Source organism: Streptomyces griseofuscus (assembly GCF_014673495.1).
GTDB classification, from domain to species: domain Bacteria; phylum Actinomycetota; class Actinomycetes; order Streptomycetales; family Streptomycetaceae; genus Streptomyces; species Streptomyces murinus.
The window spans coordinates 6652096-6709460 of the sequence record NZ_CP051006.1; the positions used below are offsets into that span (position 1 = coordinate 6652096).

Sequence of the window (57365 nt, forward strand, 5' to 3'; positions counted from 1 at the left end):
GTGATCCCCGGCTACTGGCGCCGCCCGGACGCCACCGCCGAGACCTTCCCCGGGGGCGAGCTGCGCACCGGCGACATCGGGTTCATGGACCCCCAGGGCTGGCTCTACGTCGTGGACCGCAAGAAGGACATGATCAACGCGTCCGGGTTCAAGGTGTGGCCGCGCGAGGTCGAGGACGTCCTGTACGCCCATCCGGCGGTGCGCGAGGCGGCCGTCGTCGGTATCCCGGACGGCTATCGCGGGGAGACCGTCAAGGCGTACATCAGCCTGCGGCCGGGCGCCGAGGCGGACCCGGATGAACTCGCGGCGTACTGCAAGGAGAGACTGGCCGCCTACAAATATCCGCGCCAGGTGGAGATCCTGCCCGAGTTGCCCAAGACGTCGAGTGGGAAGATCCTCCGGCGGGAGCTTCGCTCCCGCGGCGACGGCAAACGTCACAACTAGCGGCATCTCAGAACGAGCGACATCACGGAAGGCAGGTGGCGGCAGTGCCCAGGACGACGGACGGCGACGGAGCACCTGTTCCGCAGCGGCTGCTGGCCGCCGCCACCCGGCTCTTCGCCGAGCAGGGCTACGACCGGACCTCGGTACAGGAGATCGTGGAGGCGGCCGGCGTCACCAAGGGGGCGCTGTACCACTACTTCGGCTCCAAGGACGATCTGCTGCACGAGGTGTACGCGCGCATGCTCCGCGTCCAGCAGGAGCGGCTCGACCACTTCGCCGGCATGGACGCGCCCGTGGAGACCCGGCTGCGGGAAGCGGCGGCGGACGTCGTGGTGTCGACCATCGAGAACCTGGACGACGCCTCGATCTTCTTCCGCTCCATGCACCAGCTGAGCCCGGAGAAGCACAAGCAGGTACGGGCCGAACGGCGCCGCTACCACGAGCGGTTCCGCGCGCTGATCGAGGAGGGCCAGAAGTCCGGTGTCTTCTCCACCGCGACCCCGGCCGACCTGGTGGTGGACTACCACTTCGGCTCCGTCCACCATCTGTCCACCTGGTACCGCCCGGACGGACCGCTGAGCCCCCAGCAGGTGGCCGACCACCTCGCGGACCTGCTGCTGCGCGCGCTGCGTCCCTGAGCACCGGTGAGGGGCGGCCCCTTTCGCGGGCCGCCCCTCACTCGTGTCCGCCTACAGGTACTTCTTCAGCTCCCGCCGCGCCAGCGACCGCTGGTGCACCTCGTCCGGGCCGTCGGCCAGCATCAGGGTGCGGGCGGCGGCGTAGACCTCGGCCAGCGGGAAGTCCTGGCTCACCCCGCCCGCGCCGTGCAGCTGGATCGCCCGGTCCAGGATGTCGACCACCGCGCGCGGTGTGGCGATCTTGATGGCCTGGATCTCGGTGTGCGCGCCCCGGTTGCCGACGGTGTCCATCAGCCAGGCCGTCTTCAGCACCAGCAGCCGCAGCTGCTCGACCGTCACCCGGGCGTCGGCGATCCAGTTCTGCACCACGCCCTGCTGGGCCAGCGGCTTGCCGAACGCCGTACGCGAGACCGCGCGCCGGCACATCAGCTCGATCGCCCGCTCGGCCATGCCGATCAGCCGCATGCAGTGGTGGATCCGGCCGGGACCGAGCCGGGCCTGCGCGATGGCGAAGCCGCCGCCCTCCTCGCCGATCAGATTGGTCACCGGCACCCGCACCCGGTCGAAGACCACCTCGGCGTGTCCGCCGTGCGAGTGGTCCTCGTAGCCGAACACCCGCATGGCCCGCCGGACGGTCACCCCGGGCGTGTCGCGGGGGACCAGGACCATGGACTGCTGGCGGCGGATGTCCGCGCCGTCCGGGTCCGTCTTGCCCATCACGATGAAGACGCGGCAGTCCGGGTTCATCGCCCCGGAGATGTACCACTTGCGGCCGGTGATGACGTACTCGTCGCCGTCCCGCTCGATCAGGGTGGTGATGTTGGTGGCGTCCGAGGAGGCCACCTCCGGCTCGGTCATCGCGAACGCGGACCGGATCTCACCGGCGAGCAGCGGCTCCAGCCACTGTTTCTTCTGCGCCTCGTCGCCGAACTGCGCCAGCACCTCCATGTTCCCGGTGTCGGGCGCCGCGCAGTTGGTCGCGGTGGGCGCCAGGTGCGGGGAGCGGCCGGTGATCTCGGCGAGCGGCGCGTACTGGAGGTTCGTCAGGCCCGCGCCGTACTCCTCGTCGGGCAGGAACAGGTTCCACAGGCCCTGCCTGCGTGCCTCCGCCTTCAGCTCCTCCACCACCGCCGGGGTTTCCCACGGCGAGGCCAGCGCGGCCCGCTGCTCCTCGGCGACCGGCTCGGCCGGGTAGACGTACTCGTCCATGAAGGCGAGCAGCTTGGCCCGCATCTCCTCGGTACGCGCGTCGAACGCGAAGTCCATGACGGTCAGCCTTCCTGAAGGGTGGTCAGTCCGTGGTCGATGAAGACGGGCACCAGCTCGCCGATCCGGTCGAAGCCGCGCCCGACGGTCTGGCCCAGCGTGAAGCGGTAGTGGATGCCCTCCAGGATCACGGCGAGCTTGAAGAACGCGAACGCCTCGTACCAGGAGACGGCCGAGACATCCCGCCCGGAGCGCGCCGCGTACCGCTCGATCAGCTCCTCGGGCGCGGGGTGCCCCGGTGCCTCGGCGGTGGTGGAGACGGGCGAGTTCGGCAGCTCCAGGGAGCGGCTGTACATCACCAGCAGCCCGAGGTCGGTCAGCGGGTCGCCGAGCGTGGACATCTCCCAGTCGAGGATCGCCGTGATCCGGTCGTCCGCCCCGATCAGCACGTTGTCCAGCCGGTAGTCGCCGTGCACGACGGTGGCGGCGGGCGAGCCGGGGAGCCCCCGGCCCAGTTCGGCGTGGAGTTCGTCGATGCCGGGCAGCTCGCGGTTGCGGGAGGCGTCCAGCTGCTTGCCCCAGCGGCGCAGCTGCCGGTCCAGATAGCCCTCCGGGCGGCCGAAGTCGCCGAGGCCCACCTCGGCGGGGTCCACCGCGTGCAGCTCGACCAGCGTGTCCACCAGGGACAGCACCGCGCCCCGCACCCGCCGCTCGCCGAGCGGGGCGAGCTGTGCGGAGGTGCGGTACGGCGTGCCCGCCACGAACTCCATCATGTAGAACGGCGCGCCGAGAACCTCCTCGTCCTCGCACAGCAGCACCGGCGCCGGGACCGGCACGGAGGTGGGGTGCAGGGCGCTGATCACCCGGTGCTCGCGCTTCATGTCGTGCGCGGTGGCGAGGACATGGCCGAGCGGCGGGCGGCGCACCACCCACTTCGAGGTGCCGTCGGAGAGCGCGTAGGTGAGGTTCGACCGGCCGCCCTCGATCAGCCGCCCGGTGAGCGGCCCCCGCACCAGCCCCGGGCGCTCCCGCTCCAGCAGGGCGCGCAGCCGGTCCAGGTCCAGTCCGGGCGGGTGGTCGGCGCTCATGTGTCACTCCTGTGAACGGTCGGATATCAGGACTCGACTCATGATGCCGACCGGTCGGTATGTCGTCCAGTGTGTGCGGCGAACCGGACGGGAAACGTGACGGGGACCACCGGGTTCCGGGTGCGCGGGAGGCTCAGTTCTCGGCGTTCCCGGTGTTCCCGGCGCGGAACTCCGCGAGCCGCTCGTACGCGGCAAGGCCGTCCGGCACCCACTCCCACTCGCCGAGGCGCGCCTCGACCTCCGCCTCGGAGAGGAAGGCGTGCCACTGCACCTCCTCCACCTGCGGGTTCACGGGCAGCTCGCAGCGCACCTCGTACACCGCCGACCACCAGGTCTTCCCGGCGCCGTCGTCGTAGAGGAACGTGAAGAGGTGTGTCGGCCGGGGCAGCCCGGACACGCCCAGCTCCTCCTCGGCCTCCCGCAGCGCCGCCTCGTCATAGGACTCGCCCGCGCCCACGACCCCGCCGACGAACGGGTCGTACAGGGCGGGGAAGACCAGCTTGGTCGCCGTGCGCCGGTGCACGAAGAGCCGGCCGGCCGCGTCCCGGGCCTGGATGAAGACACAGCGGTGGCGCAGCCCGCGCCGGTACACCTCACCGCGCGGCAACTGCCCGACGACGCGGTCGTGTTCGTCGACGACGTCGAGGATCTCGTCAGCAGGATTCATGCCCTCATCCAAGCACGGCGGCGCGGGCCGCGGGGGAGTGCTTCAGCGGCGCTGGAGTTCATGGGCCGGGGGCTCCGACTCCGTCGTGCCGCAGGGCATCGCCGGGTGCATCCCGAGCAGCACGATGCCCGCGACCACACCCGCGAGCCCGGCCGCCTCCCAGGCCAGCGCCCCGGTGTCGGTGCGCAGCCGGTCGCCGAGGAAGCCCACCCCGCACAGGATCCCGGCGAGCGGCTCGGCCGCGGTGAGCGCCGGCAGCGACATCCGCAGCGGCGCCGTCTCGAACGCGCTCTGCACCAGCACGAGACCGGTGACCCCGCACACGAACACGCCGTACGGCTGCCAGCTGGTGAAGAGTTCCGCGAAGCCGCCGTCGGAGAAGAGGGTGCCGCTGACCCGGGTCAGCGCGTCCTGCACCCCGTAGAGCAGCCCGGCGGCGAGGGCCAGCAGGACGGCGGCCCAGTTCAGCCGCGAGCGTTTGGCGTACGTCGTCAGGGCCAGGGCCACGCCCACCACCACGCCGATGATCAGCCAGTGCCGCAGCGGATCGGCGACGGCGTCACCGGCCCGCGGCTCGCCCGCCGTGATGAACGCGCTCACCCCGCCCGCGAGCAGCAGCAGCCCCGCCCAACCCTGCCGTCCCAGCGGCTGTTTGGTCTGGTAGCGGGAGAGCGCGAGCGCGAACAGCAGATTGGTCGCGAGCAGCGGCTCCACCAGCGAGATCTCACCCTTGCCGAGGGCCACCGCGCCCAGCACCATGCCGGCCACCATCAGCCCGAGACCGCCCAGCCAGCGCGGCACCCGCATCAGGTCGAGCAGCAGCCGCAGTGACAGGAAGTCGCTCGGCGGCGCCTGTTGCGCGGCGTTCTGCTGGAGCACGAAGCCGAGGCCCAGACAGCAGGCCGCGCTCACGGCGAGGAGGAGAACCAGAACCGACACGCTGCGTACCTCGATCATCCGGCCGGACCACGGACGCGTAGTGGCCGACTGTAGCGCCCCCGGGACGGCATTGCCCCGGAAGAACCCGGAAAGGGGCGGTTGACCCGCCATGGTCGGCGCCGGGGGCGCGGGGCGCCATGGCGTACGCCACACGGCTCGCCACGACGGGCCGCGTGACGGCATGGCGTACACCACAGCGCCGCACCCCGCGCCGGTCCCGCACCGGTTCCGGCTCGGCCGCACGGTCGGTCACGTATCCGCGCGTCTACCCCAATTTCCCTGCCACGAACGGTAGTTGAACCCACTAACATCAGCATTCCGCTTGACGCAAACCTTGGCCTGCGGGTTTGCTGTGTGTGATCGGCCGATGGCAGCCCGAGAAACAGGAAGTCCTGCGGTGTCACCACTCCCGCCCCTGCTCGACGAGCGCCGGGCCCGCACGGCCCCCTCCGGCGCCACCGCCCCGGACCTCCCCGGCGGCTACGACGACGCCCTGGACGACGCCGAACTGCGGACCGCCCGCGCCGCGTTGCTCCAGGGCCGCCGCCAGGCCGCCCGCTCCCTGCTGCTGCACACCGGCGACGACTGGGACCGCCGGGGCCACCGGCTGACCGCGCTCGCCCGCGAGCCGTACGCCGCCGCCTGGGCCTGGGACTGGCTCCAGGCCGAACCCGGCTCCCCGGACGCCGCGGCCCTGCTCGCCCTCGCCCGTGTCCAGCGCGCCCTGCGCGGGCGGGAGAACCCCGAGCGGGCCCGCGAGGCGTGCGAGCGGGCCGCCGCGCTCGCCCCCGCCGACCCCACCCCCTGGCTCGGGCTGCTCCGGCTCGCCCGGATCGTCGGGCCCGAGCGCGAGGTCCTCGACGTGTTCGCCGAGGTGCGCCGCCGCCACCCCGAGCACCACCACGCTCACCACCTCCTCGTCGCCCGCCTCGCCGAACGGCCCTCGGGCGGGCGGTACGAGTCCCATGAGGTGTACGACCTCGCCGAGCTGGCCGCCGCCGAGGCCCCCGCCGACTCCCCGCTGGCCGTGCTGCCGGTCGTCGCCCTCGCCGAGCGCTACCGGGTGCTCGCCGGCACCGGCCTCGCCCCGGCCGACCCCACCGCCTCGGCGCACTGGTCCGGGCCGCGCGCCCGCCGGATCCTGCGGGCCGGCTTCGACTGGTGGCTGGAGTGGGAGCAGGACGAACACCCCCGCCGCCACATCGACCTCAACCACCTGGCGTTCGCGCTGTCCTGCGCGGGCCGCCCGGCCGAGGCCGCCGTCCTCTTCCGGCGCATCGGCGCCCACGCCACCCGGGCTCCCTGGAGCTACCCGCACCGCGACCCGCGCGCCGCCTTCCGCGCGGCCCGCGCCTCTGCATTCCTTACGAATCCCTGACCACGGCCCCGATTCCCTGGCCACCCCGCGAGACCGGTGTTCGAATGAGGAGGTGAACCCCGAACCCCCCGAGGAGCGGGACGGCACCCCCGTCGGCCGCCGTGTCTTCCTCGGCACCCTCGGCCTGGGCGCCCTCGGCGTGCTCGCCGCGCCCACCCTGCAACGCGCCCTGGAGGGCGTCGCGGGCAAGGACCCGACGGGCCTGACCGGTCTGCTGCCCAACGGCGGCGGCTTCCGCTACTACTCGGTCGCCGCCTCCGTCCCCGACAAGAACGCCACGGACTACCGTCTGACCGTCGGCGGCCTGGTCGACCGCCCCCGCGCCTACACCCTCGCCGAGCTGCGCGCCCTGCCGCAGACCCGGCTGGTCAAGGACGTCCAGTGCGTCACCGGCTGGCGGGTCCCCGGCACCCCCTTCGAGGGCGTACGCCTCGCCGACCTCCTCGACGCGGCCGGGGTCCGCCGCGGTGCCAAGGCGATCCGCTTCACCTGCTTCGACGGCACCTACAGCGAGAGCCTCACCCTCGACCAGGCCCGCCGCCCGGACGTCCTGGTCGCCCTGCGCATGCAGAACAAGGACATCGGCCACGACCACGGCGGCCCCGTCCGCCTCTATGTCGCGCCCATGTACTTCTACAAGTCCGCCAAGTGGCTCTCCGGCATCGCCGTCACCGACCGCGTCGAGCCGGGCTACTGGGAGAACCTGGGGTACGACGTCGATGCCTGGGTCGGCCGTTCGAACGGACGCACCGATGAGCCTACGAGCTGACACCCCGGCCCCGCCCGCCGCCCGGATCCGCCGCTTCTCCCGGGCCGAACGCTGGGTGCACCGGACCACGGCCGCGCTGATGGGCGTGTGCGTGGCGACCGCGGCCGTCCTCTACATCCCCCAGCTCGCCGTCCTGGTCGGCCGTCGCGCCCTGGTCGTCCGCGTCCACGAGTGCGCCGGGCTCGCGCTGCCCGTCCCCGTCCTGCTGGGCCTGGCCTCCCGCGCCTTCCGCGCCGATCTGCGCTTCCTCAACCGGTTCGGGCCGCACGACAAGGTCTGGCTGCGGGCCGCCCTGCGCCGCGACCGACGCCGACAGGTGCGCCCGGCGGGCAAGTTCAACGCCGGGCAGAAGATCTACGCCGCCTGGATCGCCGGGGCGACCCTGGTCATGCTCGGCACCGGCCTGCTGATGTGGTTCACCCATCTCGCCCCGCTGGTCTGGCGCACCTCCGCCACCTTCGTCCACGACTGGCTCGCCCTCACCATCGCGGTCGTCCTGGCCGGCCATATCGGCATGGCGCTGGGCGACCCGGAGGCGAGAGAGGGGCTGCGCACGGGCACGGTCAGCCAGGAGTGGGCGAAACGGCAGCACCCGCTGTGGCGAACCCGCCAGCGCCCCTGAACGGGTCCCGGCCCACGAAGAGGCCCGCCCCCCGAAGCAAGGGGGCGGGCCTCCGTCGTCGTACCGCCGTCGCTACACCACCAGTGACAGCACCAGCACCAGCGCACCGCCGACCACCGACAGGATCGTCTCCATGATCGACCAGGTCTTGACGGTCTGGCCGACGGTGAGTCCGAAGTACTCCTTGACCAGCCAGAACCCGGCGTCGTTGACGAAGCTGAAGAAGAGCGAGCCGGCGCCGATCGCCAGGACCAGCAGCGCGGTGTGCGCGGTCGACATGTCGGCCGCGAGCGGGGCGACCAGACCGGCCGCCGAGACCGTCGCCACCGTCGCCGAGCCGGTCGCGAGCCGGATCACCACGGCGATCAGCCAGGCCAGCAGCACCGCCGGGATCGACCAGCTCTTGGAGACGTCCAGGATCATCTGGCCGACACCGCAGTCGATCAGCGTCTGCTTGAAGCCGCCGCCCGCGCCCACGATCAGCAGGATGCCGGCGATCGGCATCAGGCCCTTCTCCACCGTGGCCTGGAGCCGCTCCTTGCTGAACCCGGCGGGCCGGCCCAGCGTGAAGAAGCCGACGATCACCGCGGCGAGCAGCGCGATCAGCGGGGCGCCGATGACATCGAAGGCGCGCTGCGTGGTGTTCGCCGGGTCGTCGATGACGATGTCCACCAGCGCCTTGAGCAGCATCAGCGCCACCGGCAGCAGGATGGTCACGAGCGTCGCGGCGAAGCTCGGACGGCGGGTCAGCTCCTGCGAGGGCCGCTGCGGCAGCATCCGCTCGGGCGCCGGGACGTCCACCCAGCGGGCCGCGACCTTCGAGAACAGCGGGCCGCCGACGATCACCGTCGGGACTGCGACCAGGATGCTGAACGCCAGCGTCACACCCAGGTTGGCGTGCAGTGCGGAGATCGCGACCAGCGGGCCGGGGTGCGGCGGGATCAGACCGTGCATCACGGACAGACCGGCCAGCGCCGGGATGCCGATGCGCATCAGGGAGTAGTTGCCGCGCTTGGCGACCATCAGCACGACCGGGATCAGCAGCACGATGCCGACCTCGAAGAAGATCGGCAGCCCGATCACGGAGGCGATGAGCACCATCGCCCATGGCATCGCCCGGCCGCTCGCCCTGGCCAGGATCGTGTCCACGATCTGGTCCGCGCCCCCGGAGTCGGCGAGCAGTTTGCCGAGCGTGGCGCCCAGCGCGATCAGCACACCGACGCTCGCGACCGTGGCGCCGAGCCCGGTGGTGAAACTGGTGAGCACCTTGTCGAGGGGCGCGCCGGCGGCCGCGCCGAGCGCCAGCGACCCGATGGTCAGCGCCAGGAAGGCATGCAGCTTGAACTTGGTGATGAGCAGGACGATCACCGCGATGCCCACCAGGACGGCGATGCCCAGCTGGGCGTGTCCTGCGGTGGAGATCGGCGGAGGGGCGTCCGCTGCCAGCATCTCGACGCTGAGTCTGGTCACGGGGGTTCCTTGCGGTTACGGGGAGTTAGGGGAGCGCTACTGCGACGCGGATGCGGTGGACAGCCCGTCCAGCGCCAGGACGGCGCGTTCGGTGATCTCCTCGGGGCCGCCGGTGACGTCCACGGCGACGCCCGCCTCGTCCGGCCCGAGGGGCTCCAGCGTGGCGAACTGCGAGTCCAGCAGCGCGGTCGGCATGAAGTGGCCCTGCCGGTGCGCCATCCGGTCCTCGATCAGCTTCCGGTCGCCGGTCAGGTGCACGAACACGACCCCGGGCGCCACCGCCCGCAGCCGGTCGCGGTACGCCCGCTTCAGCGCCGAACTGCTGACCACCCCACCGAGCCCCGCCCGCCCGTGCGCCCAGTGGCCGATGGCGTCCAGCCAGGGCCAGCGGTCGCTGTCGTCCAGCGGGATCCCGGCCGTCATCTTGTCGATGTTGGCCTTGGGGTGGAAGTCGTCGCCCTCGGCGTACGGGACGCCCAGCCGCGCGGCGAGCAGGGGACCGATCGTGGTCTTGCCCGTCCCCGCGACGCCCATCACGACGACGACCTGGGGGGTTCGCATGTACTGCCTCGCTGTCTTCCTCGACATCCGACGCCACAGCGGCGTCGCCACACTGAAACCCATTACGTACGACGAATTCAAGAGTCTGTGATGTATAAGTCTGACTTTTTGTTTCCGTGACCTACGCCGTACGCTGAGTGCATGAGCACACCGGGCCGGGGGCTGCACGGCCGCGTACTGGACAGCCTCGGCCCCGCGATCACCGCGGGCGAGTACCCGCCGGGCAGCATCCTGCGCACCGACGAACTCGCTCAGCACTTCGAGGTGTCACGCTCCGTGATGCGCGAGGCGGTGCGGGTCCTCGAATCCATGCACCTCGTCGAGTCCCGCCGCCGGGTGGGCGTCACCGTCCGCCCCAAGAGCGAGTGGAACGTCTACGACCCGCAGGTCATCCGCTGGCGGCTGGCCGGCGCCGACCGCCCCCACCAGCTGCGCTCGCTCACCGTGCTGCGCTCCGCGATCGAACCGGCCGCGGCCGGACTCGCGGCCCGGCACGCCACCGCCGAGCAGTGCGCCGAACTCACCGAGTGCGCGCTCGGCATGGTCGCCCACTCACGCGGCCACCGGCTCGCGGAGTATCTGTTCCACGACGTCGCCTTCCACCGGGTCATCCTCACCGCCTCCGGCAACGAGATGTTCGCCCGCCTCGGCGATGTCGTGGCCGAGGTGCTGACCGGTCGGACCCAGCACGAGGTCATGTTCGAGGACCCCGACCCGGCGGCCGTCACCCTGCATGTGCGGGTCGCCGAGGCGGTGCGCGCCCGGGACGCGGTCCGCGCCGAGGAACTCACCCGGCAGATCACCGTGGGCGCGCTCCAGGAACTGGACATCCTGGCGCCCTGACCGGGGTGAGCCCGGCATGATCCAAACGAGAGGCCCTAGTCCAGGAAGTCCCCGTCCACGTACACCCACGCCCCGTCCACCCGCTCGAACCGGCTGCGCTCATGCAGCGAGCCGCCCCGGTAGGAGGCGCGGAAGGTCACCGTCCCGGTGGCGTGGAAGGCGGACCCGTCGGTGCCGTCGAGGATCTCCAGACCGGTCCACCGCATCCGCGGATCGAGGGCGAGCCGCTCCGGCCGGGTCCGCGGATGCCAGGTGCGCAGCAGATACCCCGGGTCCCCCTTGACGAAGGCGCAGTACCGCGAGCGCATCAGCAGCTCGGCGGTCGGCGCGCCCGCGGCGCCCGAGTGGAAACGGCCGCAGCAGGCGTCGTAGGACTGCGGCAGTCCGCAGGGGCAGGTACGCGTGGTCATGCGCCCCATTGTGCCGGGACGGGACGGGCGCACCGGGCCCGGGGCAGGGGAGGCGTCCGCCGCCGGGCGGGTGCACAGTGGAGAACGGGCGGACCCGCGGCGGACGTACGGCCCGGGGGCCCGCGCCGCGAGGAGGAGGGACGGACGATGACCCGACCCGTGAGCAGCCATCACCCGCCGGCCGTCAAGGAGTGGCGGCTGAACCTGTACCTGTCCGAGCACGACCCGGACACCACGGCCCGGATCGTCCTGGACACCGGGGACAACGTCCTGGAGAGCCACGCCGAGGCCCGCCGCAACCCGTACGACCGCGACATACCCGAGATCGGCGACGAACTCGCCGCCGGACGTGCCCTGATCGCCATGGGCCGGCTGCTGGTGCGCGCGGCCAACGGCGACATGCGGGCGCTGGGCGCGATCGACACGGAGAGCAGCCCCACACCGCTCTGGCTGCCCCGGGAGTGAGGTGCCGCCGTGCGGTTCGCCGACCGCCTGGAGGCGGGGCGCAGACTGGGCGCCCGCCTGGAACAGCTGCGGGGCCCGGACGTGGTGGTGCTCGGACTGCCGCGCGGGGGAGTACCGGTGGCCGCCGAGGTCGCCGCCGCCCTGGACGCCCCGCTTGACGTCTGCCTCGTGCGCAAACTCGGGGTGCCGTACCAGCCCGAACTGGCGATGGGCGCGATCGGCGAGGACGGCGTACGGGTGCTCAACGCGGACGTGCTGCGCGGCACCGGCGTCCGCGAGGACGAACTCGCCCGGATCGAGGAGCGCGAGCGCCGGGTGCTCGCCGAACGCGCCGAACGCTACCGGGGCGAATGCCCCTCCGTGCCGCTCACCGGCCGCACCGCCGTGGTCGTCGACGACGGGGTGGCCACCGGCTCCACCGCCCGGGTCGCCTGCCGGGTCGCCCGCGCCCGCGGCGCCGCCCGTATCGTGCTCGCGGTCCCCGTCGCCCCCCGCGACGTCGCCCGCCGCCTCGGCGGCGACGCCGACGACGTCGTCTGCCTGGAGACACCCTGGGACTTCGCCGCCGTCGGACAGTTCTACGACGACTTCACCCAGACCGAGGACGCGGAGGTCACGGCATGTCTGCGCCGGGCACGGCGACGTCGTCCGAGCGCCGGACCGAGCGGCCGGGCCACCGAGCGGGAGGTGACCGTGCCCGCGGGAGCCGTGCGGCTGGGCGGCGGCCTGACCGTGCCCGAGGGCGCCACCGGCGTCATCGCCTTCGCGCACGGCAGCGGCAGCAGCCGGCACAGCCCCCGCAACCGACAGGTCGCCGAGGGCCTGCACCGCGCCGGGCTCGGCACCCTGCTGTTCGACCTGCTCACCGACGCGGAAGCGGGGGACCGCGACAACGTGTTCGACATCCCGCTGCTGGCCGGCCGACTGCTCGCCGCCACCCACTGGCTGCGCGCTGAGCCCGCGACCGCCGGCCTCGCCCTCGGCTACTTCGGCGCCAGCACCGGCGCGGCCGCCGCCCTGTGGGCCGCCGTCGAGGGGCACCCCGCCGCCGTCGTCTCCCGGGGCGGCCGTCCCGACCTCGCCGGACCCCGGCTCCCCGAGGTCACCGCGCCCACCCTGCTGATCGTCGGCGGCGCCGACCCACTCGTCCTCGACCTCAACCGGGACGCGCGCTCCCGGCTTCGCTGCGAGAACCGGCTGGAGACCGTCCCCGGCGCCACCCACCTCTTCGAGGAACCCGGCACGCTGGAGAGGGTGACCGAACTGGCCCGCGACTGGTTCACGGACCACCTGGCACCCGCGCACGTCTAGCGCCTCCCCACCCCGGCACCGGGCGGCTGAGCGCCCCGAGACCGCTGCTCTTCCAGGCCCGCCGGACGCGCCTCGAACCCGCCGTCCCTGCGCGGGCCCCTCGACGCGCGGACCCGGCGCCCGCGTCGAGCCGGGACTCGACGGCGTCCTCGTCGTCCCTCCCTGAGGCTCAGCGACCGCCTTTGCGCAGAAACCGCCGCAGCCGGGTCAGCGGCCAGGTGTTGATCACCTCGTCCGGGGTCAGCCAGCCGCGCTGGGCGGTGCCGATGCCGTACCGCAGCTGCGCCAGCTGCGGCACCGAGTGCGCGTCGGTGTTCACCGCGAACCGCACCCCGTGCGTCCGCGCCCGCAGGATGTCCTCGTCCCCCAGGTCCAGCCGGTCCGGCTGGGCGTTGACCTCCAGAGCGGTCCCCGTGCGCGCGCAGACCGCGAACACCTCGTCCCAGTCCGCGTCCACCCCCGCCCGCCGGCCGATCAGCCGGGTGGTCGGATGGCCGAGAATGTTCACGTACGGGTTCTCCACCGCCCGTACCAGCCGCCGCGTCATCGCCTTGCGACCGAGGTCGAAATGCGAGTGCAGCGAGGCCACGCACAGATCGAAACCGGCCAGGAACTCGTCCGGCCAGTCGAGCCCGCCGTCCGGTCCGATGTTCAGCTCGGTGCCGTGCAGCAGCCGCATCCGGTGATGCGCCCCGTCCAGCTCCCGCAGCCGCTCCCGCTGGGCGAGGATCTTCTCGTCCGTCATCCGCTGCATATACAGATCCGGCGCGTGATCGGTCACCGCGTAGTACGCGTACCCGCGCTTCGCCGCCGCCTCCACCATGGCGTCCAGGGACGCCAGACCATCGGTGAGATCCGTATGGGTGTGCAGATCACCGCGGACGTCCCGCTCGGTCACCACCTCGGGCAGCTCCCCGCGCAGCGCCGCCTCGATCTCCCCGCGGTCCTCCCGCAGCGTCGGCACGATCCACGGCAGCCCGAGCCGCGCGTACACCTCCTCCTCGGTGCGCGACGCCAGCGACTCCCCGCTCTCCGCGTCGAACACGCCGTACTCCGACAGCTTCAGCCCTTCGCGCACGGCGATCGTCCGGGTGCGGATGTTGTGCGCCTTGGACCCGGTGAAGTACTGGAGCCCCGCGCCCCACGACTCCGGCGGCAGCACCCGCAGATCCACCTGAAGCCCCTTGCCGGTGCGCACGGACGTCTTCTTCGTCCCCCGCGCGATCACCTCGGCGGTGTCCGGCAGCTCGCACAGCGCCGCCATGAACGGCGCCGACTTCCTCGCCGCCACCAGGATGTCCAGGTCCCCGACGGTCTCCCGCATCCGCCGCAGCGACCCCGCGTACGCGCACCGCCGGCACCCTGTCACCTCCTCCAGCGCGCCGACGATCCCCTCGGCGGTGTCCAGCGCCAGCGCCAACGGCACCCGCGCCCCGGCCCCCCGCAGCAGCTCGATCCCGTGCCGGATGTTGTCCTGCGTCTTCTCCCCGAACCCCTTGAGATCGGCCAGCCGGTCCGCCTCGATCGCCGCGGCCAGTTCGCTCACCGAGGAGATGTGCAGATCCTCGTACAGCCGCAGCGCCTTCTTCGGCCCGAGCGTCGGGATGGTGATCAACTCCCGCACCCCGGCGGGAATCCTGGCCCGCCGCTCCTCGACGGCCGCCATCTTCCCGGTCCGCAGATACTCGACCACCTTCTCGGCGATCGACCGCCCCACATTCGGAATCTCCCGCAGCCCCTTCTCGTCGAGCTTCGAGACATCCGCCGGAAACCCCCCGACGGCACGCGCCGCCTTCTCGTAGGCACGCGCCTTGAACGCGTCACCTCCGGTGATCGCGATGAGATCCGCGTACTCCCGCAGAACCGCCTCGACCTCGTCATTGACCCGGGCCACATATCGAGTCTAGGAACCCGGCGGCGTCCGGGCATGCGAAAGGCCCCCGCAGAGCAGGGGCCTTCACTGGTGTCCGAGGGGGGACTTGAACCCCCACGCCCGATAAAGGGCACTAGCACCTCAAGCTAGCGCGTCTGCCATTCCGCCACCCGGACAAGGTGTCTGTCGTGCGCGGTTTTCCCTCGGCGGGGTTTCCCTCGCGGCGACAGAGGAAACATTACCAGGCTTTCGGGGGTGGCTGATCACCCCCCGGCCAGGGGCGGGCGGGCGTGAACGGCGTGTGACGGGCCGGGACCGGTCTTGGGCCGGGGGCGTGCGCGGAGAGAGGATGAGGGGGACCCACCAGCAGGGAAGCGGGAGGAAGCAGCGTGAGCGAGAAGGACACGGCCCAGGGCGTCACCGGTGAGGACGAGGTCGTGGACCTCTGCCGCGATCTGATCCGGTTCGACACCAGCAACTACGGCGACCACTCGGGACCCGGCGAGCGCCAGGCCGCCGAGTGGGTCGCCGAGAAGCTGGCGGAGGTCGGCCTGGAGCCGAAGATCTACGAGTCCCACCCCGGCCGCGCCTCCACCGTGGCCCGCATCGCGGGGGAGGACCCCTCCCGGCCCGCCCTGCTGATCCACGGCCACCTGGACGTCGTACCGGCCAACGCCGACGACTGGACCCACCACCCCTTCTCCGGCGAGATCGCCGACGGGTGCGTATGGGGGCGCGGGGCGGTCGACATGAAGGACATGGACGCCATGACCCTCGCGGTGGTGCGCGACCGGCTGCGCAGCGGGCGGCGGCCCCCCCGCGACATCGTCGTCGCCTTCCTCGCCGACGAGGAGGCGGGCGGCACCTTCGGCGCCCGCCACCTGGTCGACCACCACCCCGAGCTGTTCGAGGGTGTCACCGAGGCGATCAGCGAGGTCGGCGGCTTCTCCTTCACGGTGAACGAGCACCGGCGGCTCTATCTGATCCAGACGGCCGAGAAGGGCATGCACTGGATGAAGCTCACCGTGGCCGGCACCGCCGGGCACGGCTCCATGATCCACCGGGACAACGCCATCACCGAGCTGTCCGAGGCGGTCGCCCGGGTCGGCCGGCACAAGTTCCCGGTGCGGGTCACCAAGACCACCCGGGCCTTCCTCGACGAGCTGGGCGACGCGCTCGGCACCGAGCTGGACCCCGAGGACATGGAGGCGACCATCGCCAAGCTCGGCGGCATCGCCAAGCTGATCGGCGCGACCCTGAGCAACACCGCCAACCCCACGCAGCTGAACGCCGGTTACAAGGTCAACGTCATCCCCGGCGAGGCCACCGCGCACCTCGACGGCCGCTTCCTGCCCGGGTACGAGGAGGAGTTCCTCGGCGACCTCGACCGGCTGCTCGGCCCGCATGTGCGCCGCGAGGACGTGCACGCCGACAAGGCCGTCGAGACCAGCTTCGACGGGGCGCTGGTCGAGGCCATGCAGTCCGCGCTGCTCGCCGAGGACCCCATCGCCAAGGCGGTCCCGTACATGCTCTCCGGCGGTACCGACGCCAAGTCCTTCGACGACCTCGGCATCCGCGGCTTCGGCTTCGCCCCGCTGAAGCTGCCGCCGGAGCTGGACTTCGCCGGCATGTTCCACGGCGTGGACGAGCGGGTGCCGGTGGACGGCCTCCAGTTCGGCGTGCGGGTGCTCGACCGGTTCATCGACGCGTCCTGAGCGGTCGCCGGGGCGTTCGAGCTGGGCCGCCTTGATTTCGGACGCACGTTCGAGATCGACTGAGAAGGGTGAATGCGACCATAAGCTCGTAGCTCCATTACTCCCTCCTCGTTACAGGTGATGCGACCCCGCACCTTGGGGCCGCTTTGCCAACGAGGAGGAACAATGATCAAGAAGGTCGTCGCTGCCGCGGCTGCCACCGGTGGGCTGGTTCTCGCGGGCGCGGGCCTGGCCGTCGCCGACGCCGGTGCCCAGGGTGCCGCCCTGCACTCCCCGGGTGTCGTCTCCGGCAACGTCATCCAGGTGCCCGTGCACGTTCCGGTGAACGTGTGCGGCGACACGATCAATGTGATCGGGCTCCTGAACCCCGCCTTCGGCAACACCTGCGTCAACAGCTGACACCGGTTCCCCGGAGGGGCTTTCCACCCCGAGGGGCGTCTTCTTTCAGCCGTCGGCCTCGGAGTGCGCGCCATGCGCTCCGAGGCCGACCGGCCTTTTCCAGACAGTGAAGGCAAGCGAAGGCAGGGGGGTACGCAGCAATGCGACAAGGAACCCGTAAAGGTCTGATGACCATGGCGGCGGCGGCCGGGGTACTCGCCGCCGCGACCGGTATGGCGCACGCGGACGCGGGCGCGTCCGGCGCCGCCACCGACTCACCCGGCGTGCTGTCCGGCAACACCGTGCAGGCGCCGGTGCATGTGCCGGTGAACGTCTGCGGCAACACCGTCAACGTCGTCGGGCTCCTCAACCCGGCGATGGGCAACGCCTGCGCCAACTCCGGTGGCGGCCACGGAGGCCAGGGCCACGGCGGCGCCGGCGGCTCAGGAGGAGCGAGCGCCGGCGGACACACCTCCGGCTCGCCGGGCGTGGGATCGGGCAACACCGTCCAGGTGCCGATCGACGTCCCGGTGAACGCGTGCGGCAACAGCGTCGACGTCATCGGCGTGGGCAACCCCGCCATGGGCAACGACTGCGCCAACGGCGGCGGTACGCACGGCCTTCCGCCGGGCGGCGGCCACACCACCCCGCCGAGCCACCCCGGTCACCCGGGTCACCCGGGCCACCCCGGTCACCCGAGTCACCCTGGCCACCCGACTCAGCCGGGCACGCCCACCACCCCGGGCAAGCCGACCACCCCGGGCACTCCGCACCACCCGGGCGCCCCGGCGACTCCGCCCGCCCGCCAGGTGCATGTGCCGCAGGCGCCCTCGGCGTCCCTGACCACGGGGCAGCTCGCGCACACCGGCAGTGACCTGCCGCTGGGCCTCGCACTGCCGGCCGGCGCGGGCGCGCTGATCGCGGGCGCCGCGCTCTACCGCAAGGCACGGGCCAGGGCCTGAGCCGGCGGACGGTCACGCCGTGACGAGCGGCGAACAAGCCGTTACGAGTGGTGAACAAGCCGTCACGAGTGGTGAAAATGCCGTGACGGGTGGCGCATGAGGAGCGGGTCCGGCCCTGTCGGCGGGCCCGCTCCGCCTCTTTCGCGCCCCCGTCGTCCTCAGGGGTCCCGCCTCACCAGGTGGCCCGCAGCTGGCGGATGATACGCCGCCGCAGCCGCACCTTGCGGCTGCCGTCGCGCAGCAGGCTCAGGCGGTCCAACTCCCAGTGTCCGTACTCGGCATGGTCTGTCAGTAGACGTGTGGTCTCCTTGCGGGACACCCCGCGAGGCACATACACGTCGACAAATTCGTATTCCGGCATCGCATCTATTGTGCGGGCTGGTGCCCGGTACGGATAGCGTCTGCACTATGTCTGATGCTGCGCAGCCCACCGCTGCCGAGGTACGCGCCGCCGCCGAGGCGATCAAGACCGCGCTCGACCGTCACCTGGCGGCGGTCGAACGCAGGTCAGGAGACGACGACCCGGCCGTTTTCGAGGCGTTCAACCAGCTGGCCGCGGCCGCCGAGGTGTACGACGAGCTGCTCTACGACCGCTATGACGAGGTCACCCCCTTCGAGATCCCCGGCGCCGACGAGACGCTGCCGCCGTACGCGGGCCCCGAGGAACCCCACGCGATCAGTGTGCTGATCCGCCGCGACTACACCGTGGCGGAGCCCGAGCGGCTGCTGGCCCAGGCCGAGCGGGTCGAGGCCGCGGAGGACTTCGAGGACCTCGCCGGTCTGGACGAGGACGCCGCGGGCACCGTGCCCGGGGCGCTGGGCCTGCTCTTCGGCGAGTTCGAACCGGACGAGATCGCCTCCCGGCACAAGGAGTTCGGCCTGGAGGAGGGCGACTCCACGCTCTGGGTCACCGCGGCCGACGAGGCCCCGGAGGCCGGGGAGTGGCTGGAGGCCCCCTTCGAGCACTTCGATCCACAGGCGGTGGTCTGCCGCTTCGACGTCAGCGCCGTGTTCGACGACGAGGACGACGAACACGACGACACCGACCCGGACGCCGAGGACGACGACCTGGAGTTCGTGGACGACGAAGACCTGGACGAGCACGACGGCGAGGCCGACGGCGCGGGCGTCCGGGGCGCCGGCCGGTGACCTCGGCGGCGGTGCCGTGACGGCGCGAAGCCGGTACGGCACCGCCGCACAGCGCCGTCCCGGGTGATCCCCACCCCGACGGCGCCGGGGCGTCTCAGTCCATGGGGGACTGCGGGCGCAGCAGGGTCGCCAGCCGGGTCGTACGGGGCTTCGCCGGGATCTCCGCGACCGCCCGCGGCAGCGCACCCTCCGCGCCCTGGACCACGGAGAGATGCCGCTCGCCCCGGCCGAACGCCGTGTACACCCACGGCCTGCTCAGCGCCTGCGCGGCATCGCCGGGCAGCACCACGACCGCCGCCGGCCAGCGCCCGCCCACCGCCTGGTGCGCGGTCAGCGCCCATCCGTGCCGCACCCACGCCTCGACCCGCTCTCGCGGTACGACCACGGGGGCGCCCGCGCACGACAGGTGCAGCCCCTCGGCGTCGGCCTTCACCAGCGTGCCCGGCAGGGTCCGGCCCGGGGCGGGGGAGTAGGCGATCCGGTCGCCGGGGTCGAAACCGCCGAACCGGCCGGGGCCGGGATTGAGGCGTTCCTTCAGAGCGGCGTTGAGGGCCCGGGTGCCGGCCGCGCCGCCATGGCCCGGCGTGATCACCACGGTCCCCTCGACGGGCACCCCGAAGGCCCGCGGCACCGAGTCCGCGACCAGCTGCACGGTACGGTGCACGGCCTCGCCCGCGTCCCGCACCGGCACGATCACGACCTCTTTGCCGGGCGCCTCGACCTGGTTCAGCTCGCCGATGCCGATCCCGGAGACCAGCTCGCCGATCGGGCCGGGGTCGGGCAGCCGGGAGGCGATCTGGGGGCAGACGCGGGCCGCGAGCAGATCGGCGAAGACCCGCCCGGGACCGGCCGACCACAGCAGCGCCGGATCCCCGCCGAGCACCAGCCGCGCCCCGTCGGGCAGCGACTCCACCAGCATCGCCGCGCTCTCCACGTCCAGTTGGGGCGCGTCCGGCACGATCAGCAGATCCAGCTCCAGCGCTCCGTCCCCGTCCCGGCCGGGTCCCTCGGTACCGGCCAGCAGCCCGGCGACCGTGCCCACGCCCGCTCCCCGCGTCGGCGGCAGCGCGGCGAGCCGGTCGCGGCCGTCGGCGGTGTGGCACACGGCGAGGGCCCGCAGGCCCGCGTCCCGGGCGGCACCGAGCAGGGCCGCCGGTTCGGCGCGGGAGGCGTCGCCGCCGGTGTGCAGGACCAGACCGTGCCCGGCGACCGCGCGGGCCAGCTCGGCAGCACCGCCCGACAGTGCCGCGACGACCTGCGCCCAGGTCTCCTCGCCGTCCTGGGACGGGGAGTTGATCAGCCGGGCCAGGCCGTCGGCGAGGCTCTCCTCGGCCATCGCGTACCGCTCCAGGGCGATCAGCACCCGCACCGGGCGCTCCGCCTCCTCCTCGTCGTCCGCCGGCTGCGCGGCCGGGGCGCCCGGCTCCTCCAGGGCGTCCTCGAACACCAGCGCCTCACCCTCGGCCAGGGTGCTCTGCACGGCCTCCTCTGGGTCCGGCACCCCCCGCTGGGCCAGCGCCGCGGTGAGCGCGGGCGCCTCCAGGGCGGTGTGTCCGGCGAGGGCCGCCTGCTCAAGCAGCCAGACCGTCACCGCCCGCCCCCGCCGCTCGTCCTGCGGACCGCACTCGGCACCGAGCAGCGCCCGGGCGAAACCGTCCGCCTGCTCGGGCCGTACCCCGGGGACCCGCAGCAACTGCCAGGGGTCCGCCCGCAGCAGTTCCCCGGCACTCTCGCCGAGCGCCACGGCCGCCTGCTGCCCCAGCGCCTCCGGCGCACCACCCTCCGCGAGCACCCGCCGTACGGCATCCACCGTCCGCGGCGAGGGCCCGGTCGGCGTGGGCGCGGGCGCGGGCCGCTCCCGACGCACCGGCTCCGGCTCCGGTTCGGGTGCCGGGCGGGCCGGGGCGGCCGCGGTTGCCGCGGGGCCCGGCTCGGGTGTCCGCTCGGGGGCGGGCCGCGAGGGCGCGGCGAACACCGTGGACGCCGGCTTCCCGCCCGCCTCCACCGCCCGCACCGCGGCCAGCAGATCGGCCGCCTTCCCGCTCAGCTTGGCGCCGCTCTCGACGGGTCCGTCCCGCTCCGCCCTGCGCCGCTCGATCCGCTCCCGCTCCACCCGCTGCGCGGCCAACTCGGCCGCCGCCTCGGACAGCTCCGGCTTCCCGGCACCATCGGCAGCCGCCTCAGCCGCCTCAGCCGCCTCAGCCGCCTCAGCCGCCTCAGCCGCCTCAGCCGCCTCAGCCGCCTCAGCCGAGGCCGCCCCTTCGGCCGACTCCGCCGTCTCCTCGCCCACGCCGCCTTCCGCCCCCTCGGACGTCTCGCCCGCCCCGGACACCTCGGCCGCCCCGGCACCGCCTTCCGCCGCGAGCCCACCCCCGGCCGCCTCGTCCGGCGCTCCCGGCGTCCCAGGCGCTCCCTGCGCCTCCGGCATCTCCGGCGTCCCCGGCCCCGTTTCCTCCGTGGTCTCCGGTTCCGTGCTCACAGCGTGCTCCAGTCGTGATCGGGATAGCGGTGCAAGGGCGCCGACACATCGTCCAGCGCCCGGCAGATCTCGTCAGGAAGACTAAGCGCCTCCACTGACAATGCCGCCGTGAGCTGCTGCGCGGTGCGCGCGCCGACGATCGGGGCGGTGACCCCTGGGCGGTCGCGGACCCAGGCGAGCGCCACCTGGAGCGGGGTGACCGCGAGCCCGTCGGCTGCCGTCGTCACCGCGTCCACGATGCGCGTCGCGGTGTCGTCCAGATACGGCTCCACGAACGGCGCCAGATGCTCGGAGGCGCCGCGCGAGTCCCCGGGCGTGCCGTGCCGGTACTTTCCGGTCAGCACGCCCCGGCCGAGCGGGGAGGAGGGCAGCAGGCCCACGCCCAGGTCCAGCGCGGCGGGCAGCACCTCGCGCTCCACGCCCCGCTGGAGCAGCGAGTACTCCATCTGCGTGCTGGCCAGCCGGGTGCGGGTGCCCGGCGCCGCGAGCTGCCAGGTGGCCGCCTTGGCGAGCTGCCAGCCGCAGAAGTTGGACACCCCCGCGTACCGGGCCCGGCCGCTGGCCACCGCTATGTCGAGGGCCTGGAGCGTCTCCTCCAGCGGGGTCCCGGTGTCGTACGCGTGGATGTGCCACAGGTCCACATGGTCCGTGCCCAGGCGGACCAGCGAGGCGTCCAGCGCGGCGAGCAGATGGCCGCGGGAGCCGTCGAAGCGGCGCCCGGGGTCCGGGACGCTGCCCGCCTTCGTGGAGATCACCAGGTCGCGGCGCGGCACGAGCCGTTCCATCAGCCGCCCGAGCAGATACTCCGCCTCCCCGCCGCCGTACACGTCCGCGGTGTCGACGAGGGTGCCGCCGACCTCCCAGAACGCCTTGAGCATGTCCGCGGCGTCATGCTCCTCGGTGTCCCGGCCCCAGGTGAGGGTGCCGAGTCCGATCCGGGACACGCGCAGGCCGGTACGGCCGAGATGCCTCTGCTCCATGACCGCGAGATTACTGGCCGGAACGAGTGGGGCGGGATGCCTGTGGACAACTCGCGCGGGCCCGCACGGGGCACCGCCCGCGCCCCCGCGCTAAGGTCTGCGCCACAGGGACGTTACTCATGGGTAAGGGGATTCGGCCATGCAACTCGGACTCAACCTCGGCTACTGGGGTGCGGGAATGGACGGGGACAATCTGGCCGTGGCCCAGGAGGCCGACCGGCTGGGCTACGCCGTGTGCTGGGCCGCCGAGGCGTACGGCTCCGACGCGGCCACCGTGCTCAGCTGGGTCGCCGCCCAGACCGAGCGCATCGACGTCGGCTCGGCCATCTTCCAGATCCCGGCCCGCCAGCCCGCGATGACCGCGATGACGGCGGCCACCCTGGACACCCTCTCCGGCGGCCGCTTCCGGCTCGGCCTCGGCGTCTCCGGGCCCCAGGTCTCCGAGGGCTGGTACGGCGTCAGGTTCGACAAGCCGCTGGCCCGCACCCGCGAGTACGTGGAGATCGTCCGCAAGGCGATGACCCGTGAGCGGCTGTCGTACGAGGGCGAGCACTGGACGCTGCCGCTGCCGGGCGGTCCGGGCAAGCCGATCAAGCTGACCGTGCACCCGCAGCGCGAGCACATCCCGCTGTACATCGCGGCGATCGGCCCGAAGAACCTGGAGCAGACCGGTGAGATCGCCGACGGTGCCCTGCTGATCTTCCCCGCCGCCGAGCACCTGGAGGAGACCACCCTCACGCATCTGCGCGCGGGCCGGGCGAAGGCGGGCAAGACCCTCGACGGGTTCGACGTGTGCCCGACCCTGCCGCTGGCCGTCGGCGACGACAAGGACGTGGCCGCGCTCGCCGACACCTTCCGCCCCTACACCGCGCTCTATGTCGGCGGCATGGGCAGCGCCAAGCAGAACTTCTACAACAAGCTTGCGCAGCGCATGGGTTACGAGCGGGAGGCCGCCGAGATCCAGGAGAAGTACCTGTCAGGGGACAAGCAGGGCGCGGCCGCCGCGATCCCGCAGGACCTCATCGACAAGACCACGCTGCTGGGCTCCGTCGACCGCATCGCCGACCGGATGAAGGCCTACGCCGAGGCCGGTGTCACCACCCTCAGCCTCGCGCCCGCCGGCTTCACCCTTCAGGAGCGGCTCGCCTCCCTGCGCGCCGGCACCGAGGCCCTGGAGCGCGCCGGACTCGCCTGAGCAAGGGGCTTCTACGGCCGTGGTGGGGGCTCGGGGGTCTTCCCCGCCACGGCCGTCACCGGGAACAACGCGCCCGGCGACGAGCGGTTACGACTCCCCGGACCCCTTCTTCCGGAGGTTTTCCGGAGGGCCCCCGCGGCCGCCGCGGCTCACAGCCACTCGCGCCGCTTGAACAGCCGGTACAGGAGCACCTCCAGCAGCGCCATCACCAGGATCACCACCGGGTACGACCACAGCCAGTGCAGCTCAGGCATGTGGTCGAAGTTCATGCCGTAGATACCGGCGATCATCGTGGGCACCGCGGCCATCGCCGCCCAGGCGGAGATCTTCCGCATGTCGTCGTTCTGACGCACGCTCGTCTGCGCCAGATGCGCCGACAGCACGTCCGACACCAGCCGGTCCAGGCCCTCCACCGACTCGTTGACACGGGCGAGATGGTCGCCCACGTCCCGGAAGAACGGCCGCGCGTCCTCGTGCACGAACGGCACCCCGCTGCCCGAGCCGAGCGGCCCCGTCCCCGCCAGCCGGTTCAGCGGCACCGTCAGCGGCCCGGTCGCCCGGCGGAACTCCACGATCTGCCGCTTGAAGCCGTAGATCCGCGAGGCGGTGTTGCGCGCACCGCCCCCTTCGGGCCGGAACACCTCCGCCTCCACCTCCTCCAGATCCGTCTGGAGCTCGGTCGCCACCTCCAGGTACCGGTCCACGATGGCGTCGGCGATCGCGTACAGCACCGAGGTGGGCCCCTTGTGGAGCATCTCCGGCTCCTCCTCCAGCCGGTGCCGCACCGCCGCGAGCGGCGAGGCCTCGCCGTGCCGCACCGTCACCACGAAGCAGTCCCCGACGAAGACCATGATCTCGCCCGCCGAGACCGTGTCGCTCTCCGGTTCGTACGCGACCGGTTTCAGCACCACGAACAGCGAATCCTCGTACACCTCCAGTTTGGGCCGCTGATGAGCCTTGAGAGCGTCCTCCACCGCCAGCGGGTGCAGCCCGAACTCCTGGGTCACCAGGCCGAACTCCCGCTCGGAGGGCTCGTACAGCCCTATCCACACGAAGCCACCCGCCGCCCGCGCCTCGGCGAGCGCGTCGGACAGGTCCTCCGGACCCTCGGTCCGCTGTCCGTGCCGATAGATGGCACAGTCGACGATCACGGAGCGCATTCTCCCTTCACGAGATCAACAACGCATCACCTGATGCGCCTACCCTGGTCCGCATGCCCACGCTGATCCTCGTAAGGCACGGACGTTCCACCGCCAACACCTCCGGCGTGCTCGCCGGCTGGACCCCGGGGGTCTCCCTGGACGAGCGCGGCACCGCCCAGGCCGCCGCCCTGCCCGCCCGGCTCGCAGCCCTGCCGCTGGCCGAGATCGTCACCAGCCCGCTCCAGCGCTGCCAGGAGACCCTGGCCCCGCTCCTCGCCGCCCGGCCCGGGCTGAGCCCCCACACCGACGACCGGATCGGGGAGTGCCACTACGGCGACTGGTCCGGCCGCAAGCTCGCCGAACTCAAGGACGAGCCGCTGATGGACGTCGTCCAGGCCCACCCCTCCGCCGCCGCCTTCCCCGGCGGGGAGTCCATGCGCGCCATGCAGACCCGCGCCGCCGAGGCGGTCCGCGAGTGGAACGCGCGCGTGGAGCGCGACCACGGCGCCGACGCCACCTACCTGATGTGCTCCCACGGTGACATCATCAAATCCCTGGTCGCCGACGCACTCGGTCTCCACCTCGACCTCTTCCAGCGGATCTCCGTGGAACCGTGTTCCGTCACCGCGATCCGCTACACCCGGCTGCGCCCCTTCCTCGTCCGCCTCGGCGACACCGGCGATCTCGCCTCGCTCGCCCCGCGCGAGGAGCACCCCGACGGCGACGCACCGGTCGGTGGCGGTGCGGGCGCACCGTGATCGTCGCCCGCAGTAGGGTGAAGCGATCCGCGCCGTCGCGTATCCGCAGCGGCCCGCACTCGCACCGCCGAAACTCTCGACTCAATGGAGACAGGACGTGTCCCGTCAGGTGTTCCTCTACGATCCGCCGGACCGCTTCGTGGCCGGCACGGTCGGACTGCCCGGACGCCGTACGTTCTTCCTCCAGGCCATGGCGGGTCCCCGGGTGACCAGCGTGGTCCTGGAGAAGACCCAGGTCGCCGCGCTCGCCGAGCGCATGGACGAACTCCTGGACGAGGTGGTGCGCCGCAGCGGCGGCAGCGCCCCCGTCCCGGCCATGGCGCCCAGTGAGATCTCCGACACGGCCCCGCTGGAGAGTCCCGTGGAGGAGGAGTTCCGGGTCGGCACCATGGCCCTGGCCTGGGACGCCGAGGAACAGCGCATGGTCGTGGAGGCACAGGCCCTGGTGGAGCTGGACGCCGACACCGAGGAGGACCTCGCCGAGGCCGAGGAACGGCTGCTCCAGGACGAGGAGAACGGGCCCCCGATGCTGCGGGTCCGGCTGACCGGCGCGCAGGCCCGTGCCTTCGCCAAACGCGCCCTCGACGTCGTCAACGCCGGGCGGCCGCCGTGCCCGCTGTGCAGCCTCCCGCTCGATCCGGAAGGACACGTATGCCCGCGCCAGAACGGATACCGCCGCGGGGCGTGACCGCCGCCGACCCGGGCGCCGCCGAACTGCTCGCCCGCGGTGAGCTGACCGTGCGCGGCCGCATCCGCGACGCCTCGAACGCCGCCCTGTTCTGCACCGTCGCCCACGACGGCCGCGAAGCCGACTGCGTCTACAAGCCGGTGGCGGGGGAGCGCCCCCTGTGGGACTTCCCCGACGGCACCCTGGCCGCCCGGGAGGTCGCCGCCTACGAGGTCTCCGAGGCCACCGGCTGGGGCCTCGTCCCGCCCACCGTGCTGCGCGACGGCCGCTACGGCGAGGGCATGTGCCAGCTGTGGATCGAGGTCTCCCCGGAGCCCGAACTCCTCGCCCTGGTCGACGGCGAGGAGCCCGAGCCCGGCTGGAAGGCCATCGGTTTCGCCGAGGTCGGCGAGGGCCGCACCGCGCTGCTCGTGCACGCCGACGACGAGCGGCTGCGCCGGCTCGCCGTCCTGGACGCCGTGATCAACAACGCCGACCGCAAGGGCGGCCATCTGCTGCCCACCGCCGACGGCCGGCTCTACGGCATCGACCACGGTGTGACCTTCAACGCCGAGGACAAACTGCGCACCCTGCTGTGGGGCTGGGCCGGCGAACCCCTCACCGCCGAGGCCGTCGGGGTCCTCAAGGGGCTCCGTGACGCCCTGGACGGCGATCTGGGCGAGCGCCTGGGCCCGCTGATCACCCCCGCGGAGCTGGACGCCACCCGCGCCCGGGTCGCCGCCCTCCTCGCCTCCGGGCTGCACCCGGAACCCGGCGGGGACTGGCCGGCGATCCCCTGGCCGCCCGTGTGAGCACAGACCGGGTGAGCACAGTGCGACCGAAGATACAAGAGCGCACAACCGGCCATCCGACTCGATCCCGGTCGTGTGCGCCACGCGCGGCCGGTTAGGCTCATGTACATGCATGCCTGGCCCGCTTCCGAGGTCCCCGCCCTGCCTGGTCAGGGCCGCGACCTGAGGATCCACGACACCGCGACCGGCGGCCTGGTCACCCTCCAGCCCGGTCCCGTCGCCCGTATCTACGTCTGCGGCATCACCCCGTACGACGCGACCCACATGGGTCACGCGGCGACTTACAACGCGTTCGACCTCGTTCAGCGCGTGTGGCTCGACACCAAGCGGCAGGTCCACTACGTCCAGAACGTCACCGACGTCGACGACCCGCTCCTGGAGCGCGCGGAGCGGGACGGCGTCGACTGGGTCGCCCTCGCCGAGAAGGAGACCTCCCTCTTCCGCGAGGACATGACCGCCCTGCGGATGCTTCCGCCCCAGCACTACATAGGCGCCGTCGAGGCCATACCCGGCATCGTCCCGCTCGTGGAGCGGCTGCGCGACCTCGGCGCGGCCTACGAGCTGGAAGGTGACATCTACTTCTCCGTCGAGTCCGACCCGCACTTCGGCTCGGTCTCGCGTCTCGACGCGGCGGCCATGCGGCTGCTGTCCGCCGAGCGCGGCGGCGACCCGGACCGCCCGGGCAAGAAGAACCCCGTGGACCCGATGCTGTGGATGGCGGCCCGCGAGGGCGAGCCCAGCTGGGACGGCGCCTCCCTCGGTCCCGGCCGGCCCGGCTGGCACATCGAGTGCGTGGCCATCGCCCTCGACCACTTCGGCATTGGCTTCGACGTCCAGGGCGGCGGCTCCGACCTCGCCTTCCCGCACCATGAGATGGGCGCTTCGCACGCCCAGGTGCTCACCGGCGAGTTCCCGATGGCCAAGGCGTACGTACACGCCGGCATGGTCGCCCTGCACGGCGAGAAGATGTCCAAGTCCAAGGGCAATCTGGTCTTCGTCTCCCAGGTGCGGCGCGACGGCGTCGACCCGGCCGCGATCCGCCTGGCCCTGCTGGCCCACCACTACCGGGCCGACTGGGAGTGGACCGACCAGGTCCTCCAGGACGCCGTCGACCGCCTCGACCGCTGGCGCGCCGCGGTCTCCCGCCCCGACGGCCCCTCCGCCGACGCCCTCGTCGAGGAGATCCGCGACGCCCTGTCCAACGACCTGGACGCCCCCACGGCGCTTGCCGCGGTGGACCGCTGGGCGGCCCGGCAGAACTCCGAGGGCGGCCCGGACACGGGCGCCCCGGGCCTGGTCACCAGGGCCGTGGACGCCCTCCTGGGAGTGGCCCTGTAGAACGCGCCCCGAAGGGGCGCGAGGCCGTATCGATGGGCGGCTGCCGCGTGGGCGCGAGAAACCACGACGACGCGGCAGCCGCCCGACGACCTCGGGCGGCACCCCGCGGCGTATCGGTGACATGAAGAAGGGGCGGCCCCGATCCGGGACCGCCCCTTCGCCGTACCTCAGTCCTCCGGGCCGCCCTCATCCCCGTCGTCGTCGGCCGAACCGCCGGCGGTATCAGGCTTCGAGGGGCGCGCCTTGCCGCCCGGGGTGTCCCGGCGCCGCAGATAACGCTCGAACTCCCGCGCGATCGCCTCACCGGACGCCTCCGGCAGCTCCGCGGTGTCGCGGGCCTCCTCCAGCGTCTGGACGTACTCCGCGACCTCGCTGTCCTCCGCCGCCAGCTGGTCCACGCCCACCTGCCAGGCCCGCGCGTCCTCCGGCAGCTCGCCCTGCGGGATCCGCAGGTCCAGCAGATCCTCAAGACGGTTGAGCAGCGCCAGCGTGGCCTTCGGGTTGGGCGGCTGGGAGACGTAGTGCGGCACCGCCGCCCACAGCGACACCGCCGGCACCCCGGCATGCGTGCACGCCTCCTGGAGGACCCCGACGATGCCCGTGGGGCCCTCGTACTTCGTCTCCTCCAGATCCATCCGCTGCGCCAGATCCGTGTCCGAGGTGACCCCGCTGACCGGTACCGGACGGGTGTGCGGGGTGTCCCCGAGCAGCGCGCCCAGGACGACCACCAGCTCCACGCCCAGTTCGTGCGCGAAGCCCAGCAGCTCGTTGCAGAACGAGCGCCATCGCATGGACGGTTCGATGCCCCGGACCAGCACCAGGTCGCGCGGCTTGGCACCGCCGACGCGGACCACCGAGAGCCGGGTCGTCGGCCAGGTGATCTTGCGTACCCCGTCCTCCATGAACACCGTCGGCCGGTTCACCTGGAAGTCGTAGTAGTCCTCGGCGTCCAGCGCCGCGAACACCTCGCCCTTGAACTCGCGTTCCAGGTGCGCGACCGCCGTGGAGGCGGCATCACCTGCATCGTTCCAGCCCTCGAACGCGGCCACCATGACTGGGTCGATCAGCTCGGGAACCCCCTCCAGCTCGATCACCCAGTGCCTCCTTCCGACGTGCCCTCGCTTGACTCACCAACCTTACGGCGTCCGGCAAGGGCGTCCGCAGTCCCCTTGTAGGGGCAGTGAACGGATCACTGCCCCGCGCTCCCCGCTCGAACACCCCTCACGCCCCTGAGAAAGCCCGGACCCGGAACCCGGATCCGAGACCCGCGCGGACGGGCGCGCGGAAGGGGCGGCCCGTGCGTACGGCGCCGCCCCTTCCCCGATGTCGCTGTCCGACCGGGACTACTTCTCGTCGAGCAGACCCTGGACCTTCGCCCGGACCTCGTCCGTGGCCAGGCCGCGGATCGTCAGCGTGGTACGGCGGCGCAGCACGTCGTCCGCCGTCTCGGCCCACTCGTGGTCACGGGCCCACACGACCTGCGCCCAGATCTCCGGCGCGTCCGGGTGCACCCGCTGCGCCAGCTCCGGGTTCTCGTTCGCCATACGGGCGATGTCGAAGGCCAGCGAGCCGTAGTGGGTGGCCAGGTGCTTGGCGGTGTCGGCGGCCATCCGCGGGCCGGGCGCCGGGCCGTCCACCAGCAGCCGGTGCGCGACCGCGCGCGGGTTGGCGACACCGGGCAGCGGCAGCTTCTTCGGCAGCGAGGAGATCGGCTCGAAGTCGTCGCCCAGCGGGTGGCCCGGCAGCGCCTCCAGCTTCTTCATGATCGTACGACCGATGTGGCGGAACGTGGTCCACTTGCCGCCCGCGACGGACAGCATGCCGCCCTTGCCCTCGGTCACCACCGTCTCGCGCTTGGCCTTCGCGGTGTCACCGGGACCGCCCGGCAGCACCCGCAGACCGGCGAACGCGTACGTGATCAGGTCCTTCTTCAGCTGCTGGTCCCGGACGGAGAACGCCGCCTCGTCCAGGATCTGCGCTATGTCCTTGTCGTTGACCGAAACATCCGCCGGGTCGCCCTCGTACTCCTCGTCGGTGGTGCCGAGCAGCAGCATGTCCTCCCACGGGAGGGCGAAGGTGATCCGGTACTTGTCGATCGGAGTGGCCAGCGCGGCCTTCCACGGCGAGGTCCGCTTCAGGACCAGGTGCGCGCCCTTGGACAGGCGGATGGACGGCGCCGCGTTCGGGTCCTCCATCTTGCGCAGGTGGTCGACCCAGGGGCCGGTCGCGTTCAGCACCAGACGGGCGTCGACACCGAACTCCTCACCGGAGGTGCGGTCCTTCAGCTCCGCGCCCGTCACCCGGCCGCGGGTGAAGCGCAGGCCGGTGACCTCGGCGTGGTTCAGGACGACCGCGCCCGCCTCGACGGCCGCGCGGACCGTCATCAGCGCCATGCGCGCGTCGTTCATCTGGTCGTCGCCGTACACGGCCACGGCCTTGAGGTTCTCGGTACGCAGCTCGGGCACGTCCTGCGCCGCCTTGGCGGGGGAGAGCAGGTGGCCGACGCCGTCGCCGAACGCGGACAGCGCCGAGTAGGCGAAGACGCCCGCGCCGAGCTTCGCCGCGCCGTGCGGCCCGCCCTTGTACACGGGGAGGTAGAAGGTCAGCGGGTTCGCCAGGTGGGGAGCCACCTGACGGGACACCGCACGGCGCTCGAAATGGTTCTCCGCCACCAGCTTCACCGCACCGGTCTGGAGGTAGCGCAGACCGCCGTGGAGCAGCTTGGAGGAGGCGGAGGACGTGGCACCGGCGAAGTCGCCGGCATCGACCAGCGCCACCCTGAGCCCGGACTGCGCGGCGTGCCAGGCGGTGGAGATGCCCAGGATGCCGCCGCCGATCACAAGAAGGTCGTACGACGCCTTGGAGAGCTGCTCCCTGGTCTCGGCGCGACTCGGGTTGGAGCCGGAGGCCGGGCGCGTTCCCAGGGCAGGCACGGACTGCAGGGTGGACTGACTGGTCATGTGGGGTACTTACTCCTCGTCAGAGCTGTCTGCGCGGAAAGAGGCAGCTCAGCTCTCGTCCTCGATCCAGCCCATGGTCCGGTCGACGGCCTTGAGCCAGTTCTTGTACTCACGGTCGCGGGTCTCCGCGTCCATCTGGGGGGTCCACTCGGCGGCCCGGCGCCAGTTGGCGCGCAGCTCGTCGGTGCTGGACCAGAAGCCGACGGCGAGGCCGGCGGCGTAGGCGGCGCCGAGGCAGGTGGTCTCGGCGACCATCGGGCGCACCACGGGCGCGTCCAGGACGTCGGCGAGCGTCTGCATCAGCAGGTTGTTGGAGGTCATGCCGCCGTCGACCTTCAGGGCCACCAGCTCGTCGCCGGAGTCCTTCACCATGGCGTCGGCGATCTCCCGGGTCTGCCAGGCGGTGGCCTCCAGGACGGCGCGCGCGAGGTGCGCCTTGGTGACGTACCGGGTCAGACCGGCGATCACACCGCGGGCGTCGGAACGCCAGTGCGGGGCGAACAGGCCGGAGAAGGCCGGCACGAAGTAGGCGCCGCCGTTGTCCTCGACCGAGAGCGCGAGGGTCTCGATCTCGGCGGCGGTGGAGATCAGGCCCATCTGGTCGCGCATCCACTGCACCAGCGAACCGGTGACGGCGATCGAGCCCTCCAGGGCGTAGACCGTGGGCTGCTCGCCGATCTTGTAGCCGACGGTGGTCAGCAGACCGGCGTACGAGTTGATGATCTTGTCGCCGGTGTTCATCACCATGAAGGTGCCGGTGCCGTAGGTCGACTTGGTCTCGCCCTCGGAGAAACAGGTCTGGCCGAACAGGGCCGCCTGCTGGTCGCCGAGCGCGGAGGCGACCGGGATGCCGCCCAGCAGGTCGCCGAGCTTGCCGCCGGTGACCTCGCCGTAGACCTCGGCGGAGGAGCGGATCTCGGGCAGGATGTTCAGCGGCACACCGATCGACTCGGCGATCTTCGCGTCCCACTGCATCGTGTGCAGGTTCATGAGCATGGTGCGCGAGGCGTTGGTGACGTCGGTGACGTGCTGTCCGCCGTTGACACCGCCGGTCAGGTTCCAGATGACCCAGGTGTCCATGGTGCCGAAGAGGATGTCCCCGGCGGCGGCGCGCTCCTTGAGGCCCTTGACGTTGTCGAGCAGCCAGCGGGCCTTGGGGCCGGCGAAGTAGGAGGCCAGCGGCAGGCCGGTCTCGCGGCGGAAGCGGTCCTGGCCGACGTTGCGGCCGAGCTCCCGGCACAGGCCGTCGGTGCGGGTGTCCTGCCAGACGATGGCGTTGTGGACGGGCTCACCGGTGTTCTTGTCCCACAGCACGGTGGTCTCGCGCTGGTTGGTGATGCCGATGGCCTTGATGTCGTCGCGGGTGATGCCGGCCTTGGCGACGGCTCCGGCGACGACCTCCTGGACATTGGTCCAGATCTCGTTGGCGTTGTGCTCGACCCAGCCCGGCTTCGGGAAGATCTGCTCGTGCTCCTTCTGGTCGACGGAGACGATACGGCCGTCCCGGTCGAAGATGATGCAGCGCGAGGAGGTGGTGCCCTGGTCGATCGCCGCGATGAAGGGGCCTGCGGTGTGGGCGTCGGTCACTGTGTGCTCCTGAAAGGTCCGTGGTTGAGGGGCTGAACGTACGGCGCGTGCGCGAATCCCTTGTGGGGGTTTCGTCAGAAGGCGACGTTGTAGATACCCGCCGCGATGGCGGCGCCGATCAGCGGGCCGACCACCGGGATCCAGGCGTAGCTCCAGTCGGAGCCGCCCTTGTTGGGCAGCGGCAGCAGGGCGTGCACGATGCGCGGGCCGAGGTCACGGGCCGGGTTGATCGCGTAGCCCGTCGGGCCGCCGAGGGACAGGCCGATGGCCACCACCACGAAGGCGGTGATCAGACCGCCGAGCGCGCCGAGGCCGTCGCCATTGTTGTTCAGGCCCTGCGTGAGGACCGCGAGGATCAGCACGATGGTGCCGATGATCTCCGTGACGAGGTTCTGCACCACGTTCCGGATCTCCGGGCCGGTGGAGAAGATGCCGAGCACCGGGCCGGCGCCCTGCTCCTGGGCCTCGACCGCCTTGGCCGACGTGGCCTGGGCGCCAGGACCGCCGACGATCTCCTTGTCGGTGAGGTGCGCGTGGAACTGCCCGTAGTAGGCGAGCCACACGAGGACCGCACCGATCATGGCGCCGAGCAGCTGGCCGCCGAGGTAGTACGGAACGTTGCTCCAGTCGCTGTTCTTGATGGCCAGGGCGACGGTGACGGCCGGGTTCAGATGGGCGCCGGAGAGCGGCGCGGAGATGTAGACGGCCGTCATGACCGCGAAGCCCCACCCGAAGGCGATGGCGACCCAGCCGGCGTTACGGGCCTTGGAGGCCTTCAGCGTGACAGCGGCGCAGACGCCGCCGCCGAGCAGGATGAGTATGGCGGTACCGAGGGTCTCGCCGATGAAGATGTCGGAGCTGGACACCCGCGACTCCTTTGTCCTTCGTCCAGGGGGAAGCGAACCCCGGTCCCACCGGGGGTTCTGGTGCCCTCGGGGGTGAGAGCGATGCCGGCCCTTGGCGTTGTCACACTCTAACGCGTATTACCGATAGGTGTTCGACAATGCCGACCGATGGACGGGAGTCTCGCTTCGGTGTTACGCGTGCGTCAAGAGTTCTCTTATCGAAAACCGGATCGTTATTGATCGTTGTTGGCTATCACCCTTCGCCACGCTATGTAGTTATAGCCCCACTTTGTCCACTTCAGGGTAGGCCGAGAGCCGGAACGCCGCCCGGCGTCCCGGTCATACCCACAACAGAGCGTGATCCCTCAGGGACCTTCAGAACCGCCCGGCGCCCAGGTCCCTGGAGACCGCACGGGCGCAGTCGCGCACCGCGGCGATCAGCTCGGGCCGCAGCTCGCCGTCCCGGCGCAGCCGCTCCACCGCACCCGTGATGCCGACGGCACCCACGGGCATCCGGCGCCGGTCGTGGACGGGCGCGGCGATCGACGCCACGCCCTCCCACGTCTCCTCCACATCGGCCGCGTAGCCCCGCGCGCGCGTGAGGTCGAGGATCTGCTCGAACTCCGCCGCGTCGCACACCGTGCGGTCCGTGAACGCCTTGCGCTCGGCCTCCAGCGCCTCGCTGTGCGCCACCGGGTCGTACGCCGAGAGCACCTTGCCCAGCGCCGTGCAGTGCAGGGGTTGCATGGCCCCGATCTCCAGCACCTGCCGGCTGTCGTCGGGCCGGAAGACGTGGTGCACGATCAGCACGCCGTGCTGGTGCAGCACGCCCAGGTGCACGCTCTCCCCGCTGGAGCGGGCCAGATCGTCGGTCCATACGAGGGCACGCGCCCGCAGCTCGTGGACGTCCAGATAGGTGGTGCCAAGGCGCAGCAGCTCCGCGCCCAGCTGATAGCGGCCCGAGGCGTCGTCCTGCTCCACGAAGCCCTCCTGCTGGAGGGTGCGCAGAATGCCGTGCGCGGTGCCCTTGGCGAGGCCGAGCGAGGAGGCGATGTCCGACAGCCCGAGCCGTCGCTCGCCGCCCGCGAGCAGCCGCAGCATCGCGGCCGCGCGTTCGAGCGACTGGATGTTCCGTGCCATCGCCGTCCTGCCTCCGTCCCCTTCGACTGCCGAAACACATCTATGGGCGAAGCGCCACCGACTCCCTGCGCTTCGCTACCACCGTTCGGCAATGTCGAACACTACCGGTCCATGTCGACCTCCCGCTAATGGTCGGCCGACACCTGTTACATCACATGTGGCCCGCATGTGGCGCCGGGGGCCATCCGCGTCCGTCTCGTGGACGCCTGTGCCCATCCAAGCCCACTCCCGGTTAGTCTGGCGCCGTGCGGCCTTCCCGCCCGACGTGGGGGCACCGCATAGCCGACAGCCGTCGCACCTCCAGGGAGCCCTTACATGGCCTCGTTGCCAACGTCCCCTATCGCCGACAGCCGGACCCGTGCGTCCGCGCTCCGAGAGGCGCTCGCCACCCGCGTGGTGGTCGCCGACGGAGCCATGGGCACCATGCTCCAGGCCCAGGAACCGACCCTGGACGACTTCCAGCAGCTAGAGGGCTGCAACGAGATCCTCAATCTCACCCGTCCCGACATCGTCCGCTCGGTCCATGAGGCCTACTTCGCCGTCGGCGTCGACTGCGTCGAGACCAACACCTTCGGCGCCAACCACTCCGCCCTCGGCGAGTACGACATCTCCGACCGCGTCCACGAGCTGTCCGAGTCCGGCGCCCGGGTCGCCCGCGAGACCGCCGACGCGTTCACCGCCCGCGACGGCCGCCCCCGCTGGGTCCTCGGCTCCATGGGCCCCGGCACCAAGCTGCCCACCCTCGGCCACGCGCCCTACCCCACGCTGCGCGACGCCTACCAGGCGAACGCCGAGGGCCTGATCGAGGGCGGCGCCGACGCACTCCTCGTGGAGACCACCCAGGACCTCCTCCAGACCAAGGCCTCGGTCATCGGCGCCCGCAGCGCCCTGGCGGCCCTCGGCCTGGACCTCCCGGTGATCGTCTCGGTCACCGTCGAGACCACCGGCACCATGCTGCTGGGCTCCGAGATCGGCGCGGCCCTCACCGCGCTCGAACCGCTCGGCATCGACATGATCGGCCTGAACTGCGCCACCGGCCCGGCCGAGATGAGCGAACACCTGCGCTACCTCGCCCGCAACGCGCGCATCCCGCTGTCCTGCATGCCCAACGCGGGCCTGCCCGTCCTCGGCAAGGACGGCGCCCATTACCCGCTGACCGCCCCCGAGCTGGCGGACGCGCAGGAGACGTTCGTCCGTGAGTACGGCCTGTCGCTGGTCGGTGGCTGCTGCGGCACGACCCCCGAGCATCTGCGCCAGGTCGTGGAGCGGGTCCGGGGGCTGACCCCGCCGGCGCGTGATCCGCGCCCCGAGCCGGGCGCGGCGTCGTTGTATCAGTCGGTGCCGTTCCGGCAGGACACCTCGTATCTGGCGATCGGTGAGCGGACGAACGCGAACGGGTCGAAGAAGTTCCGCGAGGCGATGCTGGAGGCCCGCTGGGACGACTGTGTGGAGATCGCCCGGGAGCAGATCCGCGAGGGCGCGCACATGCTGGATCTGTGTGTGGACTACGTCGGTCGTGACGGTGTGGCGGACATGGCGGAGCTGGCCGGGCGGCTGGCGACGGCGTCGACGCTGCCGATCGTGCTGGACTCCACCGAGGTGAACGTCATCGAGGCCGGTCTGGAGCGCCTGGCCGGCCGCGCGGTGATCAACTCGGTGAACTACGAGGACGGCGACGGCCCCGAGTCCCGCTTCGCGAAGGTCACCGGCCTCGCCCGCCGGCACGGCGCCGCGCTGATCGCGCTGACCATCGACGAGGAGGGCCAGGCCCGCACGGTCGAGAACAAGGTGGCGATCGCGGAGCGTCTGATCGCGGATCTGACCGGGAACTGGGGGATCCTGGAGTCGGACATCCTGATCGACACGCTGACGTTCACGATCTGCACGGGTCAGGAGGAGTCCCGCAAGGACGGTGTCGCGACGATCGAGGCGATCCGTGAGCTGAAGAAGCGGCATCCGGACGTGCAGACGACGCTCGGGTTGTCGAACATCTCCTTCGGTCTGAACCCGGCCGCCCGCATCCTCCTCAACAGCGTCTTCCTGGACGAGTGCGTCAAGGCGGGCCTGGACTCGGCGATCGTGCACGCCTCGAAGATCCTCCCCATCGCCCGGTTCAGCGAGGAAGAGGTGCAGACGGCGCTCGACCTCATCTACGACCGCCGCGCCGAGGGCTACGACCCGCTCCAGAAGCTGATGCAGCTGTTCGAGGGCGCGACGGCGAAGTCGCTGAAGGCGGGCAAGGCCGAGGAGCTGGCGGCGCTGCCGCTGGAGGAGCGGCTCAAGCGGCGGATCATCGACGGCGAGCGCAACGGTCTGGAGGCCGACCTGGACACCGCGCTCCGGGAGCGTCCCGCTCTGGACATCGTCAACGACACGCTGCTGGACGGGATGAAGGTCGTCGGTGAGCTGTTCGGGTCGGGGCAGATGCAGCTGCCGTTCGTGCTCCAGTCCGCCGAGGTGATGAAGGCCGCGGTCGCCCATCTGGAGCCGCACATGGAGAAGTCGGACGCGGACGGCAAGGGCACCATCGTGCTGGCCACCGTGCGCGGTGACGTCCATGACATCGGCAAGAACCTGGTCGACATCATCCTGTCGAACAACGGCTACAACGTGGTCAATCTGGGCATCAAGCAGCCGGTCTCCGCGATCCTGGAGGCCGCCGAGGAACACCGCGCGGACGTGATCGGCATGTCCGGGCTGCTGGTGAAGTCCACGGTGATCATGAAGGAGAACCTGGAGGAACTCAACCAGCGCGACCTGGCCGGCACCTACCCCGTCATCCTCGGCGGCGCCGCCCTCACCCGCGCCTACGTCGAGCAGGACCTCCACGAGATCTACCAGGGCGAGGTCCGCTACGCCCGCGACGCGTTCGAGGGTCTGCGCCTCATGGACGCCCTGATCGGCGTCAAGCGCGGTGTGCCCGGCGCGAAACTGCCCGAGCTCAAGCAGCGCCGGGTCCGCGCCACCGCCCCGGTCGAGGTGACCGAGCGCCCGGAGGAGGGACACGTCCGCTCCGACGTCTCCACCGACAACCCGGTACCCGTCCCGCCGTTCTGGGGCACCCGGGTCATCAAGGGCATCCAGCTCAAGGAATACGCCTCCTGGCTCGACGAAAGCGCCCTCTTCAAGGGCCAGTGGGGGCTGAAGCAGGTCCGCACCGGCGAGGGACCGTCGTACGAGGAACTGGTCGAGACCGAGGGCCGGCCCCGGCTGCGCGGACTCCTGGACCGGCTACAGACGGAGAACCTGCTCGAAGCGGCCGTGGTCTACGGCTACTTCCCCTGTGTGTCCAAGGACGACGACCTGATCGTCCTGGACGAAGAGGGCAACGAGCGCACCCGGTTCACCTTCCCGCGCCAGCGCCGGGGCCGCCGGCTGTGCCTGGCCGACTTCTTCCGCCCGGAGGAGTCCGGCGAGAAGGATGTCGTCGGCTTCCAGGTCGTCACCGTCGGCTCCCGCATCGGCGAGGAGACGGCCAAGCTGTTCGAGGCCAACGCCTACCGCGACTACCTCGAACTGCACGGCCTGTCCGTCCAGTTGGCCGAAGCCCTCGCCGAGTACTGGCACGCGCGCGTCCGCACCGAACTCGGCTTCGGCGGCGAGGACCCCGCCGACATCGAGGAGATGTTCGCCCTGAAGTACCGCGGCGCCCGCTTCTCCCTTGGCTACGGCGCCTGCCCGGACCTGGAGGACCGCGGAAAGATCGCGGCCCTGCTGGAGCCCGAACGGATCGGCGTCCACCTCTCCGAGGAGTTCCAGCTGCACCCCGAGCAGTCCACGGACGCCATCGTGATCCACCACCCGGAGGCGAAGTACTTCAACGCCCGCTGAGGCATATGCCAAGGGCATGGCGAAGCGTCCCCTGGGCCACGCCCGGGGGACTCTCGGGATACCCCGGACCACCAGCGATAAACGAAGCGTTTCGCCGCGCGGAGTCGTACACTGGTCGGTCCACCGCAGGCCGGTTCCCCGCAGGGGAACCGGCCTGAACGTCCCTCAAGGAGGTGCGCCGGATGACCAGCACGGTCCCCGCGCTCGGAGCCCGTTCGGCCGAAGGGTCCGCCCTGCAAGCGGTCCTCCTCGACATGGACGGCACCCTGGTGGACACCGAGGGCTTCTGGTGGGACGTCGAGGTGGAGGTCTTCGCCGCCCTCGGCCACACCCTGGACGACTCCTGGAAGCACATCGTGGTCGGCGGCCCGATGACCCGCAGCGCCGGCTTCCTCATCGAGGCCACCGGCGCCGACATCACCCTCGCCGAACTCAGCGTCCTGCTCAACGACGGCTTCGAGGCCCGCATCAGCACCGGCCTGCCCCTCAAGCCCGGCGCCGCCCGACTGCTCGCCGAACTCCACCAGCACCGCATCCCCACCGCTCTCGTCTCCGCCTCCCACCGGCGCATCATCGACCGCGTCCTCGCCGTCCTCGGCCCGCACCACTTCGCCCTGTCCATCGCCGGCGACGAGGTCACCCGCACCAAGCCCTTCCCCGATCCCTACCTCCTCGCCGCCGGCGGACTCGGCGCCCACCCCGCCCGATGCGCCGTCGTCGAGGACACCTCCACCGGCGTCGCCGCCGCCGAGGCAGCAGGCTGCCGCGTCGTCGCCGTACCCTCCCTCGCCCCCATCGGACCGGCCGAACGACGCACCGTCGTCCCCTCTCTGGAACACGTCGACCTCGCATTTCTTCGGGGCCTGATGACGGAAATGCCCTAGCCGTTCACCCAGCGTGCAAAGGTCATTGACCGCGGCCCATGAATAACCGCGGAAGTACATCCAAGGGAATTCACGGCAAGTCGACACGGCCGAATTCGACCGCCGCCCCGCGTAGTTGAAGGTGTGACGTTCGCCACCCCCAAGGCTCTCGACAAGGTCTGACGAGTATGCAGACCCGCCCGGTTCACCCCGGAGTGGCGCGCCCTTGTGTCCCGATTGATGAGACGCTGCACTAATCCTGCCAGTGTCGGGTTTTCGGTGTGTCCACACCCGGTTTCACAGCGTGATGGAGAGTCAACTCACGCGGCTGTGAACGCCCCACGAGGCGCGGACTAATCTCGTCGCGAGAACATCACCGAAGAAACCCCCGTACTCCGCCGCGCGCCACCCATGCGCGCCGGAAACACGGACCCGAACAGCTCTGGAGAAACCCCCGCATGAACCGCAAGACTCTGGTGCTGCCGGCGGTGGCCGGCCTGCTCACCCCGGTCCTCGCCGCGTGCGGCGGATCCGGCAGCGGGAGCAAGGGCGGCGACGCCATCGTCGTCGGCACCACGGACCGGTTCACCGTCACCAAGGACGCCCCCGCCCCGGTCGACCCTGCCTACGCCTACGACGTCGGCAGCTGGAACCTGCTGCGCCAGACCGTCCAGACCCTGATGGCCGAGCCCAAGGGTGAGGGCGACCCGGTCCCGGACGCGGCCGAAAGCTGCGGCTTCACCGACAGCGGCAGTGAGCGCTACGCCTGCAAGCTGCGCGAGGGCCTCACGTTCGCCAACGGCGACCCGGTGACCGCCCAGGACGTCAAGTTCTCCATCGAACGCGCCCTGCACATCAAGGCCGACAGCGGTGTCGCCTCGCTGCTGAACACCATCGACACCATCGAGACGCAGGGCGACCGCGAGGTCGTCTTCCACCTCAAGACGGCCGACGCCACCTTCCCCTACAAGCTGTCCACCCCGGTCGCGGGCATCCTCGACCCCAAGGACTACCCCAAGGGCTCCCTGCGCGACGGCTTCCACCTGGACGGCTCCGGCCCCTACACCTTCCAGGCCGAGGTCAAGGACAACGCGATCGTCAGCGTCACCTTCACCAAGAACCCCCACTACAAGGGGGCCCAGACGGTGAACAACAACAAGGTCGTGGTCCGCTCCTTCGCCGATGCCGACGCCATGGGCGCCGCCATCGACAAGGGCGACATCGACGTCATGACCCGCACCATGTCGCCCGCCCAGATCCAGAAGCTGGACTCCGGCAGCGACGACAACGTCGACCTCGTCGACATGCCGGGCCTCGAAATCCGCTACCTCGCCTTCAACACCAACGCCCCCACGGTGAAGTCCAAGGCCGTACGCCAGGCCATGGCCCAGGTCATCAACCGCGGCGAACTGGTCTCCAAGGTCTACGGCACCGAGGCCGAGCCGCTGTACTCGCTGGTCCCCGCCACCGTCACCGGGCACTCCAACTCGTTCTTCAACAAGTACGGCAACCCCAGTGCCGCCAAGGCCAAGAACCTGCTCACCAAGGCCGGCATCACCACCCCGGTGAAGCTGACCATGCACTACACGACCGACCACTACGGCACGGCCACCAAGCAGGAGTTCGAGGTCCTCCAGAAGCAGCTCAACGACAGCGGCCTGTTCGACGTCACCATCCAGGGCCACCCCTGGGACAGCTTCCGCCCCGCCGAGGAGAAGGGGCAGTACGACGTCTACGGCATGGGCTGGTTCCCCGACTTCCCCGACGCCGACAACTTCCTCGCGCCCTTCCTCGACAAGGACAACTTCCTCAACTCGCCGTACTCCAACAGCGACATCCAGCGGAACCTGATCCCGCAGTCCCGCCGCGAGGCCAACCGCCTCTCGGCCGCGGACAGCCTGACCAAGATCCAGGACACCGTCGCCGAGGACGTACCGGTCCTCCCGCTGTGGCAGGGCAAGCAGTACATCGCCGCCCGCGACGACATCACGGGCGTCGCCTACGCCGTCAACTCCTCCTCCACGCTCCAGCTCTGGGAGCTCGGCCGGGGTGTCAGCGGCTGACCCGCCGACAACAGCGAAGGGCGCCTCTCTCCCGGTGGGGAGAGAGGCGCCCTTCGCCGTCGTACGGAACAGGCCCCCGACGACCGGCCGTCGAGGGCCCGCGCCGCCTACTGCGCGCCGGGGCGCACCAGACCGCTCTCGTACGCGTACACCGCCGCCTGCACCCGGTCCCGCAGACCCAGCTTGGTCAGCACATGCCCGACATGCGTCTTGACGGTCGTCTCGCTGACGAACAGATCAGCCGCGATCTCCGCGTTGGACAGCCCCCGCGCCACCAGCTTCAGCACCTCCACCTCACGGTCCGTGAGCGTGTGCAGGGTGTTCGGAACCGGCTCCTCGCCCGAGGGCAGATGCGTCGCGTACTTGTCCAGCAGCCGACGCGTGATGCTCGGCGCCAGCATCGCCTCACCGCCCGCCACCACCCGGATCGCCTGCACCAGCTCGTCCGCGGGCGCGTCCTTGAGCAGGAAACCGCTGGCACCGGCGCGCAGCGCCTCCACCACGTACTCGTCCAGATCGAAGGTCGTCAGCACCAGCACCTTCGCCGGGCCGTTCCGCTCCGGACCGCTGATCTGCCGGGTCGCCTCCACCCCGTCCATCCGCGGCATACGGATGTCCATCAGCACGACATCCGGTTGCAGGGCCCGCACCTGATCGAGAGCCTGTAGGCCGTCACCGGCCTCGCCCACGACCGCGAGGTCCTGCTCGGCCTCCAGGATCATCCGGAAACCCGTACGCAGCAGGGGCTGGTCGTCGACCAGTAGGACGCGGATGGCCACGTGACACTCCTTCGCTAGTCCGCGCCCATTCTGCCCTGCGGCACACCGCCCGACTCCCGCGCCCTCACCGGCAGCGGATACGGCGGGGGAGTGCCCCCGAACTCCGGGCAGTGCGCCTGGTGATCGCACCAGCCGCACAGCTTCGTCGGCCGCGGCCGCCACTCCCCGCTCTCCGTGGCCTCGCAGATGGCGTCCCACAGCGCGCGCAGCCTGCGCTCCACCCGCTCGAGATCGGCGAGCACCGGATCGTACGTCCGCACCTCGCCACTGCCCAGATACACCAGCTGGAGCCGGCGCGGCACGACGCCCTTGAGCCGCCACACCACCAGCGCGTAGAACTTCATCTGGAACAGCGCGCCCTCGGCGTACTCCGGCCGCGGCGCCTTGCCCGTCTTGTAGTCGACGATCCGCACCTCGCCGGTCGGCGCCACGTCCACCCGGTCGATGATGCCGCGCAGCCGGGGCCCCGACTCCAGCTCGGCCTCCACGAACAGCTCCCGCTCGGCGGGCTCCAGGCGGGTCGGGTCCTCCAGCGTGAACCAGCGCTCCACCAGCCGCTCGGCCTCGCCAAGCCAGCGCGCCAGCCGCTGCCCGTCCGGATCGTCCGCGAACAACTCCGCCAGCTCCGGGCGGCTCTCGCGCAGCCGGTCCCACTGGCCCGGCACCAGCGCCCTGGCGCGCGGCGCGGTCCGCTCACCGGCGGGCGCGTCGAACAACCGCTCAAGCACCGCGTGCACCAGGGTGCCCCGCGTCGCCGCCTCGCTCGGCTTCTCCGGCAGCCGGTCGATCACCCGGAACCGGTACAGCAACGGACACTGCATGAAGTCACCGGCGCGGGAGGGGGAGAGCGAGGTGGGCGCGGCGGCGGGACGGGGCACGGACGGCGCGGTGGGGACCGGGGTGGCCTCGGTGGGGGCACCGGCAGCGGCGGTTGCGGCGGATCCAGCGGAGTCAGCGGTTTCACCGGTCTCGGTGCCCTCAGCGGCCTCGCCGGTGCCGGTGCCGGTGCCGGTGGTGGCTTCGGTGGCCGAAGGGCTCGGCGCGACCGTGGCGTCCGGCGCGGTCGAGGGGTTCGGTACGGCCGCGGGGGCGGACGCCTCCGTCGCCGCGGCGCTCGCCGCTATGGCGTCCGCAGCCACGGTGTCCGTCGCCACGGCGCCGGTCGTCGCGTCCGCCGCCGGCGGATCCGTCGGCTCGGGACCGCTCGCCGCGGCTCCCGCCTCCTCGAAGCTGGTGTCCATGTCCACAGACCATACGGCCCACCACTGACAGTGACCCAGTCACGGGCCGGAGCGGGCACCCGACCACGGGGCGAACTCAAGGGGTGCCGGGGCGAAACGTGCCACCACGGCCGCATACCATCGATCAGAGACCCTTCCGCCCCAAGAGGCGCGGAAGACGCTTCGAACGAGGGGACACCGTGGACGTGAGCGGCGCGAGCGGGCAGCCGCGGTCCGGCGACGATCAGCCGACCGACCACCCCGCAGTCCCAACGCCCCCGCCGCCGGCCGCCGAGGCCCCGGCACCGACGGAAGACGGCCCCGGCACGGACACCGCCGCCACCCCCGCCTCGAATACCCCCGGTCCCGAAGCCGCCCGCGCCGAGGAACCCGAGGACGAGACACCCGACACCACCGGGGCGACCGCGCCAAAAACCAAGACACACGAGACCGGCGCGGACGAGGCCGGGGCGGACAAGGCCGGGGCGGACAAGGCCGCAGCCGACGGGGCCAAGACCCCCGAGAGCGCCCCTGACACCGCCGCCGGCACCCACGAAACCCACCGCACCCTCGCCCACACCGAACCCCCCACCGGCCCCGCCCCCGGCATGGCCAAGGGCGAACCCCCGCGGCCCCCCAAGGAACCCGGCGGCGGCATCCTCATGGGGCGCCCCTTCGGCGTGCCCGTGTACGTCGCGCCGAGCTGGTTCCTCGTCGCCGCCCTGATCACCTGGGTGTTCGGCGGACAGCTCGACCGGGTACTGCCCGAACTGGGCGCCGCCCGCTACCTCGTATCGCTGTTCTTCGCGGTCGCCTTCTACGCCTCCGTACTCGTCCACGAGCTCGCCCACACCGTCGCCGCGATCCGCTTCAAGCTCCCCGTCCGCCGCATCCAGCTCCAGTTCTTCGGCGGCGTCTCCGAGATCGAGAAGGAAGCCGAGACACCCGGCCGGGAATTCGTCCTGGCCTTCGTCGGCCCACTGCTCTCCCTCGTCCTCGCCGGACTCTTCTATCTCGCCATGAAGCCCGTGCAGCCCGGCACCGTCCCCGGCGTCCTCCTCGCCGGCCTCATGGTCTCCAACCTCATCGTGGCCGCCTTCAACCTGCTCCCCGGCCTGCCCCTCGACGGCGGCCGGATGCTCCGCGCCATCGTCTGGAAGATCACCGGCAAACCCATGAGCGGCACCGTCGCCGCCGCCTGGGTCGGCCGCGCCCTCGCCGTCGCCGTCCTCGTCGGACTGCCCCTGCTCAACTCCTCCGGCGGCCTCGGCGGCGGCACCGAGGAATCCGGCGGCATGAACACCGTCACCGACGCCCTGCTCGCCGCCATCCTCGCCGCGATCATCTGGACCGGCGCCGGCAACAGCCTGCGCATGGCCAGGCTCCGCGAACACCTCCCCGAACTACGCGCCCGCACCCTCACCCGCCGCGCCGTACCCGTCGAGACCGACACCCCCCTCTCCGAGGCCCTGCGCCGCGCCAACGCCGCCGGCGCCCGCGCCCTCGTCGTCGTCGACGCCGACGGCCACCCCCTCTCCCTGGTCCGCGAGTCCGCCATCGTCGGCGTACCCGAACACCGCCGCCCCTGGGTCCCCGTCAGCGGCCTCGCCCAGGACCTCACCGACGACATGCGCGTCTCCGCCGAGCTGTCCGGCGAAGAACTCCTCGACGCCCTGCGAGCCGCCCCCGCCACCGAATACCTCGTGGTCGAGACCACCGGCGAGATCTACGGCGTCCTCTCCGCCGCCGACGTGGAACGCGCCTTCGTCAAGGCCATGGCCCGCCCCAGCTAGTGGTCGGCGGCCCGCCCCGCTGCCGGTAGTCTGGTCACATGTCCGAACCGACCGGTGCCGCCCGCAGGCGCGGGCCCTTCAAGGTCGGGGACCAGGTACAGCTGACCGACCCCAAGGGCCGCCACTACACGTTCACGCTCGAAGCCGGAAAGAACTTCCACACCCACAAGGGTTCCTTCCCGCACGACGAACTGATCGGTGCTCCCGAGGGCAGCGTTGTCCGCACCACCGGCAACGTGGCCTACCTCGCGCTGCGCCCCCTGCTCCCCGACTACGTCCTGTCCATGCCCCGCGGGGCAGCCGTCGTCTACCCGAAGGACGCGGGGCAGATCCTCGCCTTCGCCGACATCTTCCCCGGCGCCCGCGTCGTGGAGGCCGGCGTCGGCTCCGGCTCCCTCAGCAGCTTCCTGCTGCGAGCCATCGGCGACCAGGGCATGCTGCACTCCTACGAGCGCCGCGACGACTTCGCCGACATCGCACGGCAGAACGTCGAGCGCTACTTCGGCGGCCCCCACCCCGCCTGGCAGCTCACCGTCGGCGACCTCCAGGACAACCTGTCCGACACCGACGTCGACCGTGTCATCCTCGACATGCTCGCCCCCTGGGAATGCCTGGAAGCCGTCTCCAAGGCACTCGTCCCCGGCGGCATCGTGTGCTGCTACGTGGCCACCACCACCCAGCTCGCGCGCACCGTGGAATCCATCCGCGAGATCGGCTGCTTCAACGAGCCGACCGCCTGGGAGACCATGATCCGCAACTGGCACATCGAAGGCCTCGCCGTCCGCCCCGACCACCGCATGATCGGCCACACCGGCTTCCTGCTCACCGCCCGCCGCCTCGCCGACGGCGTCGAGCCGCCGATGCGCCGCCGCCGCCCCGCCAAGGGCGCCTACGGCGAGGACTACGCGGGACCCAACGCCGACGGCGGCACCGGCCGCTGAGCCACCCGCACCCGGCACACCGACAGGGCGCCGTGGCCGAGTTCCCCGACCGACCGGGGAACTCGGCCACGGCGCCCACTCGTTGACACGGCACCATGCCCCCGGAAAACCGGTGACCCGCCCCCAGCGGGCCCACCACCACCGGGAATCCCGACCCCGCCGTTCCCACGCCCTGTGACGTGTGGCACCATGCAGGCCACACCCCCCGGCACAGCCCTCACAGGAGACACTCCTCGTGCAGCAATCCGCCGTTCCGGAGCTCGCTCACACCCACACCCGCCCCATCCACTGGCTCGCCACAGCCACCGCCGTGGCCGGCGTCGTGGCGCTCTCCTCCCTCGTCCACCCCGGATCGGCCACCGCCGCCCAGCCCACCACGGGCACCAAAGCGGCCCCCGCCCCCGGCACCGCTGTCGCACCCCCCGGCACCACCGGCGTCACCTTCCCGCTCGACTGCGGACCCGAGAAGGCCATCGTCGTCAAAAAGGCCACCGGCGACCTCGACGGCGACGGCCGGCCCGAAACCGCCGCCGTCGTCCACTGCGACAGCGCCATGGGCACCCCACCCGACGGCGTCTACGTCCTCACCCGCGCCGCCGACGGCCACACCCCCCGCGTCGTCGCCACCCTCGTCGCCCCCAAGGACCGGCTCACCGTCACCGACTTCGCCATCCACACCGGCACCGTCAGCGCCACCCTGCTCGGCTACTCCTCCGACGCCGTACCCCGCTGCTGCCCGGACACGAAAACCCCGGCCGCATGGCACTGGAACGGCATAGCCTTCCTGCGCACCACCCCGGCCGGGGCCCACAGCGTCTGAACGACGCCCCACGTCCGAAAAACGCGGCTCAATCCGCGTCCGGACCATAAACCTCCACCCTGTCCAAAACCCTGCGCACATGGATGCACTCACCAGGACACTCCCTGGCCGAATCCACCACATCCGTGAGCAACGGCAACGGCACCGGCGTCACCGCCCCCGCCTCCTGAAGCAGCTCGTCGTCCGCGCCCTTCACATAGGCCAGACCGTCGATGTCCAGCTCGAACACCTCCGGGGCGTACTGGACACAGATCCCGTCGCCAGTACACAGGTCCTGGTCGATCCACACCTCCAGCGCCTCACCGGCCGGGGCCTCCTGCTGCACGGTCACCTCTCCTGACATCGGTACGCCGCACCCCCCGCACGGCACACACCGACCGGGACCACACCAGCGGCAGTCGAACACGCCCGACCCTACCCCCGCCCCCGGAACCGGCCACCTCCGGCCACCAACGGGTTTCCACCGCCACCGGCTCGGGTACGAGCGCTCGACCAGAAACAGGACGCCCCACACCCCCGGACGCACACTTCCAGCCACACCCACCATGACACCGCCAGGCCACACCGTCGCTCTACGTGATGACCGTACGAGCGCCCCCCGGCCTGCCCAAGAACCCGCCCACCCGGCCCGGAGCCGACAACTCCGGCCACTCCCGAAGGGATTCGACCACGCCAACCAAGGAACAAGCCGCTTCCCCATCACGTTGAGTGGGTATCCACTCCGTGCGAGGGAGTGCGCACCGGGTGACCGACGACACACCTTGACAGTCATTGTGATCTAGGGGTTTCAATCGACACCCACCCAGGTAGGGTCTGGAAGCGTCCAGCTCCCCTTGGAGGAGGTGAGGACCGTGGCAGCCCACGACGACGACATGAACCGCGGCATCCGCCCGGGACGCGGGTCCGACGACCCGGCCGGGCAGATCGCCTACCTTGAGCAGGAGATCGCCGTCCTGCGACGCAAGCTCGCCGACTCTCCGCGACACACGAGGATTCTCGAAGAGCGGATCGTCGAGTTGCAGACCAACCTGGCCGGCGTGTCCGCCCAGAACGAACGACTGGCCAACACCCTCCGCGAGGCCCGCGACCAGATCGTGGCCCTCAAGGAAGAAGTCGACCGGCTCGCCCAGCCGCCGGCCGGCTTCGGAGTCTTCCTGCAAGCCAACGAGGACGGCACCGCCGACATCTTCACCGGCGGCCGCAAACTCCGGGTGAACGTCAGCCCCAGCGTCGACCTCGACGACATGCGGCGCGGCCAGGAAGTCATGCTCAACGAAGCGCTCAACGTGGTCGAGGCCATGGCGTACGAGCGCGTCGGTGACATCGTCACCCTCAAGGAGATCCTCGAGGACGGCGAACGCGCCCTCGTCCTCGGACACACCGACGAAGAACGAGTGGTCCGCCTCGCCGAACCCCTCCTCGACGTCACCATCCGACCCGGCGACGCCCTCCTGCTCGAACCCCGCTCCGGATACGTCTACGAAGTCGTCCCCAAGAGCGAGGTCGAGGAACTCGTCCTCGAAGAAGTCCCCGACATCGGCTACGAAGCCATCGGCGGTCTCGGCAACCAGATCGAAGCCATCCGCGACGCCGTCGAGCTTCCCTACCTCTACCCCGACCTCTTCAAGGAGCACGAGCTGCGCCCGCCCAAGGGCGTCCTGCTCTACGGCCCCCCCGGCTGCGGCAAGACACTCATCGCCAAGGCCGTCGCCAACTCCCTCGCCAAGAAGGTCGCCGAAGTCACCGGCCAGGCCGCCGGCAAGAGCTTCTTCCTCAACATCAAGGGCCCCGAGCTCCTCAACAAGTACGTCGGCGAAACCGAACGCCAGATCCGCCTCGTCTTCCAGCGAGCCCGCGAGAAGGCCAGCGAAGGAACCCCCGTCATCGTCTTCTTCGACGAGATGGAATCCCTCTTCCGCACCCGCGGCTCCGGCGTCAGCTCCGACGTCGAGAACACCATCGTCCCCCAGCTCCTCGCCGAGATCGACGGCGTCGAAGGCCTCCAGAACGTGGTCGTCATCGGCGCGTCCAACCGCGAGGACATGATCGACCCCGCCATCCTGCGCCCCGGCCGCCTGGACGTGAAGATCAAGATCGAACGTCCCGACGCCGAGGCCGCCAAGGACATCTTCGGCAAGTACCTCACCGAGCGACTCCCGCTCCACACGGACGACCTCGGCGAACACAGCGGCGACAAGAACGCCACGGTCCAAGCCATGATCCAGACCGCGGTCGAGCAGATGTACGCCGAATCCGAGGAAAACCGCTTCCTGGAAGTCACCTACGCCAACGGAGACAAGGAAGTCCTCTACTTCAAGGACTTCAACTCCGGCGCCATGATCGAGAACATCGTCGGCCGCGCCAAGAAAATGGCGATCAAGGACTTCCTCGAAAAGAGCCAGAAGGGCCTCCGCGTCTCCCACCTCCTCCAAGCCTGCGTGGACGAGTTCAAGGAGAACGAAGACCTGCCCAACACCACCAATCCCGACGACTGGGCCCGCATCTCCGGAAAGAAGGGCGAACGGATCGTCTACATCCGCACCCTCATCACCGGAAAGCAGGGCGCGGACACCGGACGCTCCATCGACACGGTGGCCAACACCGGTCAGTACCTGTAAAAGCGGGGCGGCTGCGGGTGCCCACGACGGGTACCCGCAGCCGACTGTTTTTCTGGCCACGACCGGAGCAGGCAATGACGCAAATGATCTCCCCACCAGCGCAAAGGCGTTCTAGGCTCTTTCCTACCGCCGAGTCGCGCAGTGCGGGCACGGGCACCGCACACGCACCGGAGCGCCAGCGGTACGTGAGCGGCACCCATCACCGAGGGCGCCGCCGGGCAAGGAGGGCCGCATGACCGTACGGCGAGTAATGGGCATCGAGACGGAGTACGGCATCTCCGTCCCCGGCCACCCCAACGCCAATGCCATGCTCACCTCGTCCCAAATCGTCAACGCCTACGCGGCGGCGATGCACCGGGCCCGCCGGGCCCGCTGGGACTTCGAGGAGGAGAACCCGCTGCGCGACGCGCGAGGCTTCGACCTCGCCCGGGAGACCGCCGACGCCAGCCAGCTCACCGACGAGGACATCGGCCTGGCCAACGTGATCCTCACCAACGGCGCGCGACTCTACGTCGACCACGCCCACCCCGAATACAGCGCCCCCGAGGTCACCAACCCCCGCGACGCCGTCCTGTGGGACAAGGCAGGCGAACGCATCATGGCCGAGGCCGCCGAACGAGCCGCCCAGCTCCCCGGCGCCCAGCCCATCCACCTCTACAAGAACAACACCGACAACAAGGGCGCCTCCTACGGCACCCACGAGAACTACCTCATGCGGCGCGAGACCCCGTTCTCGGACATCGTGCGCCATCTGACGCCCTTCTTCGTCTCCCGCCAGGTCTTCGCCGGCGCCGGCCGCGTCGGCATCGGCCAGGACGGCCACGAACACGGCTTCCAGCTCAGCCAGCGCGCCGACTACTTCGAGGTCGAGGTCGGACTGGAGACCACCCTCAAGCGCCCCATCATCAACACCCGCGACGAACCTCACGCGGACGCCGAGAAGTACCGCCGCCTGCATGTGATCATCGGCGACGCCAACCTCTCGGAGATCTCCACCTACCTCAAACTCGGCACCACCTCCCTCGTCCTCGCCATGATCGAGGACGGCTTCATCGCGGTCGACCTGGCCGTGGACCAGCCGGTCCGCACCCTCCACCAGGTCTCCCACGACCCCGGCCTCAAGCACCTGGTCACCCTCCGCAGCGGCCGCACACTCACCGCCGTACAACTCCAGATGGAGTACTACGAGCTGGCCCGCAAATACGTCGAGGAACGCCACGGAGCCGACGCCGACGACCAGACCAAGGACATCCTCAGCCGCTGGGAGGACACCCTCACCCGGCTGGAGAACGACCCCATGAGCCTCGCCGGCGAACTGGACTGGGTCGCCAAGCGCGAACTGATGGAGGGCTACCGCAACCGCGACGGACTCGACTGGGACGCCGCCCGGCTCCACCTGGTCGACCTCCAGTACGCCGACGTACGGCCCGAGAAGGGCCTGTACAACCGCCTGGTGGCCCGGGGCCGGATGAAGCGGCTGCTGGACGAGTCCGAGGTCGAGCGGGCGCGCACCAAGCCGCCGGAGGACACCCGGGCGTACTTCCGCGGCCGCTGCCTGGAGCAGTACGCCGACGACGTCGCCGCGGCCAGCTGGGACTCGGTCATCTTCGACCTCCCCGGGCGGGACTCCCTCCAGCGTGTTCCAACCCTGGAACCGCTACGCGGAACGCGAAATCACGTCAAGGAGCTGCTGGACCGCTGCCGTACCGCGGAAGACCTGGTCAGGGTGCTTTCGGGCGGGTGAGCGGGGCCAGGGGGGTACTCGGTGCGGTCCGTGACGGCGGGTGGAAATCCCGCCGCCCGGGAATCATCGAGATGGCCCCCGTACGTTGCATGAACTGCGGGGCCGATGTCGGACCCGGCTTGTAGGGTCTGATCATCACCGATCGGCAGGCTAACTGAGCGGGGTGAGGGTTATGGCAACCAAGGACACCGGCGGCGGCCAGCAGAAGGCCACACGGTCCACCGAAGAGGTCGAGGAGCAGGCGCAGGACGCCCAGTCCTCCGAGGACCTCAAGGAACGACAGGAGAAGCTGTCGGACGACGTGGACTCCGTCCTGGACGAAATCGATGACGTACTTGAGGAGAACGCCGAGGACTTCGTGAGGTCCTTCGTGCAAAAAGGTGGAGAATAAAGGCACACTGGTCACTTCACCTTCGAAGTGAAGGTTACGGGGGATGCGGGTGGCTGAGGAGCCGAACGCCAAGGGATGTGGGAAGTGCGGGCGGGATCTGCCTCGCGCGGCCTTCGCGCGGGACAGGAACCGGCGTGACGGTCTTCAGCCTTACTGCCGGGAGTGCGTGGCGGAGTACAGCGCCACGCACTACCGGCGCCGTCGAGAGGCCATGGGCAAGACCGTCCGACAGAAAGTGACGGTCCCGCCCGGGCACAAACGCTGTCCGCAGTGCCAGGAGGTGAAGCCCCATACGGAGTGGGAGCGGAACAGGTCCTCGTCCGATGGTTGGGCGAGTTACTGCCGCACCTGTCGCGCGGGGCGGACCCGAACCAGCTACCTCAAGCGCAAGTACGGCCTCACCGAAGCCGAGCGGGACGCGATGGTGGCCTCCCAGCGGGGCTTGTGCGTGATCTGCTTGAAGGCTCCGGCCGCGCATGTGGATCACTGTCACAAGACGGGTAGGGTCCGTGGCGTACTGTGCTTCAACTGCAATTCGGCCATCGGCAAGTTGGGAGACGATCCCGACGCCGTACGCCGGGCCGCCGCCTATCTGGAAGGAATCTCGTGGAAGCCAATACTCGTGGCACCGGGCGTCTACCAGCTGCCTTCCTGACGCCCGGGTCCTCCTCCTTCATGGATTTCCTCGCCGGGCACCAGCCGGAGATGCTTCCCGGGAACCGGCAGCTGCCCCCGACTCAGGGGGTGATCGAGGCCCCGCACGGCACCACCATCGTGGCGGTGACCTTCCCCGGTGGCGTGGTGCTCGCCGGTGACCGCCGGGCGACCATGGGCAATGTGATCGCGCAGCGGGACATCGAGAAGGTGTTCCCGGCCGACGAGTACTCCGCGGTCGGCATCGCCGGCACCGCCGGTCTCGCGGTGGAGATGGTGAAGCTCTTCCAGCTGGAGCTGGAGCACTTCGAGAAGGTCGAGGGCGCCCAGCTGTCCCTGGAGGGCAAGGCCAACCGGCTGTCGACGATGATCCGTTCCAACCTCGGCATGGCCATGCAGGGCCTGGCCGTGGTGCCCCTGTTCGCGGGATATGACGTGGACCGGGACAAGGGCCGGATCTTCTCGTACGACGTGACGGGCGGCCGTTCCGAGGAGCACCACTTCGCGGCGACGGGTTCCGGCTCGGTCTTCGCCCGGGGCGCGATGAAGAAGCTGTTCCGTGACGACCTGACGGAGGAGCAGGCCACCACGCTGGTGGTGCAGGCCCTCTATGACGCGGCTGACGACGACTCGGCGACCGGTGGTCCCGATGTCGCCCGCCGGATCTACCCGATCATCACCGTGATCACCGAGGACGGTTTCCGCCGGCTGACCGGGGAAGAGGCCTCCGAGATCTCCCGTTCGGTGCTCCAGCGGCGCCTGGAGGAGCCGGACGGTCCCAAGGCCGCGCTGCTCTGAGCGCGGCCCGGTTCTTGACAAGGTGATCACAGTGACCATGACAGAAAGGGACGGATAACCGGTGTCGACGCCGTTCTATGTCTCACCTCAGCAGGCGATGGCCGACCGGGCGGAGTACGCCCGCAAGGGCATCGCTCGTGGCCGCAGCCTGGTGGTCATGCAGTACGCCGACGGCATCGTGTTCGCCGGCGAGAATCCGTCCCGCGCGCTGCACAAGTTCAGCGAGATCTACGACCGGATCGGCTTCGCGGCGGCCGGTAAGTACAACGAGTACGAGAATCTGCGCATCGGTGGCGTCCGTTACGCCGATCTGCGTGGTTACACCTATGACCGGGACGATGTGACGGCCCGGGGTCTGGCCAATGTGTACGCCCAGACGCTGGGCACCATCTTCTCCTCGGCGGCCGAGAAGCCGTACGAGGTGGAGCTGGTGGTGGCGGAGGTGGGGGAGACCCCGGAGGGCGACCAGATCTACCGGCTGCCGCACGACGGTTCCATCGTGGACGAGCACGGCTCGGTCGCGGTGGGTGGCAACGCGGAGCAGATCAGCAATTACCTGGACCAGCGGCACCGGGACGGGATGAGTCTGGCCGAGGCGCTGAAGCTGGCGGTGCAGGCGCTGTCGCGGGACACGAACGGCGGCGAGCGGGAGATTCCGGCGGAGCGCCTTGAGGTCGCGGTGCTGGACCGTACGCGTCCGCAGAAGCGGAAGTTCAAGCGGATCGTGGGCCGGCAGCTGGCGCGGCTGCTGGAGGCGGACGGCGCGGCCGCGGTCGCGGACGGCTCGGAGGAGTCCGACGACGCGGAGTAGTCCGCCGCCTTCCTGGTCCTGAGGTGCCCCGGCCGTTTCGGCCGGGGCATTTCGCGTTCAGTCCCGGGGGGCCCGTGGGGGCGCGGTGGAGCCGCGTACGACGAGTTGGACGGGGATGTCGCCGCCGTGGGGTTCGCGGCCTTCCAGGACGGCGAGGAGGGCGTGCATGCCGCGTTCGCCGAAGAGTTCGGCGTCGAGGTGGACGGTGGTGAGTTCGGGGTCGAGGGCGGTGGCGAGGGCGAGGTCGTCGAGGCCGGTGACGGAGATGTCGTCGGGGATGCGCAGGCCGAGGCGGCGGGCGGCCTTGTAGGCGCCGGCGGCGAGTTTGTCGTCGTCGCAGACGATGGCGGTGGGGCGGGGGCCGGGGGTGGTGAGGGCGGCTTCGGTGGCGGTGCGGGCGCCCTCGATGGAGATGGGTGCGCGGGCGGTGCTCAGTTGGGTGCCGGGGGTGGTGGTGAGGCGGGTGGTGAGTTCGCGGGCGCGGGCCTCGAAGGTCCAGGAGGGTACGTCGGCGGCGAGGTGCAGGATGCGGCGGTGGCCGAGGCCGAGGAGGTGGTCGGTGACCTGGCGGATGCCGTCGGCGATGTCGAGGTTGACGGTGGCGGCGCCGGGGCTGGCGGTGGGGTCGCTGTCGAGCATGACGAGGGGGAGGCGGTCGCCGCGGATGGCGGTGAGGGCGTCGGCGGCCATGGAGGAGGCGAGGACGCCGTCGAGGGCGGCCTGGGCGGAGGCGAAGGGGTCGCGGGCCGGGCCGATGCCTTCGGGGGAGGGGTAGAGGACGACGCCGAAGCCGTGCTGGGCGGCGACGCGGGCGGCGCCGGTGTAGACGCCGGCGAAGAACTCGGTGGTGAGGGCGGGTACGACGAGGAGGACGGTGCGGGTGCGGCCGAGGCGGAGGTTGCGGGCGGCGAGGTTGGGGCGGTAGTCGAGGGCGCGGGCGGCCTCGCGGACGCGTTCGGCGGTGGCCTCGGAGACGCGGCCGCGCCATTTGTCGCCGAGGACGAGGGAGACGGCGGCCTGGGAGACGCCGGCCGCGTGGGCCACGTCGCGGCTGGTGGGTCGCGTGCTGCTGCGTGCCACGGGTGGGCCTGCTCCTTCGCCTGGACGCCTGAACAGCGCACATGGTACGTATGGGAGTGGAAGTTATACGTAACACTTGGGCGTCGAGGCGCCTGGTGCGAGCCACGGGAGGCGCCGCGACATGGCCACGGGATATCTGGAGATACTCCGGGCGCGGCATGCGCTGCGGCTGCTGACGGGCACGTTGGTGGGCCGGTTGCCCAATGCGACGGCGGCGATCGCCCTGGTGCTGTTCGTGCGGGCGTCGGGCGGTACGTACAGCCTGGCGGGCGCGCTGGCGGCGGTGTACGGCGTCGCGAACGCGGTGGGGCAGCCGGTGCTGGGCCGGCTGGTGGATCTGTACGGGCAGCCGCGGGTGCAGTTGCCCGCGGCGGTGCTGGCGGCGCTGTCGATGACGGTGTTCGCGTTCGTGGGCACCGATCCGCTGCCGCTGGCGTATGCGGCGGTGGCGGCCTCGGGGTTGTGCGCGCCGCCGTTGGAGGGCGGGCTGCGGGCGCTGTGGCCGTCGGTGCTGCGGGGTGAGGAGCAGGTGCACTCGGCGTATGCGATGGACGCGGTGGCGCAGGAGGTCATGTTCACGGTGGGGCCGCTGCTGGTGACGGTGTGCGCGGCGGTGTGGGACGCGCGGGCGGCGCTGCTGGTGCTGAATGTGCTGGGGGTGCTGGGCGCGCTGTCGGTGGTGGTGTCGCCGCCGTCGCGGGCGTGGCGGTCGGCGCCGCGGGAGGCGCACTGGCTGGGTGCGTTGCGTTCGCCGGGGCTGCTGGTGCTGCTGGGGGCGTTCCTGTTCGTGGGGATGGCGCTGGGTTCGATCACGGTGGCGTCGGTGTCGTACGCGGACGGTCATGGCGGGGACGCGGTGTACGGCTGGTTGATGGCGGGGCTGGGGCTGGGCGCGCTGGTGGGTGGTTCGGTGTACGGGGCGCGGCAGTGGGCGGGGGTGCCGGAGCGGCGACTGCGGGTGCTGGTGGCGCTTCTGGCGGTGTGTTATCTGCCGTTGATGCTGATGCCGGGTGCGGTGGCGATGGTGTTGTTGTCGGTGGTGTCGGGGGTGTTCCTGGCGCCGTGTATCGCGTGTGCGTTCATCCTGGTGGACCGGCATGCGCCGCGGGGGACGGTCACGGAGGCTTTCTCGTGGCTGGTGACGACGTTCACGGTGGGCGCGTCGGTGGGTACGGGCCTTGCGGGGCCGGTGGTCCAGGCCGGTGGCACGGTGTGGGGTTTCGCGGTGCCGGGTGCTGCCGGGGTGGTGTCGTTGCTGGTGTTGCTGGCGACGGGGCGGGTCCTCGCAGCTCCTGTGCGGGGGGCGGTGGTTGCGGCTTCATCGGAAAATGATCCAAATCGTGCTGTCGAACCCCGTTTCAGCTCAACGGATCGGGCGTAATGTTCCCTCATGGACCGCCGCATTTTCGGGCTGGAGAACGAGTACGGCGTCACGTGCACGTTCAGGGGACAGCGCCGCCTGTCGCCTGACGAGGTGGCGCGGTACCTCTTCCGCCGTGTCGTGTCATGGGGCCGCAGCAGCAATGTCTTTCTGCGGAACGGCGCCCGGCTGTATCTCGACGTGGGCTCACATCCGGAATACGCGACACCCGAGTGTGACAATGTGATCGAACTGGTCACCCACGACAAGGCCGGCGAGCGCATTCTCGAGGGACTCCTGGTGGACGCGGAACGACGCCTGCACGAGGAGGGAATCGCGGGCGACGTCTACCTGTTCAAGAACAACACCGATTCGGCGGGAAACTCGTACGGCTGCCATGAGAACTATCTGGTGGCGCGGCACGGCGAGTTCTCCCGGCTCGCGGACATTCTGATCCCGTTCCTGGTCACGCGGCAGTTGCTGTGTGGCGCGGGCAAGGTGCTCCAGACTCCGCGGGGTGCCGTGTACTGCGTGAGTCAGCGTGCCGAGCACATCTGGGAGGGCGTGTCGTCGGCCACGACGCGTTCCCGGCCGATCATCAACACCCGTGACGAGCCGCACGCGGACGCGGAGCGCTACCGTCGGCTGCATGTCATCGTGGGCGACTCGAACATGTCGGAGACGACGATGCTGCTCAAGGTCGGGGCGACCGACCTGGTGCTGCGGATGATCGAGGCGGGCACGGTGATGCGGGATCTGACCCTGGAGAACCCGATCCGGGCGATCCGCGAGGTCAGCCATGACATCA

The 57365-nt window shown here is 71.0% G+C and carries 52 protein-coding genes and 1 tRNA gene (2 of these 53 only partly in view); 31 read left to right on the top strand and 22 right to left on the bottom strand.

What is annotated here, in order from left to right:
• On the top strand, positions 1–444 hold the end of the coding sequence (locus tag HEP81_RS30260; protein ID WP_037661919.1) for a class I adenylate-forming enzyme family protein. 1230 nt of this gene lie to the left of the window's left edge; 444 of the gene's 1674 nt are visible here — the last part of the coding sequence; its start codon lies beyond the left edge, outside the window; it ends in the stop codon at positions 442–444.
• A 44-nt stretch (positions 445–488) separates the two neighbouring features.
• Positions 489–1082 (top strand): TetR/AcrR family transcriptional regulator, encoded by a 594-nt coding sequence (locus HEP81_RS30265; RefSeq protein WP_037661921.1) that lies wholly within the window; start codon positions 489–491, stop codon positions 1080–1082.
• A gap of 51 nt (positions 1083–1133) precedes the next feature.
• On the opposite strand, the gene HEP81_RS30270 is transcribed toward HEP81_RS30265, so the two are convergent.
• From HEP81_RS30270 to HEP81_RS30285, 4 genes are all read right to left on the bottom strand, one after another.
• On the bottom strand, positions 1134–2348 hold the full coding sequence (locus HEP81_RS30270) for an acyl-CoA dehydrogenase family protein (protein ID WP_037661922.1): 1215 nt from the start codon (positions 2346–2348) through the stop codon (positions 1134–1136).
• Positions 2349–2353: 5 nt separating this feature from the next.
• Positions 2354–3376: a phosphotransferase family protein gene (locus tag HEP81_RS30275; RefSeq protein WP_037661924.1), complete on the bottom strand. Its 1023-nt coding sequence runs from the start codon at positions 3374–3376 to the stop codon at positions 2354–2356.
• 133 nt (positions 3377–3509) lie between these two features.
• Positions 3510–4043, bottom strand: a complete 534-nt coding sequence (locus HEP81_RS30280; protein ID WP_037661926.1) for an NUDIX hydrolase — start codon at positions 4041–4043, stop codon at positions 3510–3512.
• 42 nt (positions 4044–4085) lie between these two features.
• Positions 4086–4982: a DMT family transporter gene (locus tag HEP81_RS30285; protein ID WP_051850566.1), complete on the bottom strand. Its 897-nt coding sequence runs from the start codon at positions 4980–4982 to the stop codon at positions 4086–4088.
• A gap of 397 nt (positions 4983–5379) precedes the next feature.
• On the opposite strand from HEP81_RS30285, the gene HEP81_RS30290 reads away from it, so the two are divergent.
• The 3 genes from HEP81_RS30290 to HEP81_RS30300 are packed head-to-tail and all read left to right on the top strand — an operon-like array spanning position 5380 to position 7751.
• Positions 5380–6360, top strand: a complete 981-nt coding sequence (locus tag HEP81_RS30290; protein WP_037661927.1) for a hypothetical protein — start codon at positions 5380–5382, stop codon at positions 6358–6360.
• A 52-nt stretch (positions 6361–6412) separates the two neighbouring features.
• Positions 6413–7129 carry a molybdopterin-dependent oxidoreductase gene (locus HEP81_RS30295; RefSeq protein ID WP_037661929.1) on the top strand — a complete coding sequence of 239 codons (717 nt, stop codon included), beginning with the start codon at positions 6413–6415 and terminating at the stop codon, positions 7127–7129.
• Entirely contained in the window at positions 7113–7751 is a 639-nt protein-coding gene (locus HEP81_RS30300) for a cytochrome b/b6 domain-containing protein (protein ID WP_037661931.1), read from the top strand. The genes HEP81_RS30295 and HEP81_RS30300 overlap by 17 nt, the downstream gene beginning before the upstream one ends.
• A gap of 72 nt (positions 7752–7823) precedes the next feature.
• On the opposite strand, the gene HEP81_RS30305 is transcribed toward HEP81_RS30300, so the two are convergent.
• Both HEP81_RS30305 and HEP81_RS30310 read right to left on the bottom strand, forming a co-directional pair.
• Positions 7824–9221 (bottom strand): GntP family permease, encoded by a 1398-nt coding sequence (locus HEP81_RS30305; protein ID WP_037661932.1) that lies wholly within the window; start codon positions 9219–9221, stop codon positions 7824–7826.
• A gap of 36 nt (positions 9222–9257) precedes the next feature.
• Positions 9258–9782 (bottom strand): gluconokinase, encoded by a 525-nt coding sequence (locus tag HEP81_RS30310; RefSeq protein WP_037661933.1) that lies wholly within the window; start codon positions 9780–9782, stop codon positions 9258–9260.
• A 141-nt stretch (positions 9783–9923) separates the two neighbouring features.
• On the opposite strand from HEP81_RS30310, the gene HEP81_RS30315 reads away from it, so the two are divergent.
• Positions 9924–10625 (top strand): FadR/GntR family transcriptional regulator, encoded by a 702-nt coding sequence (locus HEP81_RS30315; protein ID WP_037661936.1) that lies wholly within the window; start codon positions 9924–9926, stop codon positions 10623–10625.
• A gap of 35 nt (positions 10626–10660) precedes the next feature.
• Here the strand turns inward: HEP81_RS30315 and HEP81_RS30320 are convergent, their stop codons facing one another.
• Positions 10661–11035, bottom strand: coding sequence for a YchJ family protein (locus HEP81_RS30320; protein ID WP_106980053.1), 375 nt, complete (start codon positions 11033–11035; stop codon positions 10661–10663).
• A 147-nt stretch (positions 11036–11182) separates the two neighbouring features.
• Here HEP81_RS30320 and HEP81_RS30325 point away from each other — a divergent pair, with 147 nt between their 5' ends.
• On the top strand, positions 11183–11500 hold the full coding sequence (locus HEP81_RS30325) for a dsRBD fold-containing protein (RefSeq protein ID WP_037661940.1): 318 nt from the start codon (positions 11183–11185) through the stop codon (positions 11498–11500).
• A 9-nt stretch (positions 11501–11509) separates the two neighbouring features.
• On the top strand, positions 11510–12811 hold the full coding sequence (locus tag HEP81_RS30330) for a phosphoribosyltransferase family protein (protein ID WP_037661941.1): 1302 nt from the start codon (positions 11510–11512) through the stop codon (positions 12809–12811).
• A 169-nt stretch (positions 12812–12980) separates the two neighbouring features.
• Here HEP81_RS30330 and polX read toward each other — a convergent pair whose 3' ends face one another.
• Positions 12981–14705 carry a DNA polymerase/3'-5' exonuclease PolX gene (gene polX, locus HEP81_RS30335; protein ID WP_037661942.1) on the bottom strand — a complete coding sequence of 575 codons (1725 nt, stop codon included), beginning with the start codon at positions 14703–14705 and terminating at the stop codon, positions 12981–12983.
• 67 nt (positions 14706–14772) lie between these two features.
• Positions 14773–14860, bottom strand: a tRNA-Leu gene (locus tag HEP81_RS30340).
• A 213-nt stretch (positions 14861–15073) separates the two neighbouring features.
• On the opposite strand from HEP81_RS30340, the gene HEP81_RS30345 reads away from it, so the two are divergent.
• From HEP81_RS30345 to HEP81_RS30355, 3 genes are all read left to right on the top strand, one after another.
• Complete coding sequence (locus HEP81_RS30345) at positions 15074–16399, top strand: M20/M25/M40 family metallo-hydrolase (protein WP_037661943.1); 1326 nt, start codon at positions 15074–15076, stop codon at positions 16397–16399.
• A gap of 165 nt (positions 16400–16564) precedes the next feature.
• Positions 16565–16798 carry a chaplin ChpH gene (gene chpH / locus HEP81_RS30350; protein WP_037661945.1) on the top strand — a complete coding sequence of 78 codons (234 nt, stop codon included), beginning with the start codon at positions 16565–16567 and terminating at the stop codon, positions 16796–16798.
• A 140-nt stretch (positions 16799–16938) separates the two neighbouring features.
• Positions 16939–17739 carry a chaplin gene (locus HEP81_RS30355; protein WP_037661949.1) on the top strand — a complete coding sequence of 267 codons (801 nt, stop codon included), beginning with the start codon at positions 16939–16941 and terminating at the stop codon, positions 17737–17739.
• 172 nt (positions 17740–17911) lie between these two features.
• Here HEP81_RS30355 and HEP81_RS30360 read toward each other — a convergent pair whose 3' ends face one another.
• Positions 17912–18100 carry a DUF5703 family protein gene (locus HEP81_RS30360; RefSeq protein WP_037661951.1) on the bottom strand — a complete coding sequence of 63 codons (189 nt, stop codon included), beginning with the start codon at positions 18098–18100 and terminating at the stop codon, positions 17912–17914.
• 47 nt (positions 18101–18147) lie between these two features.
• Between HEP81_RS30360 and HEP81_RS30365 the strand changes: the two genes are divergently transcribed.
• Positions 18148–18888 carry a hypothetical protein gene (locus HEP81_RS30365; protein WP_037661953.1) on the top strand — a complete coding sequence of 247 codons (741 nt, stop codon included), beginning with the start codon at positions 18148–18150 and terminating at the stop codon, positions 18886–18888.
• A 94-nt stretch (positions 18889–18982) separates the two neighbouring features.
• Here the strand turns inward: HEP81_RS30365 and HEP81_RS30370 are convergent, their stop codons facing one another.
• Together HEP81_RS30370 and HEP81_RS30375 are read right to left on the bottom strand one after the other, a co-directional pair.
• Positions 18983–21367 (bottom strand): helix-hairpin-helix domain-containing protein, encoded by a 2385-nt coding sequence (locus tag HEP81_RS30370; RefSeq protein ID WP_037661957.1) that lies wholly within the window; start codon positions 21365–21367, stop codon positions 18983–18985.
• The gene (locus tag HEP81_RS30375) at positions 21364–22347 is read right to left on the bottom strand and encodes an aldo/keto reductase (RefSeq protein WP_037661959.1); all 984 of its coding nucleotides are present in this window, start codon (positions 22345–22347) and stop codon (positions 21364–21366) included. The genes HEP81_RS30370 and HEP81_RS30375 overlap by 4 nt, the downstream gene beginning before the upstream one ends.
• Before the next feature lie 139 nt (positions 22348–22486).
• Between HEP81_RS30375 and HEP81_RS30380 the strand changes: the two genes are divergently transcribed.
• The gene (locus tag HEP81_RS30380; RefSeq protein WP_037661961.1) at positions 22487–23542 is read left to right on the top strand and encodes an LLM class F420-dependent oxidoreductase; all 1056 of its coding nucleotides are present in this window, start codon (positions 22487–22489) and stop codon (positions 23540–23542) included.
• A 149-nt stretch (positions 23543–23691) separates the two neighbouring features.
• Here the strand turns inward: HEP81_RS30380 and corA are convergent, their stop codons facing one another.
• Positions 23692–24693: a magnesium/cobalt transporter CorA gene (corA, locus tag HEP81_RS30385; protein ID WP_037661979.1), complete on the bottom strand. Its 1002-nt coding sequence runs from the start codon at positions 24691–24693 to the stop codon at positions 23692–23694.
• Between the two features lie 62 nt (positions 24694–24755).
• Between corA and HEP81_RS30390 the strand changes: the two genes are divergently transcribed.
• From HEP81_RS30390 to mshC, 4 genes are all read left to right on the top strand, one after another.
• Positions 24756–25442: a histidine phosphatase family protein gene (locus HEP81_RS30390; protein WP_037661963.1), complete on the top strand. Its 687-nt coding sequence runs from the start codon at positions 24756–24758 to the stop codon at positions 25440–25442.
• Between the two features lie 97 nt (positions 25443–25539).
• Complete coding sequence (locus HEP81_RS30395; RefSeq protein ID WP_037661964.1) at positions 25540–26130, top strand: DUF3090 domain-containing protein; 591 nt, start codon at positions 25540–25542, stop codon at positions 26128–26130.
• Positions 26094–26921: an SCO1664 family protein gene (locus tag HEP81_RS30400; RefSeq protein WP_078967661.1), complete on the top strand. Its 828-nt coding sequence runs from the start codon at positions 26094–26096 to the stop codon at positions 26919–26921. Before HEP81_RS30395 ends, HEP81_RS30400 begins: the two co-directional genes overlap by 37 nt.
• Positions 26922–27029: 108 nt before the next feature.
• Positions 27030–28259, top strand: a complete 1230-nt coding sequence (mshC, locus tag HEP81_RS30405) for a cysteine--1-D-myo-inosityl 2-amino-2-deoxy-alpha-D-glucopyranoside ligase (RefSeq protein ID WP_037661981.1) — start codon at positions 27030–27032, stop codon at positions 28257–28259.
• A 167-nt stretch (positions 28260–28426) separates the two neighbouring features.
• Here mshC and HEP81_RS30410 read toward each other — a convergent pair whose 3' ends face one another.
• From HEP81_RS30410 to HEP81_RS30430, 5 genes are all read right to left on the bottom strand, one after another.
• The gene (locus tag HEP81_RS30410) at positions 28427–29353 is read right to left on the bottom strand and encodes a PAC2 family protein (RefSeq protein ID WP_037661966.1); all 927 of its coding nucleotides are present in this window, start codon (positions 29351–29353) and stop codon (positions 28427–28429) included.
• 249 nt (positions 29354–29602) lie between these two features.
• Entirely contained in the window at positions 29603–31219 is a 1617-nt protein-coding gene (locus HEP81_RS30415) for a glycerol-3-phosphate dehydrogenase/oxidase (protein ID WP_037661967.1), read from the bottom strand.
• A 48-nt stretch (positions 31220–31267) separates the two neighbouring features.
• Positions 31268–32806: a glycerol kinase GlpK gene (gene glpK, locus HEP81_RS30420; protein ID WP_037661972.1), complete on the bottom strand. Its 1539-nt coding sequence runs from the start codon at positions 32804–32806 to the stop codon at positions 31268–31270.
• 74 nt (positions 32807–32880) lie between these two features.
• Positions 32881–33672, bottom strand: coding sequence for an MIP/aquaporin family protein (locus HEP81_RS30425; RefSeq protein ID WP_037661973.1), 792 nt, complete (start codon positions 33670–33672; stop codon positions 32881–32883).
• A 354-nt stretch (positions 33673–34026) separates the two neighbouring features.
• The gene (locus tag HEP81_RS30430) at positions 34027–34791 is read right to left on the bottom strand and encodes an IclR family transcriptional regulator (protein WP_037661974.1); all 765 of its coding nucleotides are present in this window, start codon (positions 34789–34791) and stop codon (positions 34027–34029) included.
• 315 nt (positions 34792–35106) lie between these two features.
• Between HEP81_RS30430 and metH the strand changes: the two genes are divergently transcribed.
• From metH to HEP81_RS30445, 3 genes are all read left to right on the top strand, one after another.
• Positions 35107–38622 carry a methionine synthase gene (gene metH, locus HEP81_RS30435; protein WP_190276047.1) on the top strand — a complete coding sequence of 1172 codons (3516 nt, stop codon included), beginning with the start codon at positions 35107–35109 and terminating at the stop codon, positions 38620–38622.
• A 182-nt stretch (positions 38623–38804) separates the two neighbouring features.
• A complete protein-coding gene (locus HEP81_RS30440) occupies positions 38805–39506 on the top strand; it encodes an HAD family hydrolase (RefSeq protein WP_037651291.1) in 702 nt (233 codons plus the stop codon).
• A 437-nt stretch (positions 39507–39943) separates the two neighbouring features.
• Positions 39944–41548, top strand: a complete 1605-nt coding sequence (locus tag HEP81_RS30445) for an ABC transporter substrate-binding protein (protein ID WP_037651290.1) — start codon at positions 39944–39946, stop codon at positions 41546–41548.
• A gap of 107 nt (positions 41549–41655) precedes the next feature.
• Here HEP81_RS30445 and HEP81_RS30450 read toward each other — a convergent pair whose 3' ends face one another.
• Together HEP81_RS30450 and HEP81_RS30455 are read right to left on the bottom strand one after the other, a co-directional pair.
• The gene (locus HEP81_RS30450; RefSeq protein ID WP_037651288.1) at positions 41656–42327 is read right to left on the bottom strand and encodes a response regulator; all 672 of its coding nucleotides are present in this window, start codon (positions 42325–42327) and stop codon (positions 41656–41658) included.
• Between the two features lie 14 nt (positions 42328–42341).
• The gene (locus HEP81_RS30455; protein WP_051849859.1) at positions 42342–43451 is read right to left on the bottom strand and encodes a RecB family exonuclease; all 1110 of its coding nucleotides are present in this window, start codon (positions 43449–43451) and stop codon (positions 42342–42344) included.
• A gap of 296 nt (positions 43452–43747) precedes the next feature.
• Here HEP81_RS30455 and HEP81_RS30460 point away from each other — a divergent pair, with 296 nt between their 5' ends.
• The 3 genes from HEP81_RS30460 to HEP81_RS30470 all read left to right on the top strand — a co-directional run bounded on the left by HEP81_RS30460 (position 43748) and on the right by HEP81_RS30470 (position 47101).
• Positions 43748–45340, top strand: coding sequence for a site-2 protease family protein (locus tag HEP81_RS30460; protein ID WP_037651285.1), 1593 nt, complete (start codon positions 43748–43750; stop codon positions 45338–45340).
• Between the two features lie 38 nt (positions 45341–45378).
• Complete coding sequence (locus HEP81_RS30465) at positions 45379–46281, top strand: tRNA (adenine-N1)-methyltransferase (protein WP_037651283.1); 903 nt, start codon at positions 45379–45381, stop codon at positions 46279–46281.
• A 235-nt stretch (positions 46282–46516) separates the two neighbouring features.
• Positions 46517–47101 (top strand): hypothetical protein, encoded by a 585-nt coding sequence (locus HEP81_RS30470; protein ID WP_037651281.1) that lies wholly within the window; start codon positions 46517–46519, stop codon positions 47099–47101.
• A 28-nt stretch (positions 47102–47129) separates the two neighbouring features.
• Here HEP81_RS30470 and HEP81_RS30475 read toward each other — a convergent pair whose 3' ends face one another.
• The gene (locus HEP81_RS30475; protein ID WP_037651279.1) at positions 47130–47432 is read right to left on the bottom strand and encodes a ferredoxin; all 303 of its coding nucleotides are present in this window, start codon (positions 47430–47432) and stop codon (positions 47130–47132) included.
• Between the two features lie 520 nt (positions 47433–47952).
• Between HEP81_RS30475 and arc the strand changes: the two genes are divergently transcribed.
• The 6 genes from arc to prcA all read left to right on the top strand — a co-directional run bounded on the left by arc (position 47953) and on the right by prcA (position 54117).
• Positions 47953–49719, top strand: coding sequence for a proteasome ATPase (arc, locus tag HEP81_RS30480; protein WP_037651277.1), 1767 nt, complete (start codon positions 47953–47955; stop codon positions 49717–49719).
• A 232-nt stretch (positions 49720–49951) separates the two neighbouring features.
• On the top strand, positions 49952–51463 hold the full coding sequence (gene dop, locus HEP81_RS30485) for a depupylase/deamidase Dop (RefSeq protein ID WP_337999716.1): 1512 nt from the start codon (positions 49952–49954) through the stop codon (positions 51461–51463).
• A gap of 172 nt (positions 51464–51635) precedes the next feature.
• Positions 51636–51854, top strand: a complete 219-nt coding sequence (locus tag HEP81_RS30490; protein ID WP_037651273.1) for a ubiquitin-like protein Pup — start codon at positions 51636–51638, stop codon at positions 51852–51854.
• Positions 51855–51897: 43 nt separating this feature from the next.
• Positions 51898–52509, top strand: a complete 612-nt coding sequence (locus HEP81_RS30495) for an endonuclease VII domain-containing protein (RefSeq protein ID WP_037651272.1) — start codon at positions 51898–51900, stop codon at positions 52507–52509.
• Entirely contained in the window at positions 52461–53306 is an 846-nt protein-coding gene (gene prcB, locus HEP81_RS30500; RefSeq protein WP_037651270.1) for a proteasome subunit beta, read from the top strand. The genes HEP81_RS30495 and prcB overlap by 49 nt, the downstream gene beginning before the upstream one ends.
• A 61-nt stretch (positions 53307–53367) precedes the next feature.
• Positions 53368–54117: a proteasome subunit alpha gene (gene prcA, locus HEP81_RS30505; RefSeq protein WP_037651268.1), complete on the top strand. Its 750-nt coding sequence runs from the start codon at positions 53368–53370 to the stop codon at positions 54115–54117.
• A gap of 57 nt (positions 54118–54174) precedes the next feature.
• Here the strand turns inward: prcA and HEP81_RS30510 are convergent, their stop codons facing one another.
• Positions 54175–55197, bottom strand: coding sequence for a LacI family DNA-binding transcriptional regulator (locus HEP81_RS30510; RefSeq protein WP_037651266.1), 1023 nt, complete (start codon positions 55195–55197; stop codon positions 54175–54177).
• Between the two features lie 121 nt (positions 55198–55318).
• Between HEP81_RS30510 and HEP81_RS30515 the strand changes: the two genes are divergently transcribed.
• On the top strand, positions 55319–56578 hold the full coding sequence (locus HEP81_RS30515) for an MFS transporter (protein WP_037651264.1): 1260 nt from the start codon (positions 55319–55321) through the stop codon (positions 56576–56578).
• Positions 56579–56587: 9 nt separating this feature from the next.
• Positions 56588–57365: the 5' portion of a Pup--protein ligase gene (pafA, locus tag HEP81_RS30520; RefSeq protein ID WP_037651260.1), read on the top strand. Its footprint extends 584 nt past the window's final position; the window shows 778 of its 1362 coding nt (coding positions 1–778); its start codon is at positions 56588–56590; its stop codon lies beyond the right edge, outside the window.

Coding starts and splice junctions, on each gene's coding strand:
- HEP81_RS30375 (WP_037661959.1), bottom strand. CDS start 22,347: ATGGAGCAGAGGCATCTCGGCCGTACCGGCCTGCGCGTGTCCCGGATC.
- HEP81_RS30440 (WP_037651291.1), top strand. CDS start 38,805: ATGACCAGCACGGTCCCCGCGCTCGGAGCCCGTTCGGCCGAAGGGTCC.
- HEP81_RS30325 (WP_037661940.1), top strand. CDS start 11,183: ATGACCCGACCCGTGAGCAGCCATCACCCGCCGGCCGTCAAGGAGTGG.
- HEP81_RS30490 (WP_037651273.1), top strand. CDS start 51,636: ATGGCAACCAAGGACACCGGCGGCGGCCAGCAGAAGGCCACACGGTCC.
- HEP81_RS30320 (WP_106980053.1), bottom strand. CDS start 11,035: ATGACCACGCGTACCTGCCCCTGCGGACTGCCGCAGTCCTACGACGCC.
- HEP81_RS30365 (WP_037661953.1), top strand. CDS start 18,148: ATGTCTGATGCTGCGCAGCCCACCGCTGCCGAGGTACGCGCCGCCGCC.
- HEP81_RS30430 (WP_037661974.1), bottom strand. CDS start 34,791: ATGGCACGGAACATCCAGTCGCTCGAACGCGCGGCCGCGATGCTGCGG.
- HEP81_RS30355 (WP_037661949.1), top strand. CDS start 16,939: ATGCGACAAGGAACCCGTAAAGGTCTGATGACCATGGCGGCGGCGGCC.
- HEP81_RS30280 (WP_037661926.1), bottom strand. CDS start 4,043: ATGAATCCTGCTGACGAGATCCTCGACGTCGTCGACGAACACGACCGC.
- HEP81_RS30360 (WP_037661951.1), bottom strand. CDS start 18,100: ATGCCGGAATACGAATTTGTCGACGTGTATGTGCCTCGCGGGGTGTCC.
- HEP81_RS30465 (WP_037651283.1), top strand. CDS start 45,379: ATGTCCGAACCGACCGGTGCCGCCCGCAGGCGCGGGCCCTTCAAGGTC.
- HEP81_RS30415 (WP_037661967.1), bottom strand. CDS start 31,219: ATGACCAGTCAGTCCACCCTGCAGTCCGTGCCTGCCCTGGGAACGCGC.
- HEP81_RS30315 (WP_037661936.1), top strand. CDS start 9,924: ATGAGCACACCGGGCCGGGGGCTGCACGGCCGCGTACTGGACAGCCTC.
- HEP81_RS30270 (WP_037661922.1), bottom strand. CDS start 2,348: ATGGACTTCGCGTTCGACGCGCGTACCGAGGAGATGCGGGCCAAGCTG.
- dop (WP_337999716.1), top strand. CDS start 49,952: ATGACCGTACGGCGAGTAATGGGCATCGAGACGGAGTACGGCATCTCC.
- HEP81_RS30310 (WP_037661933.1), bottom strand. CDS start 9,782: ATGCGAACCCCCCAGGTCGTCGTCGTGATGGGCGTCGCGGGGACGGGC.
- HEP81_RS30380 (WP_037661961.1), top strand. CDS start 22,487: ATGCAACTCGGACTCAACCTCGGCTACTGGGGTGCGGGAATGGACGGG.
- chpH (WP_037661945.1), top strand. CDS start 16,565: ATGATCAAGAAGGTCGTCGCTGCCGCGGCTGCCACCGGTGGGCTGGTT.
- HEP81_RS30445 (WP_037651290.1), top strand. CDS start 39,944: ATGAACCGCAAGACTCTGGTGCTGCCGGCGGTGGCCGGCCTGCTCACC.
- HEP81_RS30400 (WP_078967661.1), top strand. CDS start 26,094: ATGCCCGCGCCAGAACGGATACCGCCGCGGGGCGTGACCGCCGCCGAC.
- mshC (WP_037661981.1), top strand. CDS start 27,030: ATGCATGCCTGGCCCGCTTCCGAGGTCCCCGCCCTGCCTGGTCAGGGC.
- HEP81_RS30495 (WP_037651272.1), top strand. CDS start 51,898: ATGCGGGTGGCTGAGGAGCCGAACGCCAAGGGATGTGGGAAGTGCGGG.
- HEP81_RS30300 (WP_037661931.1), top strand. CDS start 7,113: ATGAGCCTACGAGCTGACACCCCGGCCCCGCCCGCCGCCCGGATCCGC.
- HEP81_RS30515 (WP_037651264.1), top strand. CDS start 55,319: ATGGCCACGGGATATCTGGAGATACTCCGGGCGCGGCATGCGCTGCGG.
- HEP81_RS30390 (WP_037661963.1), top strand. CDS start 24,756: ATGCCCACGCTGATCCTCGTAAGGCACGGACGTTCCACCGCCAACACC.
- metH (WP_190276047.1), top strand. CDS start 35,107: ATGGCCTCGTTGCCAACGTCCCCTATCGCCGACAGCCGGACCCGTGCG.
- HEP81_RS30275 (WP_037661924.1), bottom strand. CDS start 3,376: ATGAGCGCCGACCACCCGCCCGGACTGGACCTGGACCGGCTGCGCGCC.